Genomic DNA, 54,599 nt, shown 5'->3' on the forward strand with positions numbered 1-54,599 from the left:
GCTGGCCTTGGCTGGGGGCTGGTGCCCGAGCTACAGGTGGCGCAGGCGCTGCAGCGCGGCCAACTGCGCGAGCTGATCGCCGGACGGGTGATCGACGTGCCGTTGTACTGGCATCACTGGCGTCATGGTGGCGAGTTGCTGGCCGGCCTGACTGCTCACCTTAACCGTGCAGCTGGTCGTGCTCTGGTGCAGTAAGGCGAATGGGTTGCCCGGGTCGTTGCAATGGCCGGCAGGGCCAGAGCGCCAGGAGCAGACAACTGCTAGTTTTCGCGGGCAGGGTTCAGGGGCGAGCAACAATGCTTGAGGCGTGGATGCAGGCGGGCACCCTGAGCGTTTTCACGAATCACCCTCGATAGCCCGGTGATGACGGCGGACAGGAGGTTGATGATGCGGATACTGGTCACCGGGGCAAGCGGTTTCATCGGTGGGCGTTTTGCCCGCTTCGCTCTTGCACAGGGCCTGCAAGTCCGGGTCAATGGTCGCCGTGCCGAAGGCGTGGAGCACCTGATCGGACGTGGCGCCGAGTTCGTTCAGGGGGACTTGGGCGATGTCCGGCTGGCTCGGGAGCTGTGCCGCGGAGTCGATGCCGTGGTGCATTGCGCCGGGGCCGTGGGTGTCTGGGGCGACTATGCGCACTTTTACCGGGGCAATGTGACGCTTACCGAAAACGTCATCGAAGGCTGCCTGCAACAGAGTGTCCGGCGCCTGGTGCATCTGTCCTCGCCGTCGGTCTACTTCGACGGTCGCGCCCATGTGAACCTGCGCGAGGAGCAATTGCCGCGGCGCTTTTCCGATCATTACGGACGCACCAAGTACCTGGCCGAGCAGCGCGTGTTCGCAGCCCAGGCGTCCGGTCTGGAGGTCATTGCCCTGCGTCCGCGTTTCGTCACAGGTGCTGGCGACACCAGCATCTTTCCACGGCTGATCGAGATGCAACGCAAAGGGCGTTTGGCAATCATCGGCAATGGCCTGAACCGGGTCGATTTTACCAGCATTCACAACCTCAACCAGGCACTGCTGGGTGCCCTGCAGGCCGGCGATGAGGCGCTGGGAAAGGTCTACAACATCAGTAACGGTAACCCGGTGCCGCTGTGGGATGTGGTCAATTACGTGCTGCGTCGGCTGCAACTGCCTCGGGTCACTCGGCATGTGCCTTTTCCCCTGGCTTATGCCGTGGCGGCGCTCAATGAAGGTGTTTGCCGGTTGTTGCCGTGGCGGCCGGAGCCGAGCTTGTTCCGTCTGGGGGTAGCGGTGATGGCACGCGATTTCTCGCTGAACATCGACCGAGCCAGGCAGTTGCTCGGTTACCAGCCCAATGTCAGCCTGTGGGATGCACTGGATGAGTTTTGCCTCTGGTGGCAGGCCCAGGCTGGCGCTCAGGCGTAGATGCGCTGGCCGCGGTAGATGCGTATGACCGTGGTTGGCTGGGCGGACGGCGGTTCCTCCGTCGGCTGCGCTTGCGTGTCGGGGCGTGGTGACAGATTTGACAGCTCGGCCAGGCGCAGGCCGAGGCGGCGGGTTTCCTCGTCGAGGCACTGTTGGCTGCCTGCGAACAGGCAAATGATGGCGTCAGGCTGGTTCAGGTGAATCTCCAGATCCAGCTCTTGGCGTAAGCGACGACGCAGTGCTTTCATACAGTCCAGCACTTCTCTGGTCAGTTCCATTGCCATCTCCCCCTTATGGATTGACGCGACGGGTTGCCCTGGCACTCCGCTGAGTGCGCGGCGTCCCCGCTTGCAAGCATGAAAGCAAAGTGTGTACCAGTTCGCACTCGGCGGAACTGCGGGGCTTCAGTCGGGTCGATGGGGCTGTCACGCCCTTTGTCGGTGCGTGGCGCACCTTGCTGGCGCGGTACTGATCGGGGGAGTGGCGAATCGGTATACTGCCAGCCCCGTTTCGTTCATTCGATGCAACCATAGGCCTGAACATGCGCAATGACGCCCACGACGAGCTCGACCACCTGCCCAGCCTGACGCCTGAGCGCCGCGAGGAACTCGCCGAGCCGCACAACCTGCGTGCTGCTCCCGGAAAGGTTGCAACATCCGGCAGCAGCACCGGGCCGCTGTGGGCCCTGGTTGGGGCGCTGAGCATTGCACTTGGCGGGCTTGGCTGGTGGAGTTTGCAGCAGATTGGTCTGATGGAGCAGCGCCTGGTTGCGACCCAGGAGAGCTTCGCGCGGATCAGCGAGGAGGCGGCCGGGCGTATCCAGGATATTTCCGGCAAGGTGGTGGCCACCGAGTCGAGTGTCACCAGCGGCACTGAGGCCCTCAAGCTTGCGGTCGATAAGCTGGACGCGCGTCTGAGCGATTTGGTGCGTCAGCAACAGCAGGATGCAAACACTCAGGCGGCGCTGGACAAGCGGCTGGAGCAACTGGCGGGTGAGCTAAAGTCTGGTCAGGGCGCCAGTGCGGAGCTGGAAAGGCGCCTGCAGCTGCTGATTGGCGAGCAGGCCGAGTTGAAGAAGTTACCAGAGGCAATCAAGGCGTTGCGCGATGAGATCAAGACCAGCCGTGAGGCGCTGGCTCAGACCGACAGCCGCCTGAAGTCGCTTGGCGGCGATGTCGAAGCGATGAAGAAGCTGGGTGATCCGAGCCAGGCCATTCGTAGCCTTGAGCAGGATCTGCTGGTGCTGCGCAGCGAGATAGAAAACCGTCCGCAGCCAAGCGCCGGTCCCAATACTGCAGAATTCGACGCCTTCCGGGCACAGATGACGCGTAACATCAATACCTTGCAGAGTCAGGTGATGAACCTGCAGCAGCAACTCGACGCGCGCTGAAGCCCTCTGCCCGAGCCGGCAGATACGTGTGCGTTGATCGTTGTCACCGGGCGTTTCGATCTTCGCTGTGCGGGTGTCTGCCTGCTGGGAGTAGACTGGGCTGGCGACAGCCACTTCCCGGCCACAGACATGAATTACCTGGCTCATCTTCATCTCGGCGGCGATACGCCGGCGCAACTGCTCGGCAGTCTTTATGGCGACTTCGTCAAGGGGCAGCTGGCTGGCTGCTGGTCCGCTGAGGTCGAGGCGGCTATCCGTCTGCACCGGAGTATCGATGCCTTTACCGACAGTCATCCCTTGCAGATCCGGGCGCGGGCTCGCTTCCCGCAGTCGCGGCGGCGCGTGGCCGGCATGTTGCTAGATCTGTTCTTCGATCATTGCCTGGCGCGGGATTGGGGATGCTACGCCGAGCAGCCTCTGGAACAGTTCACCAGCCGGGTCTATCAGGTGCTGATCGCTGAGCCGCGGCTGCCAGGGCGACTGGCGCTGATGGCGCCACGTATGGCCGCGCAGGACTGGCTCGGCAGCTACCGCGATTTTGAAGTGTTGGAACAGGTGATCGCCGGAATGCAGCGGCGTTTGTCCCGGCCTCAGTTGCTCGATGGCAGCCTGGGCGAGCTGGAGCGCCTGTATGAGCCGCTCAGTGCCGACTTCCGCGCCTTCTATCCGGAGCTGATGGACTTTGCCCATCGCCAGCGCGGGTGCGTATGGAGTGCTTCATCAGTCTGAGCCGGCTCGGCCCGCAGGGCGAAAGCCCGTTGCCGGTAACGGCTCGTGTGTGCCCGATGCCTGTCAGGTAGTCGCTGCGGCAGAGCCTGTTTGTCTCCAGGAAGTCGGGAAGGTGGATGCTGCGCCTGTTGCGGAGTCGTTTGCTAGCAGGCATGGTCGATATGTCGAGTGGGCCGATTTCTTATGGGAATTTCTTTTTCGATCCGTGCTATCGGGCTTTGCCCGGGTACTGGACAGTCGAATTTCTGAACCCTGCCCAGCCTGTTTGTCCGGAGCCTGATCTGCATCAAGGACCAGTAACTGTGGTCGAGGCTCAATGGAATCAGCAATGAATCCCAGTGGAGGAGTAGAGAATGATCAAGATCATGGTGGCCACGGATCTTTCCGAACGATCTGCCCATGCGGTGCAGCGTGCCGTGCAGCTGATCCGTCGTCAGGGTGGTGGTGAGTGGTGCCTGATGCATGCGGTGTCTGGTGACTCCTCGCCCGAGGACATTGCCGGCACTGTGCGCCAGGCTGAAAGTCTGCTGCAGGATCAGGCCGAGCAACTTGGCGAGCAGGCCGGGAGTCGGCCATCGGTTATCGTCGCCAGCGGCGAGCCGCATCGTGTAGTGGTCGAAAACGCTCAGGGTTTCGGCGCCGATCTATTGGTGGTTGGCAATCATGGCAAGGGCTCACTGAGCGACTATTTCGTCGGCACTACACTTGAGCGAATGGTGCGCAGCAGCCTGTTGCCAGTACTGCGCGTCGTCGGTCCGGTGACCACGGAATACCGTCATACCCTGCTGGCGCTGGAACCGTCGGTGGTATCTCTGCAGGCTGTGCGCCGTGCTCGTGAACTGGGTTTGCTCGATCCGCGGCATTGCGACGCGGTCAGCGCTCTGGAGCTGATTACCTCCGGCGTGATGCTGGAGGCCGGTCTGAGCGCCGAGGTGCTGGAAGTGCAGAGCCGTGAGCGCCATCAGCAACTGCTAAAGCTCCTGGATGATGAGGAGGTGGCCCTCGACAGCGAGCGTGTACAGGTACATATGGGCTCGCCCGAGGCGGTGATCGAAGAGGGGCTCAGAAATACCGGGGCCGATCTGCTGGTGCTCGGCACGCATGCACGCGAAGGCGTCTCGCGGCTGGTGCTGGGCAGTGTCGCCAGCCGTCTATTGGCCACGCAGAGTGTCGATGCGCTGATCGTGCCGCCTGTGCGCTGAATCCCTGTCAGCCAGTGCGGACGGTTTCGTGCAGCGGCGTCTGCTCTTCCAGACGCAGTGCCGCGGCGATGGCGGCCTGGCTGCGGCGGGCAAGCTCCTTACGTTGGCGCGCCTGGGTGGGGATTGGGTCCAGCAGGTGGATCCGCGCCTCGCAGGATGGGCTGGCAAGCAGGCGCAGCAGGTGCGAGAGCATGTTGTCGTCACCGATAAAGGGAGTGACCGGGCACGGTCGGCCGTCACGTACATAGCGGATAGCCACTGGCTGTACCGCTACGCCACTGCTGATGGCGCTACCCAGCAGGCGGCCATGGAAAGGACGCAGGCTCAGGCCGTCGCTGGTGGTGCCTTCAGGAAAAATCAGCAGCGGCCGGCCATGGCGCAGATGACCGGTCAGTTGGTCGCCGACTCGGTTGCTGTCTCCAGCGCCGCGCTGAATGAACAGCGTGCCACCTTGTTGTGCCAGCCAGCCGGCCAGCGGCCAGCTGCGCACTTCCGCTTTGGAAAGAAAGGAGATCGGCTGCAGCGCCCCCAGCAGTGGGATGTCTGTCCAGGATACGTGGTTGGCAACCCACAGCATGGGTTGTTCCGGCAGCCTGCCTTCGATGCTTACGCGAAACGGTAGTGCCCGCCGCAGACAGGTGAGAAACCAGCGACTCAGACGCTGGCGCAGGGCCGGCTGGTCGCGTCGCAGCAGGCGTTCGCCAAGGCTGACCAGTGCGGCCAGTAGAGTGCCAAGGGCAAGCACTAGCGCCAGATAAAGCAGGCGCAGGGACAGGCGCAGGGAGGACATCGCAAGCTCCATGTGGAAACCGCAGACTGTCTACCGAGGTGTAGCAATCAATGCAAGGGGAGCAGGCGTTATCCTCGGCACAGGCAGGTTCAGACGGCTGCCTTGAAATGGCGGGCATAGCGTGGGCACAGTTCGTCGCGCTTGAGCAGGATGAACACGTCGGCCACCTGGAACTCGCGATCCCAGCAGGGTTCGCCGCAAATTCGTGCTCCCAGGCGCATGTAGGCCTTGAGTAGAGGCGGAATTTCGGCGATGAGGTTGCCAGGCAGCTCCAGCGCCGGCAGCGGGTGTCTGGGTTCGGCCCGCAAGTGTTCGGTGCACAGGTGGCGTTCGCGCAAGCGCTGCATCACTGCGTGGGCCTGCAGGCCGCCGTCGCGCATGGGGATGCTGGCGCAGCCCATCAGGTAGCGATAGTCGCCTTCGTTCAGCACTTCGGCCAGTTCGCTCCACAGCACTGCGATGGTGGCACCGTTGCGATAGGCTGGCGCCACGCAGGTGCGACCGATCTCCAGTAGTGGCCCTTCAAGACTGGCCAGACCATGCAAAGCAAACTCCTGCTCGCTGTAGAAATGCCCGAGGTCGGCGGCGGCCCGGCGGTCGAGCAGGCGAGTGGTGGCTACCAGTTCGCCGCTCTGCAGGTCGCGTACGCCGAGATGCAGGCAATGGGGATCGAATTCGTCCATGTCCAGACCTTGTTCGATGCCCGTTATCTGGGCGCCGAACTCATGGCTGAATACCTGATAGCGCAGTGCCTGTGCCTGTCGCAGGGCAAGAGGCCCCTGCAGACGTTCGGCCTGAAAACGGCGAGGGGGTTGGGTCATGCCGGTTCCTCCATATACCGGCCGAAAGGCTTGCGGCCGGCTGATCGTGTTGGGCAAGCTCAGGCTAGGTAGTGGCGGTGTCAGCAATGTGACGTTTTTTTGATGCTTGTATGACGGTGGCCCGCGCGGCCGCGAGGGAGGTCATAATGTCCTGGTCGATCCTGTTCCGGCCGTTTGAGCGACTGGCTGGCGATGAAGGTCTGGAGGTCTGGTACGGGCGTCTGTTGGAGGCATGTGGCGGTAAGCCGGCGCCCTTTGAACTGGCGCTCAGCGGCGGTCTGTGGGCGGCCACGCCGGGGCTTGCCTTCCTTGCCGGCTATCAGGCGGCCCTGCGGGTGTTGTGGCCAGCGGCGCCCTGGACGCTCGGTGCGCTCTGCGTGACTGAGAAGCGCAGTACGCGTCCGGTGGACATGAGCACGCGCAGCTGCGGTTCGTATGTCAGCGGTTGCAAGGATTTCGTCACTGCTGCCGAGGCGGCCGACTGGCTGCTGGTGGCCGCCCGTGTCGATGAAGATGAGGACACTCCGCAACTGGTGATCTGCGTGCTGCATCGGGGGGCGCCGGGAGTGCAGGTCGTGCCGTTTCCGGCCTTGCCGTTGATGCCCGACATCGGACATGCCCGGCTGCATCTGGAACAGGCCCAGGGCGAACGTTTGGCCGGGGATGGCTGGACTGACTATGTGCGGCCCTTTCGTACCCTGGAAGATGTGCATGTGCTGGCCGCACTGTGTGCCTGGATAGTCGGTGTTGGTCGCGAGTGTGCCTGGTCCGAGAGCCTGCTACTGCGGCTACAGGCTCTGCTGGCAGGTTGCAGCGAAGTGGCGCGGTTATCGCCTGCCGCCGCAACCACCCACCTGTTGCTGGCGGGGCTGTTTGCCCAGTACCGGCAGTTGACCGGCGAAATAGACGCCGCCTTCTCTTCCGGACCGGCACACTGGTCGGTGCTGTGGGCGCGCGACCGGGAGCTACTGAATATTGCCGAGTCGGCCCGTAGCAAACGTCTGGAAAAAGCGCGACAGAGCGTCACAGGCAATTGATCCATATCAGTACCGGAATGAATGCTGGCACATAGAATCGCTCCGCGTTTCGACTATGAGGTTTCCATGCGCCGCGAGCCAATCGTGCTGTTCGATAACGGCAGCCACCAATGCCTTATGTTCGATGACCTGGTCAGCGGCGAAGGTGTTCAGTCCAACCAGTTCCTGATTACCGATCATGAGCAGTACCTGCTGCTCGATCCGGGCGGTGACCTGACCTATACACCCCTGTCGCTGGAGCTGTCCAAGCACATCTCGGTACAGGATCTGACCTACATCTTTGCCTCGCACCAGGATCCGGACATCATTGCCTCTCTGGACAAGTGGCTGCTGCACACCCGTGCGCGGGTAATCTGTTCCAAGCTTTGGGCGCGTTTCCTGCCCCATCTGACAGCCAATTACCTGGCCCTGAGCCGGGGCATCAATACTTACGACCGCATTATCGCCCTGCCGGATCGTGGTCAGAATATCCCGCTCGGCAAGTGCAATCTCAAGGCTGTGCCGGCGCACTTTCTGCATTCGGTGGGCAACTTTCAGCTCTACGATCCGGTCAGCAAGATTCTCTTCTCCGGCGACATGGGCGCTTCTCTGGTGGACGATGCCACGCCGGTGCGCGACTTCGTCAGCCATGTGCCGTACATGGAGGGTTTTCACCGCCGCTACATGGCCGGTAACAAGGCTTGCCGCCTGTGGGCGGCGATGGTGCGCGAGATGGACGTGCAGATGATCGTGCCGCAGCACGGCCGGCCTTTCGTTGGGGCTGAGATGATCAGCGCTTTTCTGTACTGGGTCGAGAACCTGGAATGTGGGCTTGATCTGATGGGCCCTGAGGACTACCAGTTGCCCAAATAACTCTCGCTGGATGCCGCAGCCGGTATGTAGCCGCGTGCTTAATGTGCTTCAATCGGAGCAGGTTGTGGGCAAAAGGCCACACCGCGTACGTGTCGCCGACTACACACAGTGGTAAAGCGATGATGGCGCTCTGGAAAACAGGGCTGGCGCAGAATGCAACTCCTGTCTTTACTATGGGGGAGTCGGTTCTGGGCCGATGAATATTGGAGACCTAAAGCATGAGTATCACAAGGAATTCTGTACCCCTGATTCTGGTTAGTACCCTGTTGACCGGTTGTGCCGGCCTGCAGAAAACCGACTGGCCCACCTGCGCCGCAGTAGGAGGTGTTGGTGGCGCGGCGCTGGGTGCCATCGAAAGTTCGACCTGGGCGGGCGGCGGTGCGGTTGCCGGTGCCGGTCTGGCCGCTGCCTACTGCTGGGTACACGGTGCCGAGGCGCAGCAGGTGGTTGTTGCCGAGGAAGAAGTGGTGACCGAAGAGGTCGTCGTGGCCGAGCCTGCCGAAGCCGTGCGTGTGGAGCTGGACGTCAAGTTCGACTTCGACAAGGCCCAGGTCAAGCAGGAAAGCTATGGCGACATCAAGGCGCTGGCGGACTTCATGAAGCAGTATCCGCAGACCAGCACCGTGGTTGAAGGTCACACCGACTCGGTGGGTAGCGATGTCTACAACCAGGGACTGTCGGAGCGCCGTGCCAATGCTGTGCGTGACGTGCTGGTCAACCAGTACGGTGTTGAGGGTGGTCGCGTCCAGGCCGTTGGCTATGGCGAAAGTCGCCCGGTAGCCGACAACGCCACAGCCGAAGGTCGTGCCATCAACCGTCGCGTTGAAGCAGAGGTTGAAGCCCGCCCGTAATCGATGGGGGAGCCCCTGGGAGCTCGGGGCTCCTGATCGCCCGGCAGGTGTCTGTCTTGTCGGATCAAGATATATCCAGGCGGTGTTCTAGGCGCGCTGTGCGCTGCATTGTCTACCACGACCGGGCCTTCTGCCCGGTCGTTGTTTTTCTGCCGATCGACATTCTTATGTTCAGGCCGTATCCGCAAGGCATCCCGGAAAAATACATGCGCTACTGGTGATCCGGTGCGTGAGCGGTTAACTTGCCCTGCCATTGGAGCAACTATGCAGGGGGCGGGGATGAAGGCAATGATGTGGGGCGGCAAGCTGCTGGCCTTGTGTTTCTGGCTGGTGTTCGGGGCAACTCTGGGCGGTTGGCTGGGGGCGCCGTTCGAACAACTGATTCAACTACTGGCCGTTTTCCTTCTGTTGCTGCACTGCGTTCAGCTCTGGCTGTTCTCGTCGTTGTTGCGCGGTCGTTCCAATCCTTGGCTGGATCGTTTCCTGGTACTGCTGTTCGGCATCTTCCATCTGTATATGCTGCGCTCTAGCGCTGTAGTGCAGTCAGTGCCTGCCGACGCCACGGGAGGTGCTGCTAATGCGTAGTCTGGTACTTCTGCTGTGGCTGTTGGCAACTTCGGCAATGGCGGCATCAGAGATCACGGTGAAGCCAAACACCCTGATGCGTCTTTCGGTGGCTTCGGGCAGTGTGCAACTGGATCGTCTGGAAGTGGCCGAGCGTGCCACCTTGCTGGTTCCGGCCGCGGTGACAGCGCTGCAGATCGGAGAGCTGAGGATGGGGCATGAGGCGCGTATCGGCATTGCTCCGGCCGAGCAGCCGCTGCGTCTGGAGATCGGGCGTGCCGAGGTGGCCGAAGATGCCTGGATCAGCGCCCGCGGCTCGGACGGCAGCTACACCCGGCCCGCCACCCGCGGCCGTGATCTTCAGTTCAAGTTTCAGGCTCTGACCTTTGCGTCCCTGACCCTGGACGTACGTGGCGGTCGTGGTGTGCCTGGCTATGCAGGGCTCGACGGAGCCCCAGGCCAGCCCGGTGGCTGCACCTGGGGGCGCGCCGAAGCCGGCCACGATGGCCAGGATGGCAGCAACGGCCAGCCGGGCGCCGATGGTGGGCGTGTGTTGCTGGAGCTGGCGCAAGACATTGAGGTTGAACGTCTGCAGGTGCTGCTCAATGGTGGTGTTGGTGGTGTCGCCGGCCCGGGAGGCAAGGGCGGCCGTGGTGGGGCTGCGCGTGGCTGCCTGTTGTATGACGTTGCCGGTGCAGCCGATGGCCAGTCGGGACGTTCCGGCCAGGAGGGGCCGGCCGGGCGCCCGGGCGAGCTGCGGGTGATTCGTTTCTGATAACAGTCCGCCGCATCTTGCGACGGGTTCAGAACAGCGGGCGCAGGGCCGCCAGGGTGACCAGTGCCAGGCCGACGGTCAGGTTGATGCCCACCACCTTGCGGATCCTGCCCAGCACCTGGCCGCCAGCTGACCAGTCCTGCGCTTCTACTGCGCGATGCAGCTCGGGCAGTTGCAGAGCCTGGACGCGCAGGAACAGCGCCAGCATTACCAGGTACAGGCCGATCATCACATGTACATAGCGCGGTGCGCCCTGCAGGCTGGCAAAGCCCATGTGCAGCATGCCCATGCCCGTAACCGGCAGCAGCACCACCGCAGCCCACACCCAGATGAAGAAGCGGCGGAATACGCCCAGCCACAAACGCAGGCGAACCGGGGGCTCAAGTGCCTCGACGGCCGCCGGGCGCAGGATCATCCAGGCGAAGAACATACCGCCGACCCAGATCAGGGCGGCTAGCAGATGCAGGGCATAGAGCAGGGCATGGGGCGTCATCGGGCATCTCCATCGGTTATTGCATGATCGTCCGGCACAGGAATCTGCGCCGGCTCTTCAGGCGCGCTATGATAGCGACCGCGTTAGAAATACTGAAAATTTATCCAGCCTTCCTGTTGTCGAATCCATGCTCAGCAACGAACTCAAGTCCCAGATCCAGGGCGCCTATTCCCGCTTCCTTGAGGCCAAGGCGCTCAAGCCTCGCTATGGCCAGCGCCTGATGATTGCCGAGGTAGCCAAGGTGCTGGGGGCGATTCCGATCGATGACGAGGGCCGGCGTGTCGGTGATCCGGCGGTAGTTGCGGTCGAGGCCGGCACCGGCACGGGCAAAACGGTAGCCTACAGCCTGGCTACCATTCCCACGGCCAAGGCTGCCGGCAAGCGTCTGGTGATTGCTACTGCCACCGTGGCCCTGCAGGAACAGATCGTACACAAGGATCTGCCGGATCTGCTGCGCAATAGTGGATTGAACTTCAGCTTCGCCCTGGCCAAGGGGCGCGGCCGCTATCTGTGTCTGTCCAGGCTTGATCAGTTGCTGCAGGACGGTGCGGCGCAAAGCGCCACGGCCCAGTTGTTCGAGGAAGAGGGTTTTCGCATCGATGTCGATGAGCAGGGCCAGAAACTGTTCAACGCGATGATCGAGAAACTCGCCGGCAACAAATGGGACGGTGATCGTGACAGCTGGCCCGAGGAGCTGGAGGACAGCCGTTGGGCACAACTGACCACGGATCACAGCCAGTGCACCAACCGCCATTGTCCGAACTTCCAGCAGTGCGCCTTCTACAAGGCCCGTGAAGGCATGGGAAAGGTTGATGTGATCGTCACCAACCACGACATGGTACTGGCGGATCTGGCCCTTGGTGGCGGAGCCGTGCTGCCGGATCCACGTGACACCATTTATGTATTCGACGAAGGCCATCATCTGCCGGATAAGGCTATCGGTCACTTCGCCCACTTCACCCGGCTGCGTTCCACAGCCGACTGGCTGGGGCAGATCGACAAGAACCTGACCAGGTTGCTGGCACAGAATCCGCTGCCGGGTGATCTGGGCCGCTTGATCGAGCAGGTGCCGGAGTTGGCCCGCGAGCTGAAGACCCAGCAGCAGTTCATGTTCAGCGCCTGTGAGCAGATCGCCGACTTTCGCCCTGGCGAAGATATGGAAGGGCGTGAGCGCCCTCGGCACCGCTTTGTTGGTGGTTTGGTGCCGGAGCACCTGCTGGAGCTTGGGCTGGAGCTGAAGAAGGGGTTTTCCAAACTCAACGACCTGTTTACCGGTGTGACCGAACTGCTCAAGGAGGCGATGGACGGTGAGGGGGCAGTGGGTATTGCCAGCCACCAGGCCGAGGAGTGGTATCCGCTGTTCGGCAGCCTGATGGCGCGCGCCAAGGGCAACTGGGAGCTGTGGCTGGCCTTCACTACGGAGGATCCGGAAGAGAGCCCGCCCATGGCGCGCTGGCTGACCCTGGCCGAGAGTGGCGCGCTGTTCGACATAGAGGTCAATGCCAGCCCGATCCTGGCTGCCGAGACCCTGCGGCGCAATCTGTGGAACGTCGCCTATGGTGCGCTGGTGACGTCGGCGACCCTTACCGCCCTCGGTACCTTCGACCGCTACCGCATGCGTGCCGGCCTGCCCAGAGGGACGGTCACCGCGGTGGTGCCGAGCCCGTTTCAGCATGCTGATGCAGGCGTTCTGCGAGTGCCGGATCTGAAGGCGGATGCGCGTGATGCCGCTGCACACACCGCAGCGATCATCCGCGAACTGCCGGGGCTGGTGGCCGGCAGCCGTGGCACCCTGGTGCTGTTTTCCTCGCGCCGGCAGATGCAGGACGTGTTTGACGGCCTCGATCGCGACTGGCGCAAGCGAGTGTTCATCCAGGGCAACCTGTCCAAGCAGGAAACCCTGAACAAGCACAAGGCGCGCGTTGACTCCGGCGAAGAGAGCGTGTTGTTCGGTCTGGCCAGTTTTGCCGAGGGAGTGGATCTGCCCGGGGCCTACTGCGAACACGTGGTGATCGCCAAAATTCCCTTCGCCGTACCGGATGACCCGGTGGAAGCTGCGCTGGCCGAGTGGATCGAGGCCCGTGGCGGCAACCCCTTTATGGAGATTGCCGTGCCGGATGCATCACTGCGGCTGGTACAGGCCTGTGGCCGGCTGCTGCGCACTGAGGCTGACCGCGGCATCATTACTCTGCTGGATCGGCGTGTGGTGACACAGCGTTACGGCAAGGCGATTCTCAATGCATTGCCGCCCTTTCGTCGGGAAATTCACTGAAGCGCCTTTGCCACGGGGGCTTTTCGTGCGTGATGGTTTCCAATCGGCGCGCAGGCTGAAACAATGCGCGCAATATCAACAAAGGAGTCAGGTGTGCAGGTTCAGGGGTATTTCGACTTGCGCTTCGAAGCGGTGAAAGACGCTTTTGCCAGTCTCTTCGAGGATCCGCAGGAGCGTGGTGCCGCGCTATGCATCCGGATTGGCGGCGAAACCGTGGTGGACGTCTGGGCCGGGATGATGGACAAGGATGGTCAGCATGCCTGGCATAGTGACACTATTGCCAACCTGTTTTCCTGCACTAAGCCGTTTGCTGCGGTAGTTGCTCTGCAACTGGTCGGTGAGGGCAAGCTGGAACTTGATGTACCGGTGGCTCGCTACTGGCCCGAATTCGCAGCCGCCGGCAAGGAACGCATTACCCTGCGCCATCTGCTGAGCCATCAGGCCGGGCTTCCTGCGCTGCGCCAGTTGTTGCCGGCCGAGGCACTGTACGAATGGAGCACCATGACCACGGCGCTGGCCGCTGAGGCTCCCTGGTGGCCGCTGGGTGAAGGCCATGGTTATGCCCCGATTACCTACGGCTGGCTGATTGGCGAGTTGATCCGCCGAGTCGAGGGGCGTGGGCCAGGCGAGAGCATTGCCGCCCGCATCGCCCGGCCATTGGGGCTGGACTTTCATGTCGGGCTGGCTGATAGCCAGTTCGAACGGGTCGCGCACATTGCCAGAGGCAAGGGCAACCTGGGGGATGCCGCGGCACAGCGCTTGCTGCGGGTCATGATGAGCGATGCAGAGGCCATGACCACTCGTTCCTTCACCAATCCGCCATCGATCATGACCAGCACCAACAAACCCGAATGGCGACGTATGCAGCAGCCAGCGGCCAACGGCCACGGTAATGCACGTAGTCTGGCAGGCTTTTATGCCGGCTTGCTCGATGGCGGCCTGCTGGAGACCGAACTGCTGGCGGAGATGACTCGCGAACACGCCGTTGGAGAGGATCGTACACTGCTTACCGCAACCCGTTTCGGCTTGGGATGCATGCTTGATCAGGCTGAGTTGCCTAATGCTACCTATGGTCTTGGGCGCCATGCCTTTGGTCATCCAGGTGCTGGCGGCTCATGCGGCTTTGCCGATCCCGAGCGCGACGTGGCGTTTGGTTTCGTGATCAACAACCTGGGGCCTTTTGTGCTGATGGATCCGCGCGCCCAGAAACTGGCGCAGGCATTGGCACGATGCCTGTAACTATCGGTCTAGCCTGCCTGGCAGACGTGCCATGAGCAGGATCAATCGACTCGAACCCTTGGGGGGCTTCATGCGCAACAAAATCTTCGCCGTTACCTGCAGTCTGCTGATTGCGGGTTGCTCGACTCCGGAACGCAAGGAAGTGGCCAGGCCGGCTGTCATGCCGCCGCCGCAGGTGACTCGGGCCTGGCTCGACGAGTACGAGCCGAAATTGCGCGAAGCAGTCAAGGGCAGCCATTTCGAGTTTGAACGGCGCGAGAATCTGCTGGTGGTGACTGCACCGGTTCAAAGCTCCTTCAATCCGGATCGTCCGCACATGCTGCTGCCGGCCAGTCTCGGCCCGATCACCCGTGTGGCCAAGTTGCTGGAGGCTGATGAGGATATCGCTGTAGTGGTGCTCGGCCATGCCGACAGTAGCGGTGACGATGCGCACAATCGCGAACTCAGCCAGCAGCGGGCGAGGGCGGTGACTTCCATCTTCCGTCTCAGTGGGCTGAAGCAGAACCGTCTGCAGGTCATGGGGCTCGGCTCCGATGCTCCGCGCGCGGCCAATGACAGCGCTGCCGGACGTGCCTTGAACCGACGCGTGGAGATCCTTCTCACCTCGCGCGATACCATGCAGGGACTGCTCGCCAAGTATAGCCAGCCAGCTGCCGGGCTGAAGGATGCGCCCAAGGTAGCTGTTGCAGGTCAAGGAAAAACGGCCCAGTCGGAGTAAGCTTGGCAGCATTTCTCACCTTAGAGGAGCTGCCATGACCCGGACACTGGCCGATATGCGCCGTGACTACACCCGTGACGGCCTGAGCGAGACTCAGGCACCACTGGAGCCCTTTGTTCTGTTTCGCCAGTGGTTTGACGAGGCGGTGAAAACCGAGCAATTGCCGGTCGAGCCCAATGCCATGACCCTGGCGACGGTCGACGAAAGCGGCCGTCCGCATTGTCGGGTGCTGCTGCTCAAGGGGCTCGACGAGCGTGGCTTTACCTTTTTCAGCAACTACGAAAGTGCCAAGGGCCGGCAACTGGCGGAGCGTCCCTTTGCCGCCATGACTTTTTTCTGGCCGACGCTGGAGCGTCAGGTGCGCATCGAAGGGCGCGTCGAACGGGTCACTCCAGCCGAATCCGACGCCTATTTCCAGGTTCGTCCTCTGGGCAGTCGGATCGGAGCCTGGGCTTCGCCACAGAGTCGCGTGATACGTGATCGTGCCGAGCTTGAGCAACTGCTGAGCGAAACCGAGCAGCGCTTTCTTAACCAGGCTCCGCACTGCCCGCCGCACTGGGGGGGCTACCGGTTGTTGCCTGAACGTATCGAATTTTGGCAGGGCCGGCCGAGCCGGCTGCATGATCGACTCAACTACCGTTTGCAGGGAGAGGCCTGGGTACGTGAGCGCCTGGCACCCTGAAGCAGGGTCAAGCACAACGAGGTTGTAGGTTGCGCGGCGGAACCTTGCTGAACTCTGTCTGTCTGAATCAATCATTGTCCAGGCATGGCCGTGACAGCAGCCAGTGCGTGGCATCTAATGAATCGAAAGGGTTCTGGAGGACTTGCTATGCGTAACCCCACTTTGCTTGTCACCTCTCTGGCGGCGCTGCTGGCTCTGGGGGGCTGTCAGTCAAGCCTGACAGGCGACACCTATAGTCGTAGTGAAGCGAGGGCCGTACAGACTGTTCGTATGGGCACCATCGAATCGCTGCGGCCGGTGAAGATCGAAGGAACCAAAACGCCGATCGGAGCGGGAGCTGGTGCGGTTCTTGGCGGCATTGGCGGCAGCGGTATCGGTGGCGGTCGTGGCAGTACTGTGATGGCTGTGGTCGGCGCAGTGGCTGGCGGTCTGCTGGGTGCTGCGGCCGAGGAAGGTCTGACTCGCACCCAGGGGGTTGAAATCACCGTGCGGGAGGATGACGGCACGTTGCGCGCTTATGTTCAGGAGGTGGAAGCGAATCAGATATTTCGGGTTGGCGAGCGCGTCCGCATCATGACGGTCAACGGTACCAGCCGAGTGACTCACTGACCGGCTTGCTAAGAAACCGGGGCGCTTACAGGGGCCCCGGTTTTTTTTCGTCTGCACAACACTGGCAGCAGGCGGGTAAGGCCAGTTTTTTCATTTTAGTAATAATTCAATACATGACGATGTATCGATAGCTATGGATAATCGTCGCTTGCTTAGATTCTGGTGGCGCTTCGCGTTCGTCTGATAGGGCCTTCTGATCCGTACCCTGCGCTATTGCGGTGGTTCTTCACCTGTGCATTTTCATGCTACGCCGGGGGGGATCGAGGTTTGCAATCAATCTTATCGGTTGTGGCTGTCGGTCTGGTCGTTCCGGGCTAGCCTTGAAGGGGCTGGAATGGATGAACAGGCCCATCACCAGACTGGCGAATGCTCTTTTCGACTCTCACTACATAACACCGGCTCATGCCGGTGGCTTGCCTAAGGGGTGCCGATGGTTGTTGCGCTGATAATTACCTTGCCGTTTCTCGGGTTGATCCTGCCCGTGTTGACTGATCGCTTCGGGCGTCCGGCCTGTGCTCTGGCGGCTGCGCTGGCGCCGGCGGCAGCACTGGTTCTGCTGCTGTTGCAGCAGCCGCGGGTGTTCGCAGGGGAGGTGCTTCAGGTGCAGTATCCCTGGCTGTCGCAGCTGGGGCTGAATCTGAGCTTTCGTCTGGACGGGCTGGGCTTTCTGTTTGCGCTGCTGATTCTCGGCATCGGTCTGCTGGTCATTCTTTACGCGCGCTACTACCTGTCGAGGCGTGATTCGATGGGGCGGTTCTTCGCCTTCCTGTTGCTGTTCATGGGTGCCATGCTGGGGGTGGTGCTGTCGGAAAACCTGTTGCTGATGATGATGTTCTGGGAGCTGACCAGCCTCTCATCCTTCCTGCTCATCGGCTTTTGGGGCTGGCGTTCCGATGCACGCAAGGGAGCGCGCATGGCCCTCACAGTCACTGGTGGCGGTGGTCTGGCACTGCTGGCTGGCATCCTGCTGATAGGCCACATCGTTGGTAGCTTCGAGCTTACCGAGGTACTGGCCGCCGGTGATCTGATCCGCGCCCATGCGCTTTACCCATTGGCGTTGATTCTGATTCTGCTCGGGATCTTTACCAAGTCGGCACAGTTTCCCTTTCATTTCTGGCTGCCGCACGCAATGGCGGCACCGACGCCGGTTTCGGCCTATCTGCATTCGGCGACCATGGTCAAGGCCGGGGTATTTCTGCTGGCGCGTCTGTACCCGGCGCTGGCCGGTTCCGACTGGTGGTTCTATCTGGTCAGCCTGACCGGCCTGACCACGTTGCTGGTCGGTGCCTGCATGGCGTTGTTCCAGCATGACCTCAAGGGGCTGCTGGCCTATTCGACCATCAGTCATCTTGGGCTGATCACCCTGCTATTCGGCCTGGATACCCGCCTGGCTGCGGTGGCTGCGGTGTTCCACATTATCAACCATGCCACCTTCAAGGCCTCGCTGTTTATGGCTGTCGGCATCATCGACCACGAGACCGGCAGCCGTGATATGCGTCGGCTGGCCGGCCTCTGGAAGTACATGCCGCATACTGCGGTGCTGGCGATGGTGGCGGCCTCGGCTATGGCCGGGGTACCGCTGCTCAATGGTTTCCTGAGCAAGGAGATGTTCTTCAGCGAAACCCTCAACCAGCATCTGCTGGGCAGCTTCAATTGGGTGATTCCGGCGGTGGCGACCCTGGCCGGGGTGTTTGCCGTGGCTTACTCGCTGCGTTTCATCCATGACGTGTTCTTCAACGGACAGCCGCAGCATCTGCCGAACTACCCGCCGCACGAGCCGCCGCGCTACATGAAGGTGCCGGTGGAGATCCTGGTATTTCTCTGTCTGTTGGTGGGTATGGTACCGGCCTATACGGTGGCGTCGCTGCTGGCCAGTGCAGCTAGTGCAACCCTGGGCGGCGAGCTGCCGCAGTACAGCCTGGCCATCTGGCATGGCTTTAACCTGCCGCTGCTGATGAGCTTCATCGCGTTGTTCGGCGGTATCGTCGTTTACGTGCTGCGCAAGCCGCTGTTCCAATGGTACGACGGCCTGCCGACAGTCGATGCAAAGCTGGTTTTCGAAAATGTAGTGGTGGCGCTGGTGAAATTCGCTCGGCGGCTGACCCGTCTGCTGGAGAACGGCTCGCTGCAGAGCTACCTGGGCTGGATGCTGGGTGCCGCGCTGCTATTGCTGGTGGTTGCACTGAGCGGGCTTGGCCGGTTGACCGGTTCGGTTGCGCAGACCCCGCTCGACGGCATCACAGCGCTGGGTATGCTGCTGTTGATGGCAAGTGCACTGCTGACGGTGTACTTCCATCGTCGCCGACTGATGGCGCTGATGCCGCTGAGTTTAGCCGGGCTGATGGTGTCGCTGGCCTTTGCCCGCTTCTCTGCGCCGGATCTGGCCTTGACTCAGGTGTCGGTGGAGGTGGTAACCATTATTCTGCTGATGCTTACTCTGTACTTCATGCCGGATCGCACACCTGTGGAGTCCAGCAGCCTGCGGGCGCTGCGTGATTTCATTCTGGCCGGCGGTGTCGGTGCGCTGGTGGCGATGGTCACCTATGCGGTGCTGACCCGACCGTATCAGAGCATTTCCTCGTTCTTCCTCGACAACAGCGTCTCCGGGGGCGGCGGTACCAACGTGGTCAATGTGATCCTGGTTGATTTCCGTGGCTTCGATACGCTGGGTGAGATCACCGTGTTGGCGATTGCTGCGGTGGGTATCTACGCGCTGCTCTACGGTCTGCACCTGTGGCATCCAACCCATGACAAGAATGGCCGGCCCTGGTCGCGCGACAGTCATCCGATGATTCTCGACAATCTGGCTCGTACCATTTTGCCTATGGCTCTGCTGGTGGCAGTGTTTATCTTCCTGCGCGGTCACAACCTGCCGGGCGGCGGTTTCATTGCCGGACTGATCACTGCCGTGGCGCTGATCCTGCAGTACATCGCTCACGGCGTGAGCTGGACCCAGCAGCGTTTGCGCTTCAGCTTCCATGGCATTGCCGGGTGGGGCGTGTTGATTGCGGCGCTGACCGGTCTGGGTAGCTGGGCATTTGGCTCGCCGTTTTTGACCTCGGCCTTTGGCCATTTCCACATTCCTTTGATCGGCGAGATCGAACTGGCCACTGCCATTCTCTTCGATCTGGGCGTCTATCTCGCGGTAGTGGGCGCTACGTTGCTGATCCTGTCCAACCTCGGACATGTCAGCCAGGACGAGTCCAGCAAGGAGGTCATCTAATGGAGGTGCTGTTCTCCATCACCCTTGGCGTACTGACCGCCACGGGTGTCTATTTGCTGCTGCGGGCGCGGATCTTCCCTGTGGTTATGGGACTGACGCTAATTTCCTATGCGGTGAACCTGTTCATATTCTCCATGGGCCGTCTCGGTACCGGCGTACCTGCGGTGATCGGCCGTAGCCAGGCCTACGGTGACCCGTTGCCACAAGCTCTGGTACTCACCGCCATTGTCATCGGCTTTGCCATGACCGCTTTTCTGCTGGTGCTGGCACTGCGTGGTCTGGGCGCGATGAAGACTGATCATGTCGATGGCGAGGAGCCTCGCGGATGAGTCATGTCATGCTGCTGCCGATTCTTCTGCCGATGCTGGCTGGGGCCTTGTTGCTGATCGGTCATGGATTGCCCAAATCACTCAAGCGAGGGCTTTCGCTGGGCGCAGCCTGGGTTCTGGTGCCGGTTGGCATTTACCTGGTGCTGCTGGCCGCTGACGGTCAGTTGCGCAGCTACGCTGTGGGTAACTGGCAGGCACCGTTCGGTATCATGCTGCTGCTTGACCGCTTCAGTGCGCTGATGCTGCTGCTGTCGGCCATCCTCGCAGGTTTCGCTTTGCTCTATGCAAGCCGTGGCGATGATCTGCAGGGGCAGAATTTCCATGCGCTGTTCCAGTTCCAGTTGTTGGGCATCAACGGCGCTTTCCTCACTGCCGACCTGTTCAACCTATTCGTGTTCTTCGAGATCCTGCTGATCTCCTCCTATTCGCTGTTGCTGCACGGCAATGGCCGGGAGCAGGTACGGGCCGGGGTGCACTACGTGGTGCTCAATCTGTTGGGATCGTCCTTTTTCCTGATCGGCGTGAGCCTGCTTTATGGGCTGACCGGCACGGTGAACATGCCGGATTTGGCGTTGAAGGTTGCCCAGGCTGATCCGGCGAATGCGCCACTGCTGGCAGCCGCCGGCTACTTGCTGTTGGTGGTATTTGGCCTCAAGGCTGCAGTGCTGCCACTGTATTTCTGGCTGCCGCGAGCATACGCCGCTGCGCCGGCGGCTGTGGCGGCACTGTTCGCGATCATGACAAAGGTAGGCCTATATGCAATCTTCCGCGTTTTCACGCTCATCTTCGGTGAAGGTGCCGGGCCGCTGGCCAATCTGGCTCACGACTTGTTGTGGTGGTTGGCGCTGTTGACCATCGCTGCCGGTGCTATCGGTGCTTTGGCTGCCGAGCGCCTGCAGGTGTTGCTGGGCTATCTGGTGGTGGTGTCGGTCGGTACGCTGCTGGCCGGGTTCTCTCTTGGCACGCCGCAGGCTCTCGGCGCTGCGCTGTACTATCTGGTGCACAGCACCCTGATCTGTGGCGCGCTGTTCCTGTTGGCCGGGCTGATTGTGCGTCAGCGTGGCCCGGCTGGTGATGACCTGCACTTGTTGCAGGCGCTGCACCAGCCGCTGCTGCTGGGGGCACTGTTCTTTATGGCGACCATCTCGGTGGCTGGCTTGCCACCGTTCTCGGGCTTTCTCGGCAAGCTGCTGCTGCTGCGCTCGGTCGAAACCGGCAGTCAGGCGTTGTGGCTGTGGTCCGTGGTGCTGCTGGCCGGGCTGGTGACTCTGGTGGCATTGAGTCGTGCAGGTAGCCAGATGTTCTGGCACAGCCATGGGCGTCCGCTGGACGATACCGAGACTGCAGATGCGACTCGGCTGACGGCGACTCTGGGCCTGCTGCTGGCCAGTCCATTGCTGCTGGTGGCTGCGCAGCCGCTTCTGGATTACGTCCAGGCCACCGCGCTGCAATTGTTAGATATTGGCCCCTATCTGGCACTGCTTGCAGGAGGTGTGGCATGAGTCGGCTGTTTCCCCATCCCCACCTGACGCTGCTGCTGGTAGTGATCTGGCTGGCACTGGTCAACACCCTGAGCCTTGGCCATCTGCTGCTCGGGTTGTTCCTTGGTTGGGGCATTGTCTGGATTACCCGCAGCTTTCTGCTGAGCGTGCCGCATCTGCGCAAGCCGTTGGGGTTGGCGCGTTATCTGCTGGTGGTTTTCTACGATATTGTGCTGGCCAATCTGCACGTTGCTCGCCTGGTGCTGGGGGCGCAAAGTCGCCTGCGGCCGGCTTTCGTCGAAGTACCCATGGACATTCAGGACGAGTTTCTGCTGTCGTTGCTGGCCTGTGTCATCTCGCTGACGCCGGGCACGGTTTCCGCCGGCCTTAGCAGTGACCACAAGACTCTGTTGCTGCATGTGCTCGATCTGGATGACCAGCAGCAACTGATCAAGCAGATCAAGCAGCGCTATGAAGCGCCACTGCTGGAGATATTCGAATGCTCGCCTACGTGATTCCCTTATGTCTGTGCATCATTGCCCTGGCCGTGCTGCTCAACGTCCTGCGTTTGGTGCAAGGGCCGAGCATGGTGGATCGGGTATTGGCGCTGGACACTCTGTATATCAATGCTCTGGCGCTGATCGTATTGTTCGGTATTTGGCTGGAGTCGGATCTGTTCTTCGAGATTGCCCTGCTGATTGCGGTAATGGGCTTCGTCAGCACCGTGGCGGTGGGCAAGCACCTGTTGCACGGCGACATCATCGACTGACTAGGAGACTCTCATGCCTCTGTGGATCGAAATACCGGTCGCTCTGTTCCTGATGATCGGTAGCCTGTTTGCCCTGGTCGGTGCTATCGGCCTGTATCGCCTTCCGGATTTCTTCATGCGCCTGCACGGGCCGACCAAGGCCACCACCCTCGGAGTGGGCGGAATGTTGCTCGCCTCGCTGATTTTCTTCGGCTGGCGCGGTGAAGGTCTGAGCCTGCATGAACTGCTGATTACCCTGTTCCTGTTCATCACGGCGCCGGTCAGTGCACACATGCTGTCGAAGGCGGCGATCCAGCAGAAAGTCGATCTGGTTGAGCGAACTCGTGGTCGTCCCTGGGGGGACGAGCGCTAGCGAAACAGTTTTGCCTCCAGGCTGTGCCTGTGCCGGAAAAGGGGCTGCTCCTACACTGCTGCTTTTCCACGGGAGCAGTCTTTATGAGTGACATCTGCATTCGTTCGGCGCAATCGGCCGATATTCCCAGCCTTTGCGAGCTGATCTTCGAGCACGGCCCCAATCCCTGGAATTACCTGCCCGAGGCCGAGGTGCGCCAGCATCTGCAGGCCATCGATGGCGGCAGTACCCGTGCCGTGCTGGCTGAGGACGACAGCGGTCTGCTGGGTTTTGTCAGCTTTCGCACGAGCCGTGACTTTGCCGCCCACCAGCCGGCAGAACGCCGTGAGGCGTTGCACGGTTACATCTGCGAGGCAGTGGTTCGGCACGATTGTGCCGGCAGAGGGCTGGGGTCACGGCTGCTCGAAGCGGCAGTCGGACAATTGCGCAAAGACGGTTTGCAGGATATCTACATCGACCGACACGAAGAGAACGCCGCCTCGGCCGGGATGATGCGCAAGGCGGGGTTCGTCGAACTGTTGAGCTACGAGGATCTGCAGCGCCGCACCTGGGGTTCACGACGTTCCACTCTGTGCTGCCGGCGCTTCGAGGGTTGAACCGAGCAGGCTCTGTACGATAAACGCCTGCGCTCGGTGAGGTTTCGTTCCGTACAGAGCCTAGTTGCGAGTGGCACCGTAGTAGGCGCAGCCGCGCAGTACCTGGCCATCCAGACGCAATTCGGCACTCAGGTGGTTGAGCGCGCCGCTCATGGTGTCGACGCAGTGCTGTGGCGCCACCCACAACTCCAGACGCTGGCCGTTTGCTTCGCTGCTCAGGTGCAGGCGGCCGTCCGGCAGCTGTTCTTCAAGATAGGGCAGGGCCAGCGGTTCGTTATCAGGACGGTTGAGCACCAGACCGCGGTTGCCGACTTCCACCTGCCAGAATGGTTCGTTGCCGCTGGCGCGCAGCACCAGACGCCTGAAGTTCAGATCATCACAGCCGTGACCTTCGCCCTGCAGGCGATAGATTCGGCTGATTTCGAAACGGCCGTCGTCATCACTCTGACTGGCACCCAGTTGCCCGGCCAGGTCGGCGAACAGCGTGGTGCTGGTGTCGTCTGCGAGGGTTGCGGCCTCTCGGCGAATGCCGGTTTCTCTGGCGTCAACCAGCAGAAAGCGGCGCTGTTCCTGGCAGGGTGTAAAGTGCAGCTGCTCTCCGTCTACCTGCAGTTGGCCCTGCAGGCGGACGGCGGGAGCCGGGGTGTCCAGCTTGCTGCTGTAGACTTGGCAGGCGTTCAGCAGCACGGGCAGGGTGAGGCTGGTCAGCAGGGTGCGGATCAGGGTCATGGTGCCTCCGGACGAAAGCCGTCACCTTAGCCAGTGGGACGCCAGGGCTCAAGGGTTTGTTTTGACGGCGTGAATCGACTGCGGCCTAATGCGCCGGTTGTGTATTGCCGAGCCTTTTGCCATGCCCCATGTCTCCATGCGACCCAGCACCCTTTACCTGCCTCAGGGCAGCTGGGCGACGGTGCTCGATTGTCTGTGTGAGCATTTTCCCGCTATCGACCGCGCTACCTGGCAGCAGCGCATGGCGCGGGGGCGTGTGCTGGATGCGGCGGGACAACCGCTGGACGCACGGCAGCCGTACCGGGCCGGCATGCTGGTGCGCTACTTTCGCGAAGTGCCGGGCGAGACACCGATCCCCTTCGAGGAGCAGGTTTTGTGGCAGGACGAGCATCTGCTGGTGGCGGACAAGCCGCATTTCCTGCCAGTCATGCCGGCCGGCAGCTATGTCGAGCAGACGCTGCTGGCGCGTCTGATCCGCCGCACCGGCAATTCCGATCTGGTACCGATTCATCGCATCGACCGGCTCACTGCGGGCCTGGTGCTGTTTTCGGTAAGCCCGAGCAGCCGGGCTCAGTATCAGGCGTTGTTCCGCGAGAGGCGGGTGGAGAAGCGCTATGAGGCCATCGCACCGGCACTTCCGCAGCTGCAGTTTCCCTACCTGCATCGTTCGCGCATGGTGCCGGGAGAACCCTTTTTCCGCATGCAGGAGGTCTCGGGTGAGCCGAATAGCGAAACGTTGATCGAGGTACTGGAAAGGCGTGGCGAACACTGGCGTTACGGGCTGTCACCGGTGACGGGCAGAAAGCACCAGCTGAGGGTGCATCTGGCCGGTCTGGGCGCACCGATCGAGGGTGATGACTTCTATCCTGAGCTACGCAGTCCTGCTGAACAGCAGGTCGACTTTGAGAAGCCACTGAAGTTGCTGGCGCGTGGACTAAGCTTCGTCGATCCGTTGAGCGGCTGTTTGCGGTCGTTCGAGAGTAACCTTGAGCTGCTTTGGTAAAGCTGAATCGCGTCTGAAACAGCTGCATCAAGCACGAACGGGCGGTTAGTCGGTGTTTGGGCGGGCTGGGCAGGTCTTTTCGGAACGTAGTAGTACAGCAGATGATGGGGGAGCATGCCCGGAAGGAGCATTCACTTCAGCAAAAAGAGCCCGCGCGAGGCGGGCTAAGCGTGGCTCTTGCACCAGAGCTTGAATAAGGGTTCGGCGAGGAACATCACCAGAAACAGTCTGAGTACCTGTAGTGCGGTGACCAGCGCTACCGAAAGCTGCAAGGCTTCTGCCGTCAGGCTGAGCTCGGCAATGCCGCCGGGCATGATGCCGAGGATCAGCGACAGGTGATCCTGGCCGGACAGCCAGGCGAGTACTTCGCCAAGCGCCACGGCACCGAGCATGGCCAGCAGCGTCGACAGCAGCACGCGGCCAAGAAAGCCAGGTGCGCTACGGAAGAAACTGCGGTTGAAGTGACAGCCCAACGCGCTACCGATCAGCCACTGACCGAACTGACCCAGTTCGGCCGGCAATGCCAGGTGCAGGTCGAAGGTGGCACTGGCCAGTGCGCAGACAGTCAGCGGTCCGAGCATCCAGGGGTTGGGCTGATTCAGCTTGCTCCATAGCACGCCCAGGGCGATACCCGCCAGGAGTAAGGGAGCCAGCCAGTTCCAGTCGGCGGGTAAGCGCTCAGGTGCCGGAACATTGGGCAGACTCCAGGTGAACAGCGCCGGAATCAGCAAGACGACCAGCAGCAGGCGCAGGCTGTGCGCCGCGGCCACCCGTGCTGGCTGGGCATCGTGACGCCGGCCAAGGTTGACCATTTCACTAGCGCCGCCCGGCATGCTGGCAAAAAAGGCGGTGGCGTGATCGACACCGGCTCGCCGCAGCAGGGCGATACCGGTCGCGCTCATCAGTAGCGGGCAGAGTGCCCCGATCAGGATGACCCACCAATGGGCCAGCACCTGCTCCAGAACTTCGCTGGTGAAGTGCAGGCCGATGCCGGAGGCGATCAGCCATTGGCCGACGCGGCGCCCTCCGGGCAATTCAGCGAATGGCCGATTGCCAAGGCAGCGCAGCAAAATTACCGCCAGTAGCGAACCGACCATCCAGGGCAGTGGCCAGCCGGCAAGGCTGGCCAGATAGCCACCCAGTGCGCCGGCCAGTGGCGTTGGCCACCAGGCGGGCAGAACAGAATGCACCGACAGACCTCAGGCCGCGTTGGTGGCTGCGGCAGCCTGGCGCTGGCGGCGTGCGCGCCAGCTACGCCAGATCGGCAGGGCGATCATTGCCACGATCAGCGTCCATACACCCCAGGTAATCGGACTGGAGAACAGGATGCCCAGCTCGCCATTGGAGATCGACAGCGCGCGGCGCAGGTTCTGCTCCATCAGCCCGCCAAGAATGAAACCAAGCAGGATAGCCGACAGCGGGAAGTCCATCTTGCGCAGGATATAGCCGACAACTCCGATGGCGATCATCAGGAACAGATCGAAGGTGGTGGCATGCACGGCGTAGACGCCGATCGAGGTGATGATGGCAATTGCCGGTACCAGCGCCCAGTAGGGGACGGCGAGGATCTTGGTGAACACCTTGATCATTGGTACGTTCATCATGATCAGCATGATGTTGGCGACGAACAGCGAGGCGATCAGCCCCCAGACGATATCTGGCTGGTTCTGGAACAGCAGTGGACCGGGGGTGATGTTGTACAGCGTCAGTGCGCCGAGCATTACCGCGGTGGTGCCCGAGCCTGGAACGCCGAGGGTCAGCATCGGCACCATGGAGCCGCAAGCCGAGGCGCTGTTGGCGGTTTCTGGAGCAGCCAGGCCGCGCAGGTCACCATTACCGAACTTGTTGTCCTTGTGCGCCAGGCGTTTCTCGCTCATGTACGCCACGGCACTGGCCAGGGTCGCACCCGCACCCGGCAGGATGCCCAGGCCGAAGCCCAGTGCGCCGCTACGCAGGTTGGTAGCCAGAACCGACAGACCTTCCTTGAGGTTGAACAGCATGCGGCCCTTGGCTTCGATGGCCTTCTGGCCATGGTGGGTGCGCTCAAGCAGCACGAGGATTTCGCTGACCGAGAACAGTCCCAGTACCAGCACCACGAACTGGATGCCGTCTGCCAGCCCCAAACTGCCGAAGGTGAAACGGTACACGCCACTGTTGGAGTCGATGCCGACGCAGGACAGGAACAGACCGATGCAGCAGGCGATGGCGGTCTTCATTGGCTTGTTGCCGGCCATACCGGCCAGACAGACGATGGCGAACACCATCAGCACGAAGTATTCCGCCGGACCGAAGGCCACGGCCCACTTGGCCAGCAGCGGGGCGAAGATGACCACGCCGCAGGTAGCGATGAGACCGCCGACGAAGGAACTCCAGGCGGAGATCGACAGGGCTACCCCGGCCTTGCCCTGGCGTGCCAGTGGGTAGCCGTCGAGGGTAGTCATTACAGCCGAGGCTTCGCCCGGGATGTTCAGCAGGATGGAGGAAATACGGCCGCCGTATTCACAGCCCAAGTATACCGCTGCCAGCAGGATCAGCGCGGTTTCCGGAGGCAGACCGAGGGCAAAGGCAATGGGAATCAGCAGTGCCACGCCATTGATCGGGCCCAGGCCAGGCAGTAGGCCGACGATGGTGCCGATCAGGGTACCGCACAGGGCCGTGACCAGGTTGTAGGGGCTCAGGGCCACACCGAAGCCCTGGCCCAGGTAGCTGAGAGTATCCATGAATCAATTCTCCAGGCCGGCGAGGATGCCGAGCGGTAGCGGAACATCAAGCGCCTTGTCGAACAGGGCATAAAGACCAACGGCGAGCAGTACTCCTGTGATTGCGCTGGTTGCCCAGCTCCCGCCGTACAGGCGCGCCATGGCAATTCCGAACAGGATGCTGGCGGGAATGAAACCGAGGGTTTCGAACAGCGCGGCGTAGATCGAGAGAATCAGCACGCAGCCACCCACCTTGGTCAGTACGTGGCGATCCAGCGGTGGCTCGTCATGATTGCTGTCGGCATGGGCCGGTTTGAGGATCAAATAGATGGCGCCGAGCCCCATTATCGTCAGCAGCAGCAGCGGATAGGCGCGCGGGCCCACCGGTTCGTAGGAGAAGGGGGCGTGATAGCCCCAGGCGCTGGCACCCAGGCCCAGGCAGCAGAGCAACAGCACGATGCCGAAGATGCGTTGATACATGAGGAAAACCTCGCGTTGTCGGAGTGCCGATCCGGGTTTCTGACGTGCACAACGCCAGCCCGTGAGCGCGTAGCTCAAGGCGCTTGTAAGTTTCAGGAAGTAGCGACGCCAGCGCCTGGCAGGGCTGACGTCGCGGTGGATTACTACTGGATCAGGCCAAATTCCTGGGCCAGTTGCTTGTAGCGCACGACCTGCTGCTTGACGTAGGTATCGAGTTCGTCACCGGTCATGGCAAAGGGGTACAGCTCGCGTTGCTCGCGCAGTTTGGCGAAGTCTTCAGAGGCCAGCAGTTGATCGAAGGCGTTCTTCCACCACGCATAGGCTTCGTCGCTTACTTTCGGCCCGACGTAGAAACCGCGGATCACCGGCCAGGTCACGTCATAGCCTTGCTCTCGGGCAGTGGGGATCTGCGAGACAGTCTTGCCTGGCAGGCGCTCCTCGGAGAACACCGCGAGGATGCGTATGTCGCCGCTTTCAATGTGCGGCACTGAGTCGGAAATGTCGGTGCTGGCCACTTGAATATGGCCGCCGAGCAGAGCCGTGGCCAGTTCGCCACCACCCTCCATGGCCACGTAGCGCAGCTGGCGCGGATCGATACCGGCAGCACGTGCAATCAGGGCGGTTTGCATCCAGTCCTGGCTGCCGACGGTTCCGCCCGAGCCGATCACCACCTTGCCCGGTTCGGCCTTGATGGCCTGAATCAGATCATCCAGGGACTTGTAAGGCGAGTCGCTGCGTACCGCCAGGGCGCCGTAGCTGGTGCCGACGCCGGCCAGCCACTTGACCGCGCTCTCGTCGAAGCGGCCGAACTTGCCCTGTGCAAGATTCAGCAGCGAGCCGCTGGAGAAGGCAGTAATGGTGCCGGACTCGGCTGGGCGCTGAGCAACCACCGCGTTATAGGCCACGGCGCCTACGCCGCCGGGCATGTAGGTTACGCGCATCGGCGAACCAAGCAGCTTGGCGTCGACCAGGGCGCTCTGTGCCAGCTTGCAGGTCAGGTCGAAGCCGCCGCCGGGTGCTGCCGGAGCGATGCACTCGGGGCGTTTCGGTTCGTCTGCCAGCAACGGCCCAGCGAGGGCCAGGCAGGTGGCGGCAAGCGCGGTGCGAATCAGGGCAGGTTTCATGGAGAGTTCCTCGCTAATCGTTCTTGTGATTTACCAGATGGGCAGGCTGTAGCCGACGATGAGTCGGTTTTCGTCCGCATCGCGGGCGAAGTCAGAGCGGAAGCTGGCATTGCGCAGACGCACATAGAGATCCTTGAGGGGGCCGCTCTGTACCACGTACTTGAGTTCGATATCGCGTTCCCATTCGCCACCGCGCTCGTTGCTGCCGGCTACGCGGGCATCGTCGCTGGTGATGTAGCGGGTCATGAAGCTCAGACCGGGCACGCCGAAGGCTGCAAAATTGTAGTCGTAGCGCGCCTGCCAGGAGCGCTGATCCGCGTTGGCAAAGTCGTTGATCTGCACGAAGTTGATCAAGAACGGATCGCTGCCGTCGATGTAGGCAAAGCCGGTGTCGCCGCTCATATCCTGGAAGCCCAGGCCGAACTTGTGGCCGCTGAAGCCGTAACTGACCATGCCGCCGAGGGCGCGGTTGTCCACCTTGCCGGCCTTGGATGCGCCGCTGTCGCGGCTGTAGATCAGGCGCAGATCGCTGCTCAGCGTGCCGGCGCCCAGCTTGTGGCTGCTGAGCAGGCCGAGAAAGTGCTGGCGGTAGATATCGTCGAGGTCGGCGAAGTAGTAGCGAGCGGTGAAGCCAGGGGCGAACTTGTAGTCAACGCCAGCCAGATCCAGGTGGTCGGCGCGAATACCGGCGGCAAAGCGCCGGTTCTTACTGTTGAGAACCAGATCCTCATCGTCGGTGGAGGCGCGGTCGATCACCTTGTCCAGGCGGCCGCCGGTGAAGGTCAGGCCTTCCAGTTCGGAGGAGGTCAGCAGGCCGCCTTCGAATACCTGTGGCAGCAGCCGACTGGTGCTGGCCTTGACCACTGGCAGATCCGGTACATGCGAGCCGTAACGCAGCTCGGTGGCCGACACACGAACCTTGGCGGTCAGGCCCAGGCGGCTGAACTCGTCGGCCGCGCGGCCATCGTCATGGATCGGAAGCAGGTCGGTACCGGTGCGTCCACGTCCCGAGTCGAGTCGCAGACCCAGCAGGCCCTGGGCATCAAGGCCAAAGCCTACGGTGCCTTCGGTGTAGCCGGAGCGCAAGTCGAGGATGAAACCCTGTCCCCACTCCTCACGCTTGTTCTGGCCATCGCCTTCGCGGAAGTCACGGTTGAAATAGATGTTGGTGGCGCTGAGTGTCGCTGTGCTGTCGTCTATGAAGGCAGCATGAGCAACGGGGGTGGTCAGGCTGGCGGCAATGGTTAGGCCGAGAAGGCGGGCAGGCGAGGCTGCGATCATTCTGTGGTCTCCGTTATTGTTCTTGTAGCGACGCTGCACCACTGCAGGCCGCTCAGAAAGGTGGAACTAGCCACCTTGGAAAGGATGCTAGGCGGGCAAGCTTTCAGCAGGCTTTCAGGTGCGAAAAAACCTTTTGTCCATCACTGGGCACTCTTTTGTGTCATGCAGGGCACGCACGAATGGTCTAGACGACGCTAAACTTCGCGATTTGGGCGGATTTTCCGGTGGAGGTACGGGGTGCGGATTCTGCTGGTCGAAGACCATCAGCAGTTGGCGGAAAGCGTGGCTCAGGCGCTCAAGGGGGCGGGCTGGTCCGTGGATATCTTGCACGACGGAGTGGTTGCCGACCTGGCGCTGACCAGCGAGGACTATGCACTGGCGATACTAGACATCGGCCTGCCAAGGCTGGATGGCTTCAGTGTGCTGGCGCGTCTGCGTGATCGTGGCCAGACTCTGCCGGTGCTGATGTTGACTGCCCGCGGTGAGGTCAAGGATCGCGTACACGGCCTGAATCTGGGCGCCGACGACTATCTGGCTAAACCGTTCGAACTATCCGAGCTGGAGGCGCGGGTCAAGGCATTGCTGCGTCGCAGTGTGCTTGGTGGCGAGCAACTGCAGCGTTGTGGCGAGCTGGTCTATGACATTGGGGCCCGGCGTTTCACCCTGGCTGGCGAAGCGCTGGTTCTGACCGCGCGCGAACAGGCGGTGCTGCAGGCCATGATTGCCCGACTTGGGCGGGTGATGAGCAAGGAGCAGCTGGCATCTCAGGTGTTTGGTCTGGATGAAGAGGCCAGCCTGGATGCCATCGAGATCTACGTGCATCGCTTGCGCAAGAAGCTTGAAGGTCATTCCGTGCGTATCGTTACCTTCCGCGGTCTGGGTTACCTGCTGGAAGCGAGCGGTTCATGAGCCGCACTGGCAGCTTGCGCGGCCGTCTGCTCAGGCGACTGGCCCTGCCACTGCTGCTGATTTTGCTAATCAGCAGCCTGAGTGCCTACTGGAGTGCCCGGCGTGCCGCCGATACCGCCTACGACCGGACACTGCTGGCTTCTGCCCGGGCCGTTGCAGAGGGGTTGTACAGCGCTGATGGGGTACTGCGTGCCAACGTGCCCTATGTGGCGCTGGATGCCTTCGCTTATGACAGTGCCGGGCGTATCTACTATCAGGTGCTGGGGCCGGACGGCGAGCAGGTTTCCGGTTATGAGGATCTGCCGGTAGCGCCTGCCGACACTCCGCGCACTGAGGACTATCCTGCGCTCGCGCGTTTCTACGACGGGGTCTATCGCGGCCAGGGCGTGCGGCTAGTCAGTCTGTTGCAGCCGGTTAGCGAGCCGAATCTGCGTGGTATGGCGCAGATCCGTGTGGCCGAGACCCAGGGTGCCCGTGAGCGGATGGCGCGCGAGCTGCTGATAGGAACTTTATGGCGCATCGGTCTGCTGGCGCTGGTCGCCTTGCTGCTGGTGTGGTTGGCGGTGAGTCTGGCCCTGCGTCCTTTGGAGACCCTGCGTCGTGCGGTGGCAGCTCGTGCCAGCGATGATCTGAGGCCGTTACCCGATGCCGAGTTGCCGCGTGAAATCCGGCCACTGGTTGCGGCGCTGAATCAGTTCAACGAGCGTCTGCAGGCATTGTTTGAACGGCAATCAGCCTTTATTGCCGATGCGGCACATGAGCTGCGTACCCCGCTGGCTGCGCTGAAAGCGAGGATCGCTCTGGGCTTGCGTGCTAAATGTCCAGACGAGTGGCGCCAGACTCTGGAGCAAGCCGCCGAGCATGGTGACCGGCTTACCCGACTGGCTAACCAGTTGCTGTCTCTGGCGCGTATCGAGAGTGGCGCCCGGGCCATCAGCGAGGGTGGTGCGCAGCGTATTGAACTCAGTCAATTGGCTCGTGAACTGGGGCTGGCCATGGCGCCATTGGCCTATGCGCGCGGTGTTGCACTGGCTCTGGAGGCTGAGCAGGAGGTGTGTGTTGATGGTGATCCGATCCTGCTCAATGAGCTGCTCAGCAACCTGATCGACAATGCTCTGGCGCATACGCCTTCCGGAGGCAATCTGGTGCTGCGGGTACTGGAGCCGGCAATTCTGGAAGTGGAGGATGATGGGCCGGGTATTCCCCAGACTGAGCACGAGCAGGTATTCAGGCGCTTCTATCGGCGCGGAACGGGGGGGAAGGGTGCTGGTCTTGGGCTGGCCATCGTTGGCGAAATCTGCCGTGCCCATCAGGCGCATATCAGTTTGCACCAGGTGCAGCCGCATGGCCTTCGAGTTCGGGTAGCCTTTCCGGCCTTAGTGCCCGAGAGTTAGTGGTTGCTGGATATCCAGCAGATAACGGGTAATCTTGCCGCTTTCCCGTAACTGGGCCAGGCCGCGGTTGAAACGCTCCATACGCACGGCGTTGCCCGGCACCTCGCGCGACAGCAGCAGATGCAGACTGTCACTGCGTAGTGGCTGGGGGTGAAAACTCAATTGGCGACGTTCCTGAGCGGTGAATTTCTGATACAGCAGGTCGAAAGCAACTACCTTGTCCAGTGGAGTCAGGTCGGCCCGGCCGGCCAGTAACTGGCGCAGCCCCTGCTCATCGCCTGTCAGCCGCTGTATGTCCAGCTTTCCGTCTGCTTCGGCCTGTTGAAAGTCTTTGCCGTAATCGTACCCGCGCACGCCGACGATACGCAGTCCGCGCAGATTCTCAACACTATTCCAGTCAAAGGGTTGGTCGCGCCGGTGAAACAGGTAGTAGCCGCTTTCTACCACCGGATCGCTGATATAGAAGCGCTGTTCGCGCTCGGGGCTGTAGAGCCAGACGGCGCTGCCGTCCCGCGAGCCTTGTTCGGCCATGCGTAGTGAGCGGGCCCAGGGGTGAAACTCCCAGCGCACAGTGATGCCCTGCAGGGCGAAGGCTTCGGCAACGATGCGCGAGGCGATGCCATGATGAGGCAGGCTCTGACCCAGATAAGGCGGCCACTCTCCGTTGGTCAGCCGCACCTCGTCGGCAGCCTGCGCGCCGCCAAGTAGCAGCGCAAGCAAAAGAAGCATCAAGCGCATGGCTCTACTTCCCTCAGGCAGTTCCTCTGAAGTGTAGTAGCTATTCGCCTCTGTCGAACAATGACTTGCTACTGCAGCATGAGTGTGGCGGCTTCCATGGCGGCGGAAAGGTCTTCATCGGCCTGGATGTCGACGTTCGGATCAAGCCCCAGCTTGCTGAAGGCTGGAATCCGGCTCCAGTCCATCTGGGCGAAAGGGTGGGAGGTGCCCAGGTAGCTCTGCAGCGTGGCCACCTGAACGATATCGACGTAATCGACTCGGGCCGAGTCGCGGGAGAAGTCCTGATACTGCCCAGGCACTGCGGCAATCGGTTCCGGGAATTCCCAGGTACGCAGGATCTTGTCGCCTAGCAGCGGGTGGATCTGCTCGATCACATGGTTGAGACTGATGGAGTCGGCCAGTAGTGCGTTGTGTTCCTCGGCATAGGTGAGGATCGGCAGTACGCCAATCTGGTGAACCAGCCCGGCCAGCGTGGCCTGATCGGGCATCAGGCGAGTGTAGTGACGGCACAATACATGGCAGATTCCGGCGATCTCGGTGCTTTTGTTCCACACCTCGCGCATCTTTCGGTCGACCACGTCGCTGGTGGCCTGAAACATCTGCTCCATAGCCAGGCCGGTAGCCAGGTTGCAGGTGTAGTTGATGCCCAGGCGGCTGACCGCCATCTGCAGATCCGTGATTTCCTTGTTGGTGCGTAGTAAGGGGCTGTTCACCACCTTGATGATGCGTGCGGTCAGGGCCGCGTCGTTACCGATGACCCGACAGATCTGGGGAATGCCGATATTGGGATCTTCGGCCGCCTCGCGAACTCTCAGTGCTACTTCTGGCAGAGTGGGCAGCACCAGTTCGTCGTTCTCGATGGCATGAATCAGATCCTGCTGGACTTTTTCGGTAAGTTTGCTCATGAGGTAGCTCTCTTAGGCGATCCGAAGTGGCGCCAGGTCGGTTGATTCAGCGCTGGATTTCCCGATCCGAATCCAGCTCGTAGGGCAGCTCCAGCAGCCTGAGGGGCGGGCCATCGAGACTGGCAAGATGAATCCGTCCATCCTCGACGGCATCTTGTTGCAACACGGCAAGCAGCTCAATGCCGGCAGTGTCATGAGCGGCCAGCACCACTTCGCCAACGCTGGAACCGTGCACCGGTGAGAACAACTGGGTCGCGATAGGTGGTAGTGCGTCGCCGTCTAGGCCAAGCCGGTACAGACGGCGCTTGAGTTTGCCCAGATACTGCATGCGCGCGACGATTTCCTGACCGGTATAGCAGCCTTTCTTGAAGCTTACCCCACCTAATGCCTGCAAATTGATCATTTGCGGAATAAACAGCTCGCGGGTTGAGGCAAAAACCTGGCCGATACCGGCGCGTATCTGCGCCAGCAGCCAGTCGTTCATGGCAGCCTGCGGCAACTGCGTGGCCAGTGTCTCCTGCAGGCGAACCGATTCGCTGCTAGGTGCCCAGAGTTCGGCGCGTCCGTCGCTCAGGCGCACGGCAATCAACTGGTCGGCGCGTGCCAGTGAGTCGGCCTTCTGATCCAGTTTCAGGCCCAGTTGCAGCAGTGCGGCATCAGCGCCGGCAAGACCGAAACGTACCCAGTCAGCCGTCTCGTCGGTCAACTTGGATTTGGAGAAGACCGCATATTTCTGCAGGTCGGCCAGCTGCGCGGCGACCAGTTCGCGATCCATGGCGAGCAGGTAGCCGTCCTCGGCAGGCATGATGCGGAAGCTCGAAATCATCCGGCCCTTGGGAGTGCAGCGGGCGCCCAGGCTCGATTGCGTCTCGGACAGGTAATTGAGATTGCAGGTCAGTTGGCCCTGCAGGAACTTGGCGGCATCAGTGCCGCGCACGGCAAGCAGACCTTCGTGGTCGAGGAGGGTGAAGTACGGACTATCGGCCATGGCACCAGTTTGGTTTATTGAGCAAGTCGGGTGCTCATCATAGAGGCGCGGCCAGACCTTGTCAGCGCAAATGCATCCGTGATGCCTGAACAGCAGGGCAATTCATCGCTATACTGCGGCCCTCGTTTGAGGAGTGGGTTGCATGGTTGAGCAAAGTGAATTGAATCGCCTGTTCTGGCATAGCCGCCGTGGCATGCTGGAGCTGGATGTCCTGCTGGTGCCTTTTGTCCAGGAGGTATACCCGACTCTGGATGCCGAGGATCAGGCACGCTACCGCAAGCTGCTGGAATGCGAGGATCAGGACATGTTCGGCTGGTTCATGCAGCGCGGAGAGCCCGAGGATCCGGATCTGCGCCATATCGTTCGCATGATTCTGGATCGTGTCCAGCCCAAGTGAACTCTTCGAGTGTCGCTGTCGGCCTTCTGTCTGGCTGCTGCGACTCTATCTGTTGGCGTTGCTGCTGGCGCTGGTAGCTCCCTGGCTGAGCAGCATCGCTCTCGGCTGGAAGCTGCTGGCGCATGTTCTGTGTTTCTTGCATGTCGCCTGGGTACTGCCGCGGCGGGTTCTGCTGTCGTCGCCACATGCATTTACCGGTCTGCGCCGCAATGCCGAAGGCTGGCAGCTTTGGAGTGCCGCCGCCGGCTGGCAGGCGGTGCAACTGCGTCCCGACAGCCTGGCGTTGCCCGCAGTGGTAGTGTTGCGCTTCAGTCTGCCGGGGCAACGCCTGGTTCGTGGATTGTGCATCCCGGCCGATGCGCTGCCGGCCGATCAGCACCGGCGGCTGCGGGTGCTGCTGAAGTTCAGCAGGCGTCGCTGGACTGAGCCGGGTTCGTGGGCGTCAGGATAGTGTCGCGTGCTTCGGGCAGTTGATCGGGGTAGTCGAGGGTGTAGTGCAGTCCTCGGCTTTCATGTCGTTGCATGGCTGAACGGATGATCAGCTCGGCCACCAGCGCCAAGTTACGTAGTTCGATCAGGTCACGGCTGACCCGGTAGTTTGAGTAGAACTCGTCAATTTCGTCCAGCAGCAAGCGTACCCGGTGCTGAGCGCGTTGCAATCGCTTGTTGGTGCGCACGATGCCCACGTAGTCCCACATGAAGCGCCGCAGTTCGTCCCAGTTATGGGCGATGATTACGTCTTCGTCCGAGTCCGTAACCTGGCTGGCGTCCCATGCCGGGAGATACGGCGGCATGTCGACTCGTTCAAGCTGGTTGCAGATGTCTTGCGCGGCCGAGCGGGCGTATACAAAGCATTCGAGCAGTGAGTTGCTGGCCAGACGATTGGCGCCATGCAGGCCGGTAAAGGTGGTTTCGCCGATGGCATAAAGCCCCGGCACATCCGTGCGGCCCTGATGATCGACAACGACGCCGCCGCAGGTGTAGTGCGCAGCTGGCACCACCGGAATGGCCTGGCGGGTGATGTCGATGCCAAAACTCATGCAGCGCTCATAGACGGTGGGGAAGTGGCTTCTGATGAAGTCTGCCGGCTGGTGGCTGATGTCCAGGTACACGCAATCGATACCCAGGCGCTTCATCTCATGGTCGATGGCTCGGGCGACAATGTCGCGTGGAGCCAACTCGCCACGGGGGTCAAAGCGCGGCATAAAGCGTTCGCCATTGGGCAGTTTGAGCACCGCGCCTTCACCGCGTAGGGCTTCGGTGATCAGGAAATTCTTGGCCTGCGGGTGATACAGGCAGGTGGGGTGGAACTGATTGAATTCCAGGTTGCCGACGCGGCAGCCTGCGCGCCAGGCCATGGCGATGCCGTCACCGCAGGCGCCATCGGAATTACTGGTATAGAGGTACACCTTGGCGGCGCCACCGGTGGCGAGAATGATGAAGCGGGCGGCGAAGGTGTCCACCTCCCCGCGAGCTCGATCAAGAACGTAGGCGCCGAGGCAGCGCTCGCCTTTTAGGCCAAGCCGGCGTTCGGTGATCAGATCCACCGCCACGCGTTGCTCCAGAAGCTCAATGTTCGATCGCTTGCGAGCCTGTTCCAGCAGGGTGTTGAAAATCGCCGCGCCGGTAGCGTCGGCAGCGTGAATGATGCGACGGTGGCTATGTCCCCCCTCGCGCGTCAGATGGAACTGGAAGCCGCTTTCCTCGCCGAGCGTGCGCTCTTCCCGGGTAAACGGGACACCCTGTTCTATAAGCCATTCAATGGCTTCGCGGCTGTGCTCAACAGTAAAGCGCACTGCATCCTCGCGACACAGACCAGCGCCGGCATCCAGGGTGTCAGTGACATGGGAATCCACCGTGTCAGTGTCGTCCAGTACGGCTGCTACACCGCCTTGTGCCCAGTAGGTCGAACCATTGGCAAGGTCGCCCTTGCTCAGCACCGCGATACGCAGGTTCGGAGGCAGAGTGAGTGCGAGGGTCAGGCCGGCGGCGCCGCTGCCAATGACCAGGACATCGTGCTGAAAGTGTAGGCTCATGGACGAGTTCCGCGTGAAAGCGGAGCCTAGTATATAGAGAGGGGCGGCGTCACAATAGCCAGCTTATGACCGAGCGTGGTGCTCAGGAACTTTCTTAGTCTTTCGGGTTCCAAAAGGGGTCTCCCATTCTAGGGAGAACGCTTGCGTGTGCCTGCATGTGTGCTGAAGCCAGTGGCGGGTGTGAAATGGGCGACGACAAGATTATTAGCGTGAGCGGTAAAGATTTGCTGACGCTGTTCCGGGCGGAGTCCAGAGAACTCTGCGGGAAGCTTGCTTGGAGGGGAGAACTTTTGCATAGGGCCCGAGTCTATCTTGGCAAGCTGATTTGCTTACGGGTGCAAGCCTCCTTCAAGCGTAACGAGGAGAGTGCATGCTAACCCAGGAAGATGATCAGCAACTGGTTGAGCGAGTGCAGCGCGGTGACAAGCGAGCCTTCGACCTGTTGGTGCTGAAGTATCAACACAAGATCCTTGGTTTGATCGTGCGTTTCGTGCACGACACTCATGAGGCTCAGGATGTTGCTCAGGAGGCGTTTGTAAAAGCCTACCGGGCACTTGGAAACTTTCGCGGTGACAGTGCGTTCTACACCTGGCTGTACCGCATCGCCATCAATACGGCGAAGAATTATCTGGTGTCTCGCGGGCGCAGACCGCCAGATAGTGATGTCAGCAGCGATGACGCGGAGTTCTATGATGGCGATCATGCCCTCAAGGACATCGAGTCGCCGGAGCGGGCATTGCTGCGCGATGAGATCGAGGCCACCGTGCATCGAACCATCGCCCAGTTACCGGATGACTTGCGCACGGCGTTAACCTTGCGTGAGTTCGACGGTTTGAGTTATGAGGACATCGCCAGTGTCATGCAGTGTCCGGTTGGTACGGTGCGTTCGCGGATTTTTCGTGCGCGCGAGGCAATAGATAAATCCCTGCAGCCCTTGTTGCAGGAAGCCTGAGGCAGCGGCGACAGCCAAGAGAGGAACACCATGAGTCGTGAAACCCTGCGGGAATCGCTGTCCGCGGTGATGGATAACGAAGCGGACGAACTGGAGCTGCGGCGCGTGCTGGCAGCCAGTGAGGATGACGAGTTACGAAGTACCTGGTCGCGTTACCAGCTGGCTCGTGCCGCCATGCACCGTGAGTTGCTGGTGCCGCAGCTGGATATCGCTTCTGCGGTCTCTGCGGCGCTGGCAGATGAGGCCGTGCCGGTTCGCAAAACGCCAGTCTGGCGCCAGGTCGGACGCGTGGCGGTGGCGGCGTCGGTTACGGTGGCAGTACTGGCAGGTGTGCGTTTCTACAATCAGGATGAGTTCAGCGGTGTGCAACTGGCTCAGCAGGACGTTGCCCCTGTGATCTCCGCACCTCAGGTGCAGGGGCCGGCATTATTGGCCGGATATAGTCGCACTGCTGAGGAGGCTGATCAGGCTGCTGAAAAGGGCTCCTTGAGCTGGCACGAACATCGCCTGCCGGACTACCTGCGCCAGCATGCCCAGCAGGGGGTCGTGGGGGCGAGTGAGTCGGCGTTACCCTACGCACGGGCGGCCAGTCTGGAAAATCGCTAAGGAATCCCATGCGCGCGATTCCCTTCTGTTTGCTCAGTGGGCTGCTGGCTCTGCCTGTTCAGGCGTCCGAGGTGCAGGACTGGCTAAAGCGTCTCTCGGAGGCGGAGCAAAGGCAGAGTTTTCAGGGCGTATTTATCTACGAGCGTAATGGCAGCTTTTCCACTCACGGCATCTGGCATCAGGTTGGTTCGGGTGGTGAGGTTCGAGAGCGCCTTTTGCAGCTCGATGGCCCAGCGCAGGAAGTTATCAAGGTCGATGGTCAGGTTCAGTGCGTAAGCGGTGGACTGGCTGAGCAGGTCGGAGATGGTCAGGGTTGGCCAGCACGGCACCTGGATGCACAACGTCTGCGTCAATGGTACGACATGCGTATTGCCGGCCAGTCCCGAATTGCCGGTCGAGGTGCGGTGGTTCTGGTGCTGGCTCCTCGTGACCAGCATCGCTACGGTTTTGAACTTCATTTGGATCGGGAGACCGGCCTGCCGCTCAAATCGCTGTTGCTCAACGAGCGCGGTCAGCTGCTGGAGCGCTTCCAGTTTGCCCAATTGGCTGCCGTCGAGCCGGAAGCTTCCAGTCTGCAGCCGAGTGCTCGTTGCAGGGGCATGCGGCAGCAGTCAGTGGATAGCATTAGCGAGGGCAGCTGGCGTGCTGATTGGCTGCCGCCAGGGTTCACCCTGGATGCGGCTCAGCTGCGTCAGCTTCCCACGAGCAATGTGAAGGTGGCCTATCTGATGTATGGCGACGGACTGGCCCGTTTCTCTGTATTCCTCGAGCCTCTGCAGGGGAGTACGGTCGATGATGCGCGCAGTCAGTTGGGGCCGACAGTTGCAGTCTCGCGGCGTATGAGCACCCAGACAGGTGATGTAATGGTAACGGTGGTCGGCGAAATTCCGCTGGGTACCGCAGAACGCATTGCACTTTCGATGCGTCCCGAAGATCCGAATCTGCTCGTCAAGTGAGTGGAGGTTGGTGTAGCTGATAGGGTCTGTGTATGGATCAGCCGACGTCAAAAACTTTTGGCTCGGTTGTTTGGCGCTTCGGTGCCGGCAGGGTTCATGAGTTTTCACGACCCTTCAGGTTATGCGTTGTGGGCGGTTTAGCTGCTACCGAGTCGAATTGTCCGCGTTTTCATATGGGGAGTTGTAGTTCGATGAGAAAAATCAAATCCGTTGCGCCATTGCTGGTCGCAGCGCTGCTATGGGGGCAAAGCCTGCTGGCGCAGGCCAGTCTGCCGGACTTCACGGAACTGGTGGAGAGTGCCTCGCCTGCCGTGGTCAACATCAGTACACGGCAGAAAATGCCAGAGCGTAGTATGGCGGGGCAGTCCGGTCTTCCCGATCTGGAAGGGCTGCCGCCGATTTTTCGTGAGTTCCTAGAACGCAGTATTCCGCAAATGCCGCGCAGTCCGGGGGAGCGTCAGCGCGAGGCTCAGTCGCTTGGCTCCGGTTTCATCATTTCGCCAGATGGCTACGTGCTGACCAACAATCATGTTGTGGCCGATGCTGATGAAATTATTGTGCGTCTTTCCGACCGCAGTGAGCTTGAGGCACGTCTGGTTGGAGCTGATCCGCGCAGCGATGTGGCGTTGCTGAAGGTGGAGGGTTCCGGATTGCCGACCGTGCCGCTGGGCAAGGCTGACGATCTGAAGGTGGGTGAATGGGTACTGGCTATTGGCTCTCCTTTCGGTTTCGATCACTCGGTCACAGCCGGTATTGTCAGCGCCAAGGGACGGAGTCTGCCGACCGAGAACTATGTGCCATTCATTCAGACCGATGTGGCCATCAATCCGGGCAATTCAGGCGGGCCGCTGTTTAACCTCAAGGGTGAGGTGGTTGGAATCAACTCGCAGATTTTCACCCGTTCCGGCGGTTTCATGGGGCTTTCCTTTGCCATTCCCATGGAAGTGGCCATGCAGGTCGCCGATCAATTGAAGGCTGAGGGGCGTGTCACTCGGGGCTGGCTGGGTGTGGTGATTCAGGAAGTGAACAAGGATCTTGCAGAGTCCTTTGGCCTGAATAAGCCGGCAGGGGCTCTGGTAGCCCAGGTGCTCGAGGGCGGACCTGCGGACAAGGGTGGTCTGCAGGTGGGCGATGTGATCCTGAGTCTCAATGGCAAGCCTATCGTTGTGTCGGCGGATTTGCCGCATCTTGTTGGTGGGCTCAAACCGGGTGAGCGGGCGGAGATGGAAGTGGTTCGCGATGGTTCGCGCCAGAAACTGGCTCTGACCATCGGCACCCTGCCGGAGGAAGGTCAGGAGCTGGCTGCGGCCGGCATCGGTGGCGGCGAGCGCAGCAGCAACCGATTGGGTGTGACTGTGGCGGAGTTGACGTCGGAGCAAAAAAAGAGCCTCGACCTGCGCGGTGGCGTGGTAGTCAAGGAGGTGCTCAATGGCCCGGCAGCGATGATCGGCCTGCGTCCAGGTGATGTCATTACTCACCTGAACAACCAGACTATCGACTCAGCGGAAAACTTCGCTCGCGTGGCCAAGGCTCTGCCGAAGAACCGCTCGGTGTCGATGCGTGTGCTGCGTCAGGGCCGTGCCAGTTTCATCACCTTCAAGCTGGCCAACTAAGTCATGTGAGAAATCCTCAAGGGCGCTCTCGGGCGCCCTTTTCATTTCTGTTGCTGATCGCATGGAGACTGTCCCGCGGCAGGCGTGACGGGCACATGAGGGCTCATGTACAATCTGCGGCTATTTTCGGCAAGCATCTTGCCTGTGCCCTCTTCGAGTGTTGATCTGTGAGTGACCTGAGTCATATCCGAAATTTTTCCATCATCGCCCATATCGACCATGGCAAGTCGACGCTGGCGGATCGCTTCATCCAGATCTGCGGGGGGCTGTCCGAGCGGGAAATGGAGTCCCAAGTACTGGACTCTATGGATCTTGAGCGTGAACGCGGTATCACCATCAAGGCGCACAGCGTCACGCTGCACTACAAGGCGAAGGACGGCAAGACTTACCAGTTGAACTTCATCGATACCCCCGGGCACGTTGACTTCACCTACGAGGTCAGTCGTTCGCTGGCGGCTTGCGAGGGGGCGCTGCTGGTAGTCGATGCTGGCCAGGGTGTCGAGGCACAGTCAGTGGCCAACTGCTATACCGCCATTGAGCAGGGCCTTGAGGTCATGCCGGTGCTGAACAAGATGGATCTGCCTCAAGCCGAGCCGGAGCGGGTCAAGGAGGAGATCGAGCACATCATCGGTATCGACGCCACTGAAGCCGTGCCCTGTAGCGCCAAGAGCGGCATGGGCGTTAACGATGTGCTGGAACGACTGGTTCAGGTCATCCCGCCTCCGACAGGCGAGATTGATGCACCACTGCAGGCGTTGATCATCGACTCCTGGTTCGACAACTATCTGGGAGTGGTGTCGCTGGTGCGCGTGCGTCACGGGCGCGTCAAGAAAGGGGACAAAATTCTCGTCAAGTCGACCGGCAAGATTCATCAGGTCGACAGCGTCGGTGTGTTCACCCCCAAGCACACCGCCACCGAAGATCTCAAGGCCGGTGAGGTGGGCTTTATCATTGCCGGCATCAAGGACATCCTCGGCGCCCCGGTGGGTGATACCCTGACCCTGGCCTCGACGCCGGACGTAGAGATGCTGCCGGGCTTTCAGCGGGTCAAGCCGCAGGTTTATGCGGGCCTGTTTCCGGTCAGCTCCGATGACTTCGAGGATTTTCGCGAGGCGCTACAGAAACTGACCCTGAACGATGCTGCGCTGCAGTACGAGCCGGAAAGCTCCGATGCTCTGGGCTTCGGCTTCCGTATCGGCTTCCTCGGCATGCTGCACATGGAGATCATTCAGGAGCGCCTTGAGCGCGAGTATGACCTGGATCTGATCACCACCGCGCCGACCGTGGTGTTCGAGGTGGAGTTGAAAAATGGCGAGGTGGTCTATGTCGACAACCCGTCCAAGCTGCCGGATCTGGCCTCCATCGCCGATATGCGCGAGCCCATTGTGCGAGCCAACATTCTTGTGCCTCAGGAGCACCTGGGGAACGTCATTACCCTGTGCATCGAGAAGCGTGGTGTGCAGCGCGACATGCATTTCACCGGCAACCAGGTTCAGGTTTCCTATGATCTGCCGATGAATGAGGTGGTACTGGACTTTTTCGATCGGCTGAAGTCGGTTAGTCGTGGCTATGCGTCGCTGGATTACAGTTTTGACCGCTTCGAATCGGCTAATCTGGTCAAGCTGGATGTGCTGATCAACGGTGAGAAGGTCGATGCTCTGGCGCTGATTGTGCACCGTGACAAGGCCCATCACAAGGGACGTGCCCTGACCGAGAAAATGAAGGAACTGATTCCGCGGCAGATGTTCGATGTAGCCATTCAGGCAGCCATCGGTGGACAAATCGTGGCGCGTACTACGGTCAAGGCGCTGCGCAAAAACGTATTGGCCAAGTGTTACGGCGGCGATGTCAGCCGGAAGAAAAAGCTGCTGGAGAAGCAGAAGGCCGGTAAGAAACGGATGAAGCAGGTAGGCAGCGTGGAAATCCCGCAGGAAGCCTTCCTTGCAGTGCTTAAAGTGGATAGCTAGGGCTCTATGTCGATCAATTTCCCGCTCCTTCTGGTTATTGCCGTTGCTGTGTGCGGCTTTCTGGCACTTGTGGATCTGATTCTGCTGGCGCCGCGCCGCCGTGCTGCAATCACGGCTTATCAGGGGCGGGTCGACGATCCGGATGACCGGGTGCTGGAGCGTCTGAACAAGGAGCCTCTGCTGGTTGAATACGGCAAGTCGTTTTTTCCGGTTCTGGCCATCGTGCTGGTGCTGCGTTCGTTCCTCGTCGAACCGTTCCAAATTCCGTCCGGCTCGATGAAGCCGACTTTGGAAGTAGGTGACTTCATTCTGGTCAACAAGTTTGCCTATGGAATCCGTTTGCCGGTGCTCGATACCAAGGTGATCGAGGTGGACAACCCGCAGCGTGGCGATGTGATGGTGTTTCGTTATCCCAGTGATCCGAGCATCAACTACATCAAGCGCGTAATTGGTGTGCCGGGCGATCGTATCCAGTACACCTCGGACAAGCGTCTGCTGATCAATGGTGAAGTGGTGAGCGAGCAGCTGTTGGGCGAGGAAGCCGGCTCTCTCGGCGGCGCCATGCTCTACCGTGAACGGCTTGGCCAAATAGAACATACCATCCGCAAGGAAATGTCCCGTATGCGTCGCGAACCCGGAGGGGAATGGGTGGTTCCGGAAGGACACTACTTCATGATGGGTGACAACCGCGACAATTCCAATGACAGCCGCTACTGGCGCGACAGTCATACTCCCCGGGAGCTTTGGGGCATGGTGCCGGATGACCATATTGTCGGTAAGGCATTCGCCATCTGGATGAGCTGGCCAAGCCCGAAGACTGGCAATTTGCCGAACTTCTCGCGCGTCGGCCTGATTCATTGAGCACTGGCGCGCTGTTCTGGATCGTGTCACAGGCTATAAATGGTCTGGCCGTGTGGCCTTTCAACAAGACCGATCTGTGGGGATAGACATGACTTTTGCGCGTTCGCAGCAGGGACTTTCCTTTCTCGGCTGGCTGGTGGTTCTGGCCGTAGTGGCATTCTTCGCTAGTGCCGCCTTCAAGCTTTTTCCGCATTACATGGATTACATGGCACTGCAGAAGGTCATTACTTCGGTAGAGACCGAAGCGTTGGCGGAGGTGCGCAGTGTCGGAGACTTCTATGTCCACGTCAGCAAGGGCATGCAGGTCAACGGCATCAACGACCTGGCACCGCGTGACATCATGGACGTCAAAATGGAGAACCACGAATTTCGGGTTCACCTGAAGTATGAAAAACGTGAGCCGCTGATCGAGAACATCGGTCTAGTGGTGGACTTTGACAAAGAATTTCGTGTACGGATGCCGTGAGTCCCAATCTGACCCGCCTTGAGCGCAAGCTCGGATACACCTTCAAAAACCAGGATCTGATGATCCTGGCACTGACTCATCGCAGTTTCGCTGGTCGCAATAACGAGCGTCTGGAATTTCTTGGCGATGCCATTCTCAATTTTGTTGCCGGAGAGGCGCTGTTCGAGCGCTTTCCACAGGCTCGCGAAGGGCAGCTTTCGCGTCTGCGCGCACGGTTAGTCAAGGGCGAGACGCTGGCTGTACTGGCCCGTGGGTTTGATCTGGGCGAGTACCTGCGTCTGGGCTCGGGTGAGCTCAAGAGTGGCGGTTTTCGCCGCGAATCGATTCTGGCCGATGCTCTTGAGGCGCTGATCGGTGCCATCTACCTGGACGCGGGTATGGACGCTGCGCGTGAGCGAGTGCTGGCCTGGCTTGATACCGAGCTTGATGGCCTGACCCTGGTCGATACCAACAAGGATCCGAAGACGCGACTGCAGGAGTTCCTGCAGTCACGGGCCTGCGAATTGCCTCGCTACGAGGTGGTGGACATTCAGGGTGAGCCGCACTGTCGTACCTTCATGGTCGAGTGCCAGGTCTCCCTGCTCAATGAAAAGACCCTGGGCCAGGGTGGCAGCCGTCGTATCGCCGAGCAGGTTGCTGCCGCTGCGGCACTGATTGCCCTAGGGGTGGAGAATGGCAATGACTGATGCACCTGTGACCCGCTGCGGCTATGTTGCCATCGTTGGCCGTCCCAATGTGGGGAAGTCGACACTGCTCAACCACATTCTTGGACAGAAGCTGGCGATCACTTCACGCAAGCCGCAGACGACCCGCCACAACATGCTCGGAATCAAGACCGAGGGTGCAGTGCAGGCTGTATATGTGGATACGCCGGGGCTGCACAAGAACAACGAGAAAGCGCTCAACCGTTACATGAACCGCAGCGCCACCACTGCGCTCAAAGACGTTGACGTGGTTGTGTTTGTGGTCGATCGCACGCGCTGGACTGACGAGGATCAGATGGTGCTGGAGAAGGTGCAGCATGTGCGCTGTCCGGTACTGCTGGCGGTGAACAAGGCTGACCGCCTGGAGGACAAGGCCGAGCTGTTGCCGCATCTTCACTGGCTGGCGGAAAAGCTGCCACAGGCCGAGATTGTGCCGATTTCCGCTTTGCACGGGCACAACCTCGATACTCTCGAGCGCCTGGTGGGCGAACGCCTGCCGGAATCCGAACATTTCTACCCGGAAGACCAGATCACGGACCGTTCCAGCCGCTTCCTGGCTGCCGAGCTGATTCGTGAGAAGATCATGCGCCAACTGGGCGCCGAGGTGCCCTATCAGATCACAGTGGAAATCGAGGATTTCAAACTCGAAGGCCGTGTTCTGCACATTCACGGACTGATCCTGGTAGAACGTGAAGGGCAGAAGAAAATCATCATCGGTGACAAGGGTGAGCGCATCAAACGCATCGGCCAGGAGGCACGCAAGGACATGGAAACCATGTTCGACTCCAAGGTGATGCTCAACCTCTGGGTCAAGGTCAAGGGTGGCTGGTCCGATGATGAACGCGCCCTGCGTTCGCTGGGCTATCTGGATCAGTAGGAGCTGCCCTGGGCGATTTTCCCTTCATGACTCTCGCCGCCTACATCCTGCATAGTCGCCCGTACAAGGAAAGCAGCGCACTGGTGGACTTCTTCACCCCACAGGGGCGTGTTCGTGCCGTGCTGCGGGCCGCGCGAGGCAAGGTCGGCAGCGTCGCTCGTCCATTCGCTGTACTGGATCTTGAGTTGCGCGGGCGCACCGAGCTGAAGACGGTTGGCCGCCTGGAAAGCACTGAAGTGCCTCTGCTGTTGAGCGGTGAGGCGCTGTTCTCCGGACTCTATCTCAATGAACTGCTGATGCGTCTGCTGCCAGTGGAGGATCCGCATCCGGCGATGTTTCGACACTATGCACTGACACTGCAGGCGCTGGCTGCCGGGCGTGCCCTGGAGCCGCTACTGCGTGCCTTTGAATGGCGTCTGCTGGATGAACTGGGCTATGGTTTCGCGCTGGATCGTGACCAGTACGGCCAACCGGTGGAGCCCGGAGCGCTGTACCGCTGGCAGCAGGACATCGGTCTGGTTGCGGTGGCACAGCTGCAGCCCGGCGTGTTTCAGGGGAGGGAGTTGCTGGCCATGGCCGAGGCGGACTGGCAGGTGCCGGGCGCCCTGGCGGCGGCCAAGCGGCTGATGCGCCAGGTACTGGCCCCCCATCTTGGCGGCAGACCACTGGTCAGCCGCGAGCTTTTCATGACACTCAAGGAGTCCAAGCGTGACTGAGGCCAATCGTATTTTGCTCGGTGTGAACATCGACCACGTTGCCACCCTGCGCCAGGCGCGTGGTACGCGTTACCCGGATCCGGTCAAGGCGGCGCTGGATGCCGAGGAAGCGGGTGCCGACGGTATCACTGTGCACTTGCGTGAAGATCGCCGGCATATCCAGGATCGCGATGTGCGGGTGCTGGCTGATGTGCTGCAGACCCGGATGAACTTCGAGATGGGGATCACCGACTTCATGCTTGGCTTTGCCGAGCAGATTCGTCCGGCACACGTATGTCTGGTACCGGAAACCCGTCAGGAGCTGACTACCGAGGGTGGTCTGGACGTGGCAGGGCAGGAGGCGCGCATTGCCGCGGCGGTTGAGCGGCTATCGCTGGCCGGATGCGAGGTCTCGTTGTTTATCGACGCCGAGGAGCGGCAGATCGAGGCCGCCATGCGGGTTGGTGCCCCAGCCATTGAGCTGCATACCGGTCGCTATGCCGACGCTCATACGGCAGACGAAGCGGCCGAAGAGCTGTCGCGTATTCGCGAGGGAGTCATTTGTGGGCTGAACCATGGGCTGATCGTCAATGCCGGCCACGGCCTGCACTATCACAACGTCGAGGCGGTAGCGGCGATTCCCGGTATCAATGAGTTGAACATCGGTCATGCGCTTGTCGCCCACGCGCTGTTCGTCGGCTTCAAGCAGGCGGTGGCGGAGATGAAGGCGTTGATTGTCGCGGCAGCCGAGCGCGGCTAAGTCTCTCAAAGACCAGGCTCGGCGGGCCATTGTGACTCGCGCAGTCCCGGTTCTTCAGCGCCCGGTAGCCAGCGTTGATGGATGCGGCTGAACCTGCCGTCATGTTTCATCGCATCCAGAGCCGCCTGCCAGCGTTGGATCAGTGCGTCGTCGGTATCCAGCGAGAAGGCGATGTAGCCGTAGGCGTGGCGATAGGGGAAGACCGCTTCGACCTCATCCGGGCGCAGGTGAGCGACCTGTGCGGCTGCTTCGCCCCGGGCGTAGAAACTCAGATTGTCTGCCAGGATCAAGGGCACCCTACCACTGCGTAACAGTTGGAACATCTGTTCCGGTTCGTTCACTCCCAGCAGGTTGTTCATGCCGGCCGCGCGCAGTTCCTGATAGCTGAACCAGTCGCGCGGAACCGCAATTGCCCGGATTGCGGTCAACTCCTGGTGACGGCTGATGGAGATGCCTGAGCCGCGTAGTGCATAGAAGTTGTCGTGCGCTAGGATGATCGGGCCAACCCACTTGAACAGTGGTTCGCGCTGAGGATTACGCATGGTGGGGAAGATGGCGGTGCCGGGTGTGGTCTGGGCAATGTGGTAGGCCCGTGCCCAAGGCACTATCTGCAGAGTGGCGCTCTGGTCGAGCTGGTGGAGCAGTTCCTTAACCACCTCGACAGCCATGCCTCTGGGCTGGCCCTCGTGACTGAAACTGATGGGCGGATACTCTTCGGTGTATAGCTGCAACGCCAGCACTGAGCCGGGAAAGATCCATGAAAACAGTAGAAGTAGCGTGGCCGTCTTCATTATCTGACTCGCAAACGGAGGCGAGTCACAAGCATACCTTGTTGCAGGCTTAAAGGCGTTGATTCAGCTCAGGGCTTGCGTGCTACCAGTACTGCGCGGGTCGGGGCGGGCAAGCCTTCGATGGTGCGGCTGTGGTCGGCCGGGTCGAGAAACTCCGGCAGCGACTGGAAACGCATCCATTCGGTGGCGCGTTGTTCTTGCACCGAGGTGGTGCTGACGTCTACGCAGCGTACATCCTCGAAACCGGCGCGGCGTAACCAACGCTCCAGTGCTGGCACCGAAGGCAGGAACCAGACGTTGCGCATCTGTGCGTAGCGATCCTCGGGCACCAGTACCTGCTCGGCATCGCCTTCGATCACCAGCGTTTCCAGTACCAGTTCACCACCTTTGACCAGCGTATCCTTGAGGTCGAGCAGATGGTCGATAGGCGAGCGGCGGTGGTACAGCACGCCCATGGAGAACACCGTATCGAAGCCTTCCAGTCGCTGCGGCAGCTCCTCGAAACCCAGTGGCAGATGCCAGGCTGGCAGTTCCGGCAGGTAGCGCTTCATGGCCAGGAACTGACAGAGGAACAGCCAGTTGGGGTCGACGCCGATTACGCTGGCGGCGCCGGCGCCGAGCATGCGCCACATGTAGTAGCCATTGCCGCAGCCGACATCGAGGATGCACTTGCCGCGAAGGTCAAGGTGCGGTGCGACGCGCTGCCATTTCCAGTCCGAGCGCCATTCTGTGTCGATATGTACGGCAAACAGATCGAACGGTCCCTTGCGCCAGGGGATCAGGCCCTGTAGGGCGCTTTTGAGCTGTGCGCGCGTGGCTTCGTCGCAGTTGCCGCCGACAGCGAAGTGTTGGGCCAGCTCGATCTGGCTGGCGTTCAGTGTAGGCAGTGCCTGCACGGCGCCGTACCAGCGTGGCAGGTCGCCGTGACCGATGGCCAGCTTGGCATCCAGTTGCCGTGGCAGATCGGCGGCCCAGTCCTGTAATGGGCTGCCGGCCAACTGTGCCTGCAGTGCGTCGAGATCCAGATCGCGCATCATGGCAGAGCCACCAGCGAGGCGAAGTTCAGGCACTGGAACCAGAGCACGATCTTGCTGAAGCCGGCGGCCTGCAGGCGCTTTCGGTGCTGCTCAAGGCTGTCTGGCAGCATCACCTTCTCGATGGCGCTGCGTTTCTGGGCGATTTCCAGTTCGCTGTAGCCATTGGCGCGCTTGAAGGCCAGATGCAGATCGGTCAGCAGATCGTGTTCCGTGTTGTCTTCAAAGCGCAGCTTTTCCGAGAGAATCAGTGCGCCGCCGGGCAGTAGTGCCTGATGAATGCGGCGCAGCAGTTGCAGGCGCTGTTCCGGCGGGATGAACTGCAGGGTGAAGTTCATTGCCACCAGCGAACAGGGCTGAAGCTCCAAGCTGAGGATGTCTGCCTCTATCACCTCGGCGGGCAGTAGTTCCTGGAACATGGCGTCCTGTGCCTGCAGGTACTCGGCGCAGCGGGTGACCATGGCTGGCGAGTTGTCCACGGCAATCACCCGGCAGCCCCCGCTCTGTACATGCCTGCGTAGTGCCTGGGTCACTGCTCCCAGCGAGGCGCCGAGATCGTAGAGGACAGTGTTTGGCTGGGCGAAGCTGCCGGCCAGCACGCCGATGTTTTCGACAATGGTGGGATAGCCGGGCACCGAGCGTTTGATCATGTCCGGGAATACCCGAACCACGTCCTCGTTGAACACGAAATCGGGAACCTCGGTAAGAGGCTGGGCAAACAGGCGATCGGATTCTTGGCGCACGGCAGTTGCAATGGTTGACGGAAAAGGCCGGCATTTTAGCCAAGTGACGGCGAGTCGTCAGGCTTTCTTGGCGACTCGTCGCGGATTACGGGCGCTTGCGCTCGAAGGACGATGCGGCGATGCCCCATTGGCCGAGCCAGTAGCTGAGAATGATGGCGTAGGGGGCGGCAGGGAAACTGCTAACGAAACGGTCGATGCCGATCAGACTGTCGGAAAGCACGAACAACGCGGCGCCGCCGGCCGCCAGCCAGGTGGAGCGTCGCTGCAAATCCGGATGGCCGAGGCGGGCCAGGGCACGCCAGAGCATCAGGCTGATCACGGTGCTATAACAGGCAACCGGAATCAGTAGTTCGCCCAGGCCATTGCTGGCCAGAAGAGCAAACATGCCGGCGCCGAACAGCAGGGCCAGCAGGAGAGCAGGCAGGGCTCGCTGGCGGCTGTCGGAGAGGTAGGCGCGCAGGTAGGCCAGGTGAGCCAACAGGAAAGCGCCAAGGCCGAATACGAACAGGTCCCCCGGCCAGTCCAGCAGGAGGTCGCCGGCGAGGGAGAACAGCAGACCTGTGCCGATCCAGCGCCGATAGACACCGGCTGGCGCGTGACGCAGCCAGAGCAGCAGGGCAATCACCGGTATGCCTTTGCTCAGCAGGCTGAGCTGTGCATCGCCACTGATGCGGCCGTAGAGAAACACGGCGGCACCCGCCAGACCGAGTAACAACCAACGCATGGGGAAGTGGCTCCGTTCTCATTGTTTGCAGGAGGCGAGACTATGCCCGGCAGCACGGGGTCTGCCAATGCGTCATGTGCCAAATGGAGGGACGAATCATGCCGCCTGGCCGTGTGCGGGTGGCGGAAAGAGAGGGGCACGGCGAACCCGGGCAGGGTGCCGTGCCGGGTAGGTGACTTAGCCGGCGACCAGAATACGGATGGCTTCCAGGCGCAGGGCGGCTTTGTCAAACATCGCCAGACTCTGCTCGCGTTGCTGGCGCAGAGCTTCGATCTCGCTGTCACGCACACTCGGGTTGACGGCATGCAGGGCGATCAGGCGCGCCAGCTCCTCGTCCAGTTCGGCGCTCAAGCGTTTCTTGGCCGTGGCGACCCGCTCGAGATGGCGTGGCATGACTTTGGCCTCTGCCTCGTTGATCTGTCGAGTTAGCACCTCGCGCTGGGCCTGGACGAACTTGTTGGCGCTGGCCCGAGGCACGCTTTCGAGCTGGTCGTTGAGGGTTTCGAAGGTCACCTTGGGGGCCAGGTCGTTGCCATTGGCATCGAGCAGGCAGCGTAGCGCCAGCGGTGGCAGGAAACGACCCAGTTGCAGCTTGCGTGGGGCAACCACTTCACTGACGTAGAGTAGTTCCAGCAGTACGGTGCCGGGCTTGAGGGCTTTGTTCTTGATCAGCGCCACGGCGGTATTGCCCATGGAGCCGGACAGCACCAGGTCCATGCCGCCCTGTACCATCGGATGCTCCCAACTGATGAACTGCATGTCCTCGCGGCTTAGGGCCAGATCGCGATCGTAGGTGATGGTCACCGCTTCGTCGCTGCCGAGGGGGAAGCTGGCGTCGAGCATCTTTTCGCTGGGGCGCAGGATCAGGGCGTTGTCCGAGTGGTCCTCGCTGTCGATACCAAAGGCATTGAACAGCTCTTCCATGTAGATCGGCAGAGTGAACTGGTCGTCCTGCTCAAGAATCGCCTCCACCAGTGTCTCGCCCTCTCCGGCTCCGCTGGAGTTCAGTTCCAGCAGACGGTCGCGCCCGCTGTGCAGTTCGCCTTCCAGACGCTGGCGCTCGCTTTGCGCCTCCTGAAGCAGGGCCTGCCATGGCGCTTGATCGCCGGTATTCAGCAGGGGCAGCAGGCGCGGGCCGAACTGATGCTGGAGGGCATTGCCGGTGGGGCAGGTGGCAAGGAAGGCGTTCAGCGCCTGGTGATACCACTGGAACAGGCGCTCCTGCGGGCTGTTCTCCAGGTACGGAACATGTAGCTGGATACGGTGCTTCTGGCCGATGCGGTCGAGGCGGCCGATGCGTTGCTCGAGCAGATCCGGGTGTGCCGGCAGGTCGAACAGTACCAGGTGATGAGCGAACTGGAAGTTGCGGCCTTCGGAGCCGATCTCCGAGCAAATCAGTACCTGGGCACCGAATTCCTCGTCGGCGAAGTAGGCCGCGGCGCGGTCTCGCTCGAGGATGCTCATGCCTTCATGGAACACCGTGGCGGGAATGCCGGAGCGCACGCGCAGAGCGTCTTCCAGATCCAGTGCGGTTTCGGGGTGGGCGCAGATCACCAGCACCTTGAACTTTTTCAGCATCTTCAGGGTGTCGATCAGCCATTCGACACGCGGGTCGAAGCGCCACCAGGGTTGTTCTTCGTCGCTATCCTCGCGAGCCTGGTAGCTGACTTCCGGGTAAAGCTCGGCCTGCTCGCCTGTCGACAGTTCCAGATATTCGGCTGGAAGCGGCAGCGGGTAGGGGTGCAGTTCGCGCTCCGGGAACCCCTGCACGGCCGCACGGGTATTGCGAAACAGCAGGCGGCCGGTGCCGTGGCGGTCAAGCAGTTCACGTACCAGGCGCGCACGGGCCTGATCATCGCCGCTGTCGACTGCCTTCAGCAGTTCGCGGCCTGCTTTGCCGAGAAAACCGCCGATGGCTTCCCGGGCCTGTGGGCTGAGGTGGCCCTGATCGAGCAACTCCTGCACTGCTTCGGCCACCGGGCGGTACTGACTGCTTTCGGCGCGGAAGGCTTCCAGGTCGTGAAAGCGGGCAGGGTCGAGCAGGCGCAGGCGGGCAAAGTGACTGTCCTGGCCTAGCTGCTCGGGGGTGGCGGTTAGCAGCAGTACTCCTGGGATGACCTCGGCCAGCTGTTCCACCAGGGCGTATTCGGGGCTGACCTGATCCGGGTGCCAGACCAGATGGTGGGCCTCGTCCACCACCAGCAGATCCCAGCCGGCGGCAAACAGCGCATCCTGGGCCTTTTCGTCGGTAGTCAGCCACTCCAGGGCTACCAGCGCCAACTGGCTGTCTTCGAAGGGATTGCTGGCGTCGCTTTCCAGGAAGCGCTCGGCGTCGAACAGGGCCACTTCAAGGTTGAAGCGTCGGCGCATTTCCACCAGCCACTGGTGCTGGAGGTTTTCCGGCACCAGAATCAGCACACGGCTGGCACGCCCGGAAAGCAGCTGACGGTGGATCACCAGACCGGCTTCGATAGTTTTGCCCAGGCCTACTTCGTCTGCCAGTAGTACGCGAGGGGCAATGCGGTCGGCAACGCTGCGGGCAATGTGCAACTGGTGGGCGATGGGCTGCACGCGGGCACCGCACAGCCCCCAAAGCGGCGACTGCAGCAGGCGGCTGTTGTGTTGCAGGGTGTGGTAGCGCAGGGCAAACCAGGCCAGCGGGTCGATCTGACCGGCGAACAGGCGGTCGCTGGCCAGGCGGAACTGAATGAAGTTGGACAGCTGGGTTTCCGGCATGCTTACCGGCTGATGGCGGGCATCGAGACCGTGATAGACGAGCAGGCCGTCAATATCCTCGACTTCCTGTACGGTGAGCTTCCAGCCCTCGAAGTGGGTGATTTCGTCGCCGGGGGCGAAGCGTACACGGGTCAGTGGTGCGTTGCGCGTGGCGTATTGACGGGTTTCGCCGGTGGCCGGGTAGAGCACAGTGAGCAGGCGGCCATCTTCGGCAAGGATGGTTCCCAGCCCCAATTCCGCTTCGCTGTCACTGATCCAGCGTTGTCCCGGT

56 protein-coding genes and 1 pseudogene (2 of these 57 only partly in view) are annotated in these 54,599 nt (G+C 61.1%); 38 read left to right on the forward strand and 19 right to left on the reverse strand.

Annotated elements, in window-relative coordinates; all coding sequences use genetic code 11:
• On the forward strand, window positions 1-195 hold the 3' end of the coding sequence (locus NCCP436_RS02585; RefSeq protein ID WP_220802229.1) for a LysR family transcriptional regulator ArgP. Its footprint begins 693 nt before the window's first position; only the last 195 of its 888 coding nucleotides appear in the window; its start codon lies off the left edge, out of view; the stop codon is at window positions 193-195.
• A gap of 192 nt (window positions 196-387) precedes the next feature.
• The gene (locus tag NCCP436_RS02590; RefSeq protein WP_220802498.1) at window positions 388-1,386 is read left to right on the forward strand and encodes an NAD(P)-dependent oxidoreductase; all 999 of its coding nucleotides are present in this window, start codon (window positions 388-390) and stop codon (window positions 1,384-1,386) included.
• On the opposite strand, the gene NCCP436_RS02595 is transcribed toward NCCP436_RS02590, so the two are convergent.
• Window positions 1,377-1,664: a hypothetical protein gene (locus NCCP436_RS02595; protein ID WP_220802230.1), complete on the reverse strand. Its 288-nt coding sequence runs from the start codon at window positions 1,662-1,664 to the stop codon at window positions 1,377-1,379. The genes NCCP436_RS02590 and NCCP436_RS02595 overlap by 10 nt on opposite strands.
• A 263-nt stretch (window positions 1,665-1,927) precedes the next feature.
• Here NCCP436_RS02595 and NCCP436_RS02600 point away from each other — a divergent pair, with 263 nt between their 5' ends.
• The 3 genes from NCCP436_RS02600 to NCCP436_RS02610 all read left to right on the forward strand — a co-directional run bounded on the left by NCCP436_RS02600 (window position 1,928) and on the right by NCCP436_RS02610 (window position 4,707).
• Window positions 1,928-2,776: an ATPase gene (locus tag NCCP436_RS02600; RefSeq protein WP_220802231.1), complete on the forward strand. Its 849-nt coding sequence runs from the start codon at window positions 1,928-1,930 to the stop codon at window positions 2,774-2,776.
• Between the two features lie 129 nt (window positions 2,777-2,905).
• Window positions 2,906-3,505 (forward strand): ACP phosphodiesterase, encoded by a 600-nt coding sequence (locus NCCP436_RS02605; protein ID WP_220802499.1) that lies wholly within the window; start codon window positions 2,906-2,908, stop codon window positions 3,503-3,505.
• A gap of 353 nt (window positions 3,506-3,858) precedes the next feature.
• Window positions 3,859-4,707: a universal stress protein gene (locus NCCP436_RS02610; protein WP_220802232.1), complete on the forward strand. Its 849-nt coding sequence runs from the start codon at window positions 3,859-3,861 to the stop codon at window positions 4,705-4,707.
• Window positions 4,708-4,714: 7 nt separating this feature from the next.
• Here the strand turns inward: NCCP436_RS02610 and NCCP436_RS02615 are convergent, their stop codons facing one another.
• Together NCCP436_RS02615 and olsB are read right to left on the reverse strand one after the other, a co-directional pair.
• A complete protein-coding gene (locus NCCP436_RS02615; protein ID WP_220802233.1) occupies window positions 4,715-5,497 on the reverse strand; it encodes a 1-acyl-sn-glycerol-3-phosphate acyltransferase in 783 nt (260 codons plus the stop codon).
• An 89-nt stretch (window positions 5,498-5,586) separates the two neighbouring features.
• A complete protein-coding gene (gene olsB, locus NCCP436_RS02620; protein WP_220802234.1) occupies window positions 5,587-6,318 on the reverse strand; it encodes an L-ornithine N(alpha)-acyltransferase in 732 nt (243 codons plus the stop codon).
• A 146-nt stretch (window positions 6,319-6,464) separates the two neighbouring features.
• On the opposite strand from olsB, the gene NCCP436_RS02625 reads away from it, so the two are divergent.
• The 5 genes and pseudogenes from NCCP436_RS02625 to NCCP436_RS02645 all read left to right on the forward strand — a co-directional run bounded on the left by NCCP436_RS02625 (window position 6,465) and on the right by NCCP436_RS02645 (window position 10,397).
• On the forward strand, window positions 6,465-7,355 hold the full coding sequence (locus tag NCCP436_RS02625; RefSeq protein ID WP_220802235.1) for an acyl-CoA dehydrogenase: 891 nt from the start codon (window positions 6,465-6,467) through the stop codon (window positions 7,353-7,355).
• A gap of 66 nt (window positions 7,356-7,421) precedes the next feature.
• Window positions 7,422-8,207 carry an MBL fold metallo-hydrolase gene (locus NCCP436_RS02630; protein WP_220802236.1) on the forward strand — a complete coding sequence of 262 codons (786 nt, stop codon included), beginning with the start codon at window positions 7,422-7,424 and terminating at the stop codon, window positions 8,205-8,207.
• A 497-nt stretch (window positions 8,208-8,704) separates the two neighbouring features.
• Window positions 8,705-9,058, forward strand: a pseudogene (locus tag NCCP436_RS17595) (OmpA family protein); the annotation flags it as partial.
• Window positions 9,059-9,337: 279 nt separating this feature from the next.
• A complete protein-coding gene (locus tag NCCP436_RS02640) occupies window positions 9,338-9,643 on the forward strand; it encodes a DUF1145 domain-containing protein (RefSeq protein ID WP_220802238.1) in 306 nt (101 codons plus the stop codon).
• Window positions 9,636-10,397: a collagen-like protein gene (locus NCCP436_RS02645; RefSeq protein WP_220802239.1), complete on the forward strand. Its 762-nt coding sequence runs from the start codon at window positions 9,636-9,638 to the stop codon at window positions 10,395-10,397. Before NCCP436_RS02640 ends, NCCP436_RS02645 begins: the two co-directional genes overlap by 8 nt.
• A gap of 28 nt (window positions 10,398-10,425) precedes the next feature.
• Here the strand turns inward: NCCP436_RS02645 and NCCP436_RS02650 are convergent, their stop codons facing one another.
• Window positions 10,426-10,890, reverse strand: coding sequence for a CopD family protein (locus tag NCCP436_RS02650; RefSeq protein ID WP_220802240.1), 465 nt, complete (start codon window positions 10,888-10,890; stop codon window positions 10,426-10,428).
• A 127-nt stretch (window positions 10,891-11,017) separates the two neighbouring features.
• On the opposite strand from NCCP436_RS02650, the gene dinG reads away from it, so the two are divergent.
• The 12 genes from dinG (at window position 11,018) to NCCP436_RS02710 (ending at window position 23,160) form a co-directional block, all read left to right on the forward strand.
• Window positions 11,018-13,162 carry an ATP-dependent DNA helicase DinG gene (dinG, locus tag NCCP436_RS02655; RefSeq protein ID WP_220802241.1) on the forward strand — a complete coding sequence of 715 codons (2,145 nt, stop codon included), beginning with the start codon at window positions 11,018-11,020 and terminating at the stop codon, window positions 13,160-13,162.
• A 93-nt stretch (window positions 13,163-13,255) separates the two neighbouring features.
• Window positions 13,256-14,401 carry a serine hydrolase domain-containing protein gene (locus tag NCCP436_RS02660; protein WP_220802242.1) on the forward strand — a complete coding sequence of 382 codons (1,146 nt, stop codon included), beginning with the start codon at window positions 13,256-13,258 and terminating at the stop codon, window positions 14,399-14,401.
• A gap of 31 nt (window positions 14,402-14,432) precedes the next feature.
• On the forward strand, window positions 14,433-15,119 hold the full coding sequence (locus NCCP436_RS02665) for an OmpA family protein (RefSeq protein WP_375709463.1): 687 nt from the start codon (window positions 14,433-14,435) through the stop codon (window positions 15,117-15,119).
• A gap of 34 nt (window positions 15,120-15,153) precedes the next feature.
• Window positions 15,154-15,801, forward strand: a complete 648-nt coding sequence (gene pdxH / locus NCCP436_RS02670; protein WP_220802243.1) for a pyridoxamine 5'-phosphate oxidase — start codon at window positions 15,154-15,156, stop codon at window positions 15,799-15,801.
• Window positions 15,802-15,948: 147 nt separating this feature from the next.
• Window positions 15,949-16,410 (forward strand): hypothetical protein, encoded by a 462-nt coding sequence (locus NCCP436_RS02675; RefSeq protein ID WP_220802244.1) that lies wholly within the window; start codon window positions 15,949-15,951, stop codon window positions 16,408-16,410.
• Between the two features lie 430 nt (window positions 16,411-16,840).
• The gene (locus tag NCCP436_RS02680) at window positions 16,841-19,633 is read left to right on the forward strand and encodes a monovalent cation/H+ antiporter subunit A (protein WP_220802245.1); all 2,793 of its coding nucleotides are present in this window, start codon (window positions 16,841-16,843) and stop codon (window positions 19,631-19,633) included.
• A complete protein-coding gene (locus NCCP436_RS02685; protein WP_220802246.1) occupies window positions 19,633-19,962 on the forward strand; it encodes a Na+/H+ antiporter subunit C in 330 nt (109 codons plus the stop codon). The genes NCCP436_RS02680 and NCCP436_RS02685 overlap by 1 nt, the downstream gene beginning before the upstream one ends.
• Entirely contained in the window at window positions 19,959-21,464 is a 1,506-nt protein-coding gene (locus NCCP436_RS02690) for a monovalent cation/H+ antiporter subunit D (RefSeq protein ID WP_220802247.1), read from the forward strand. Before NCCP436_RS02685 ends, NCCP436_RS02690 begins: the two co-directional genes overlap by 4 nt.
• Window positions 21,461-21,958, forward strand: a complete 498-nt coding sequence (locus tag NCCP436_RS02695; protein WP_220802248.1) for a Na+/H+ antiporter subunit E — start codon at window positions 21,461-21,463, stop codon at window positions 21,956-21,958. Before NCCP436_RS02690 ends, NCCP436_RS02695 begins: the two co-directional genes overlap by 4 nt.
• On the forward strand, window positions 21,943-22,212 hold the full coding sequence (locus NCCP436_RS02700) for a K+/H+ antiporter subunit F (RefSeq protein ID WP_220802249.1): 270 nt from the start codon (window positions 21,943-21,945) through the stop codon (window positions 22,210-22,212). The genes NCCP436_RS02695 and NCCP436_RS02700 overlap by 16 nt, the downstream gene beginning before the upstream one ends.
• Before the next feature lie 13 nt (window positions 22,213-22,225).
• The gene (locus NCCP436_RS02705; protein WP_220802250.1) at window positions 22,226-22,564 is read left to right on the forward strand and encodes a Na+/H+ antiporter subunit G; all 339 of its coding nucleotides are present in this window, start codon (window positions 22,226-22,228) and stop codon (window positions 22,562-22,564) included.
• An 83-nt stretch (window positions 22,565-22,647) separates the two neighbouring features.
• Window positions 22,648-23,160: a GNAT family N-acetyltransferase gene (locus NCCP436_RS02710; protein WP_220802251.1), complete on the forward strand. Its 513-nt coding sequence runs from the start codon at window positions 22,648-22,650 to the stop codon at window positions 23,158-23,160.
• Between the two features lie 60 nt (window positions 23,161-23,220).
• Here the strand turns inward: NCCP436_RS02710 and NCCP436_RS02715 are convergent, their stop codons facing one another.
• Window positions 23,221-23,889, reverse strand: a complete 669-nt coding sequence (locus NCCP436_RS02715; protein ID WP_220802252.1) for a COG3650 family protein — start codon at window positions 23,887-23,889, stop codon at window positions 23,221-23,223.
• Between the two features lie 121 nt (window positions 23,890-24,010).
• Between NCCP436_RS02715 and NCCP436_RS02720 the strand changes: the two genes are divergently transcribed.
• Window positions 24,011-24,892, forward strand: a complete 882-nt coding sequence (locus NCCP436_RS02720) for a pseudouridine synthase (RefSeq protein WP_220802253.1) — start codon at window positions 24,011-24,013, stop codon at window positions 24,890-24,892.
• A 164-nt stretch (window positions 24,893-25,056) separates the two neighbouring features.
• Here the strand turns inward: NCCP436_RS02720 and NCCP436_RS02725 are convergent, their stop codons facing one another.
• From NCCP436_RS02725 to NCCP436_RS02745, 5 genes are all read right to left on the reverse strand, one after another.
• Window positions 25,057-26,082: an AbrB family transcriptional regulator gene (locus NCCP436_RS02725; RefSeq protein WP_220802254.1), complete on the reverse strand. Its 1,026-nt coding sequence runs from the start codon at window positions 26,080-26,082 to the stop codon at window positions 25,057-25,059.
• 9 nt (window positions 26,083-26,091) lie between these two features.
• On the reverse strand, window positions 26,092-27,612 hold the full coding sequence (locus NCCP436_RS02730) for a tripartite tricarboxylate transporter permease (protein WP_220802255.1): 1,521 nt from the start codon (window positions 27,610-27,612) through the stop codon (window positions 26,092-26,094).
• Between the two features lie 3 nt (window positions 27,613-27,615).
• The gene (locus NCCP436_RS02735) at window positions 27,616-28,071 is read right to left on the reverse strand and encodes a tripartite tricarboxylate transporter TctB family protein (RefSeq protein WP_220802256.1); all 456 of its coding nucleotides are present in this window, start codon (window positions 28,069-28,071) and stop codon (window positions 27,616-27,618) included.
• 143 nt (window positions 28,072-28,214) lie between these two features.
• Window positions 28,215-29,195 carry a tripartite tricarboxylate transporter substrate binding protein gene (locus NCCP436_RS02740; RefSeq protein ID WP_220802257.1) on the reverse strand — a complete coding sequence of 327 codons (981 nt, stop codon included), beginning with the start codon at window positions 29,193-29,195 and terminating at the stop codon, window positions 28,215-28,217.
• A gap of 30 nt (window positions 29,196-29,225) precedes the next feature.
• A complete protein-coding gene (locus NCCP436_RS02745) occupies window positions 29,226-30,476 on the reverse strand; it encodes an OprD family porin (protein ID WP_220802258.1) in 1,251 nt (416 codons plus the stop codon).
• A gap of 237 nt (window positions 30,477-30,713) precedes the next feature.
• Here NCCP436_RS02745 and NCCP436_RS02750 point away from each other — a divergent pair, with 237 nt between their 5' ends.
• Both NCCP436_RS02750 and NCCP436_RS02755 read left to right on the forward strand, forming a co-directional pair.
• Complete coding sequence (locus tag NCCP436_RS02750) at window positions 30,714-31,385, forward strand: response regulator (protein WP_220802259.1); 672 nt, start codon at window positions 30,714-30,716, stop codon at window positions 31,383-31,385.
• Complete coding sequence (locus NCCP436_RS02755; RefSeq protein ID WP_220802260.1) at window positions 31,382-32,779, forward strand: sensor histidine kinase; 1,398 nt, start codon at window positions 31,382-31,384, stop codon at window positions 32,777-32,779. The genes NCCP436_RS02750 and NCCP436_RS02755 overlap by 4 nt, the downstream gene beginning before the upstream one ends.
• Here NCCP436_RS02755 and NCCP436_RS02760 read toward each other — a convergent pair.
• From NCCP436_RS02760 to NCCP436_RS02770, 3 genes are all read right to left on the reverse strand, one after another.
• A complete protein-coding gene (locus tag NCCP436_RS02760; protein WP_220802261.1) occupies window positions 32,762-33,517 on the reverse strand; it encodes an ABC transporter substrate-binding protein in 756 nt (251 codons plus the stop codon). The genes NCCP436_RS02755 and NCCP436_RS02760 overlap by 18 nt on opposite strands.
• Window positions 33,518-33,585: 68 nt before the next feature.
• Window positions 33,586-34,422 (reverse strand): HDOD domain-containing protein, encoded by an 837-nt coding sequence (locus NCCP436_RS02765; RefSeq protein ID WP_220802262.1) that lies wholly within the window; start codon window positions 34,420-34,422, stop codon window positions 33,586-33,588.
• A 46-nt stretch (window positions 34,423-34,468) separates the two neighbouring features.
• The gene (locus tag NCCP436_RS02770) at window positions 34,469-35,410 is read right to left on the reverse strand and encodes a folate-binding protein YgfZ (RefSeq protein WP_220802263.1); all 942 of its coding nucleotides are present in this window, start codon (window positions 35,408-35,410) and stop codon (window positions 34,469-34,471) included.
• 142 nt (window positions 35,411-35,552) lie between these two features.
• Between NCCP436_RS02770 and NCCP436_RS02775 the strand changes: the two genes are divergently transcribed.
• The gene (locus NCCP436_RS02775) at window positions 35,553-35,807 is read left to right on the forward strand and encodes a succinate dehydrogenase assembly factor 2 (protein ID WP_220802264.1); all 255 of its coding nucleotides are present in this window, start codon (window positions 35,553-35,555) and stop codon (window positions 35,805-35,807) included.
• On the forward strand, window positions 35,791-36,258 hold the full coding sequence (locus NCCP436_RS02780) for a protein YgfX (protein ID WP_220802265.1): 468 nt from the start codon (window positions 35,791-35,793) through the stop codon (window positions 36,256-36,258). The genes NCCP436_RS02775 and NCCP436_RS02780 overlap by 17 nt, the downstream gene beginning before the upstream one ends.
• Here the strand turns inward: NCCP436_RS02780 and nadB are convergent.
• Complete coding sequence (nadB, locus tag NCCP436_RS02785) at window positions 36,212-37,843, reverse strand: L-aspartate oxidase (protein WP_220802266.1); 1,632 nt, start codon at window positions 37,841-37,843, stop codon at window positions 36,212-36,214. The two genes, NCCP436_RS02780 and nadB, sit on opposite strands and share 47 nt — an antisense overlap.
• A 370-nt stretch (window positions 37,844-38,213) precedes the next feature.
• Between nadB and rpoE the strand changes: the two genes are divergently transcribed.
• The 11 genes from rpoE to pdxJ all read left to right on the forward strand — a co-directional run bounded on the left by rpoE (window position 38,214) and on the right by pdxJ (window position 48,300).
• A complete protein-coding gene (rpoE, locus tag NCCP436_RS02790; protein ID WP_220802267.1) occupies window positions 38,214-38,795 on the forward strand; it encodes an RNA polymerase sigma factor RpoE in 582 nt (193 codons plus the stop codon).
• A 30-nt stretch (window positions 38,796-38,825) separates the two neighbouring features.
• Window positions 38,826-39,401, forward strand: coding sequence for a sigma-E factor negative regulatory protein (locus NCCP436_RS02795; protein ID WP_220802268.1), 576 nt, complete (start codon window positions 38,826-38,828; stop codon window positions 39,399-39,401).
• An 8-nt stretch (window positions 39,402-39,409) separates the two neighbouring features.
• Complete coding sequence (locus NCCP436_RS02800; RefSeq protein WP_220802269.1) at window positions 39,410-40,357, forward strand: MucB/RseB C-terminal domain-containing protein; 948 nt, start codon at window positions 39,410-39,412, stop codon at window positions 40,355-40,357.
• Window positions 40,358-40,548: 191 nt separating this feature from the next.
• Window positions 40,549-41,970, forward strand: coding sequence for a DegQ family serine endoprotease (locus NCCP436_RS02805; RefSeq protein WP_220802270.1), 1,422 nt, complete (start codon window positions 40,549-40,551; stop codon window positions 41,968-41,970).
• Between the two features lie 167 nt (window positions 41,971-42,137).
• The gene (gene lepA, locus NCCP436_RS02810; protein WP_220802271.1) at window positions 42,138-43,937 is read left to right on the forward strand and encodes a translation elongation factor 4; all 1,800 of its coding nucleotides are present in this window, start codon (window positions 42,138-42,140) and stop codon (window positions 43,935-43,937) included.
• A 6-nt stretch (window positions 43,938-43,943) separates the two neighbouring features.
• On the forward strand, window positions 43,944-44,798 hold the full coding sequence (gene lepB, locus NCCP436_RS02815) for a signal peptidase I (RefSeq protein WP_220802272.1): 855 nt from the start codon (window positions 43,944-43,946) through the stop codon (window positions 44,796-44,798).
• Window positions 44,799-44,886: 88 nt separating this feature from the next.
• Complete coding sequence (locus NCCP436_RS02820) at window positions 44,887-45,264, forward strand: DUF4845 domain-containing protein (protein WP_220802273.1); 378 nt, start codon at window positions 44,887-44,889, stop codon at window positions 45,262-45,264.
• Complete coding sequence (gene rnc, locus NCCP436_RS02825; RefSeq protein WP_220802274.1) at window positions 45,261-45,950, forward strand: ribonuclease III; 690 nt, start codon at window positions 45,261-45,263, stop codon at window positions 45,948-45,950. Before NCCP436_RS02820 ends, rnc begins: the two co-directional genes overlap by 4 nt.
• On the forward strand, window positions 45,943-46,845 hold the full coding sequence (gene era, locus NCCP436_RS02830) for a GTPase Era (RefSeq protein ID WP_220802275.1): 903 nt from the start codon (window positions 45,943-45,945) through the stop codon (window positions 46,843-46,845). The genes rnc and era overlap by 8 nt, the downstream gene beginning before the upstream one ends.
• 26 nt (window positions 46,846-46,871) lie before the next feature.
• Window positions 46,872-47,561, forward strand: coding sequence for a DNA repair protein RecO (gene recO, locus NCCP436_RS02835; RefSeq protein WP_220802276.1), 690 nt, complete (start codon window positions 46,872-46,874; stop codon window positions 47,559-47,561).
• Entirely contained in the window at window positions 47,554-48,300 is a 747-nt protein-coding gene (pdxJ, locus tag NCCP436_RS02840; protein ID WP_220802277.1) for a pyridoxine 5'-phosphate synthase, read from the forward strand. The genes recO and pdxJ overlap by 8 nt, the downstream gene beginning before the upstream one ends.
• Window positions 48,301-48,305: 5 nt before the next feature.
• Here pdxJ and NCCP436_RS02845 read toward each other — a convergent pair whose 3' ends face one another.
• The 5 genes from NCCP436_RS02845 to rapA all read right to left on the reverse strand — a co-directional run.
• Window positions 48,306-49,091: an ABC transporter substrate-binding protein gene (locus NCCP436_RS02845; RefSeq protein WP_220802278.1), complete on the reverse strand. Its 786-nt coding sequence runs from the start codon at window positions 49,089-49,091 to the stop codon at window positions 48,306-48,308.
• 68 nt (window positions 49,092-49,159) lie between these two features.
• The gene (gene cmoB / locus NCCP436_RS02850) at window positions 49,160-50,128 is read right to left on the reverse strand and encodes a tRNA 5-methoxyuridine(34)/uridine 5-oxyacetic acid(34) synthase CmoB (RefSeq protein ID WP_220802279.1); all 969 of its coding nucleotides are present in this window, start codon (window positions 50,126-50,128) and stop codon (window positions 49,160-49,162) included.
• Window positions 50,125-50,868, reverse strand: coding sequence for a carboxy-S-adenosyl-L-methionine synthase CmoA (gene cmoA / locus NCCP436_RS02855; RefSeq protein ID WP_220802280.1), 744 nt, complete (start codon window positions 50,866-50,868; stop codon window positions 50,125-50,127). Before cmoA ends, cmoB begins: the two co-directional genes overlap by 4 nt.
• An 85-nt stretch (window positions 50,869-50,953) precedes the next feature.
• Window positions 50,954-51,592 (reverse strand): lysoplasmalogenase, encoded by a 639-nt coding sequence (locus tag NCCP436_RS02860; RefSeq protein ID WP_220802281.1) that lies wholly within the window; start codon window positions 51,590-51,592, stop codon window positions 50,954-50,956.
• A gap of 177 nt (window positions 51,593-51,769) precedes the next feature.
• A protein-coding gene (rapA, locus tag NCCP436_RS02865) for an RNA polymerase-associated protein RapA (RefSeq protein WP_220802282.1) crosses the window boundary here: on the reverse strand, window positions 51,770-54,599 show its 3' portion. The gene runs 14 nt beyond the window's last position; 2,830 of the gene's 2,844 nt are visible here — the last part of the coding sequence; its start codon lies off the right edge, out of view; its stop codon occupies window positions 51,770-51,772.

The organism is Pseudomonas sp. NCCP-436 (assembly GCF_019656335.1).
GTDB lineage: Bacteria > Pseudomonadota > Gammaproteobacteria > Pseudomonadales > Pseudomonadaceae > Aquipseudomonas.

What these genes read in the sequence shown, in the direction of transcription:
- NCCP436_RS02590 (WP_220802498.1), top strand. Translation starts at nt 388, where the DNA reads ATGCGGATACTGGTCACCGGGGCAAGCGGTTTCATCGGTGGGCGTTTT.
- NCCP436_RS02595 (WP_220802230.1), bottom strand. Translation starts at nt 1,664, where the DNA reads ATGGAACTGACCAGAGAAGTGCTGGACTGTATGAAAGCACTGCGTCGT.
- NCCP436_RS02600 (WP_220802231.1), top strand. Translation starts at nt 1,928, where the DNA reads ATGCGCAATGACGCCCACGACGAGCTCGACCACCTGCCCAGCCTGACG.
- NCCP436_RS02605 (WP_220802499.1), top strand. Translation starts at nt 2,906, where the DNA reads ATGAATTACCTGGCTCATCTTCATCTCGGCGGCGATACGCCGGCGCAA.
- NCCP436_RS02610 (WP_220802232.1), top strand. Translation starts at nt 3,859, where the DNA reads ATGATCAAGATCATGGTGGCCACGGATCTTTCCGAACGATCTGCCCAT.
- NCCP436_RS02615 (WP_220802233.1), bottom strand. Translation starts at nt 5,497, where the DNA reads ATGTCCTCCCTGCGCCTGTCCCTGCGCCTGCTTTATCTGGCGCTAGTG.
- olsB (WP_220802234.1), bottom strand. Translation starts at nt 6,318, where the DNA reads ATGACCCAACCCCCTCGCCGTTTTCAGGCCGAACGTCTGCAGGGGCCT.
- NCCP436_RS02625 (WP_220802235.1), top strand. Translation starts at nt 6,465, where the DNA reads ATGTCCTGGTCGATCCTGTTCCGGCCGTTTGAGCGACTGGCTGGCGAT.
- NCCP436_RS02630 (WP_220802236.1), top strand. Translation starts at nt 7,422, where the DNA reads ATGCGCCGCGAGCCAATCGTGCTGTTCGATAACGGCAGCCACCAATGC.
- NCCP436_RS02640 (WP_220802238.1), top strand. Translation starts at nt 9,338, where the DNA reads ATGAAGGCAATGATGTGGGGCGGCAAGCTGCTGGCCTTGTGTTTCTGG.
- NCCP436_RS02645 (WP_220802239.1), top strand. Translation starts at nt 9,636, where the DNA reads ATGCGTAGTCTGGTACTTCTGCTGTGGCTGTTGGCAACTTCGGCAATG.
- NCCP436_RS02650 (WP_220802240.1), bottom strand. Translation starts at nt 10,890, where the DNA reads ATGACGCCCCATGCCCTGCTCTATGCCCTGCATCTGCTAGCCGCCCTG.
- dinG (WP_220802241.1), top strand. Translation starts at nt 11,018, where the DNA reads ATGCTCAGCAACGAACTCAAGTCCCAGATCCAGGGCGCCTATTCCCGC.
- NCCP436_RS02665 (WP_375709463.1), top strand. Translation starts at nt 14,433, where the DNA reads ATGAGCAGGATCAATCGACTCGAACCCTTGGGGGGCTTCATGCGCAAC.
- pdxH (WP_220802243.1), top strand. Translation starts at nt 15,154, where the DNA reads ATGACCCGGACACTGGCCGATATGCGCCGTGACTACACCCGTGACGGC.
- NCCP436_RS02675 (WP_220802244.1), top strand. Translation starts at nt 15,949, where the DNA reads ATGCGTAACCCCACTTTGCTTGTCACCTCTCTGGCGGCGCTGCTGGCT.
- NCCP436_RS02680 (WP_220802245.1), top strand. Translation starts at nt 16,841, where the DNA reads ATGGTTGTTGCGCTGATAATTACCTTGCCGTTTCTCGGGTTGATCCTG.
- NCCP436_RS02685 (WP_220802246.1), top strand. Translation starts at nt 19,633, where the DNA reads ATGGAGGTGCTGTTCTCCATCACCCTTGGCGTACTGACCGCCACGGGT.
- NCCP436_RS02690 (WP_220802247.1), top strand. Translation starts at nt 19,959, where the DNA reads ATGAGTCATGTCATGCTGCTGCCGATTCTTCTGCCGATGCTGGCTGGG.
- NCCP436_RS02695 (WP_220802248.1), top strand. Translation starts at nt 21,461, where the DNA reads ATGAGTCGGCTGTTTCCCCATCCCCACCTGACGCTGCTGCTGGTAGTG.
- NCCP436_RS02700 (WP_220802249.1), top strand. Translation starts at nt 21,943, where the DNA reads ATGCTCGCCTACGTGATTCCCTTATGTCTGTGCATCATTGCCCTGGCC.
- NCCP436_RS02705 (WP_220802250.1), top strand. Translation starts at nt 22,226, where the DNA reads ATGCCTCTGTGGATCGAAATACCGGTCGCTCTGTTCCTGATGATCGGT.
- NCCP436_RS02710 (WP_220802251.1), top strand. Translation starts at nt 22,648, where the DNA reads ATGAGTGACATCTGCATTCGTTCGGCGCAATCGGCCGATATTCCCAGC.
- NCCP436_RS02715 (WP_220802252.1), bottom strand. Translation starts at nt 23,889, where the DNA reads ATGACCCTGATCCGCACCCTGCTGACCAGCCTCACCCTGCCCGTGCTG.
- NCCP436_RS02720 (WP_220802253.1), top strand. Translation starts at nt 24,011, where the DNA reads ATGCCCCATGTCTCCATGCGACCCAGCACCCTTTACCTGCCTCAGGGC.
- NCCP436_RS02730 (WP_220802255.1), bottom strand. Translation starts at nt 27,612, where the DNA reads ATGGATACTCTCAGCTACCTGGGCCAGGGCTTCGGTGTGGCCCTGAGC.
- NCCP436_RS02735 (WP_220802256.1), bottom strand. Translation starts at nt 28,071, where the DNA reads ATGTATCAACGCATCTTCGGCATCGTGCTGTTGCTCTGCTGCCTGGGC.
- NCCP436_RS02740 (WP_220802257.1), bottom strand. Translation starts at nt 29,195, where the DNA reads ATGAAACCTGCCCTGATTCGCACCGCGCTTGCCGCCACCTGCCTGGCC.
- NCCP436_RS02745 (WP_220802258.1), bottom strand. Translation starts at nt 30,476, where the DNA reads ATGATCGCAGCCTCGCCTGCCCGCCTTCTCGGCCTAACCATTGCCGCC.
- NCCP436_RS02755 (WP_220802260.1), top strand. Translation starts at nt 31,382, where the DNA reads ATGAGCCGCACTGGCAGCTTGCGCGGCCGTCTGCTCAGGCGACTGGCC.
- NCCP436_RS02760 (WP_220802261.1), bottom strand. Translation starts at nt 33,517, where the DNA reads ATGCGCTTGATGCTTCTTTTGCTTGCGCTGCTACTTGGCGGCGCGCAG.
- NCCP436_RS02765 (WP_220802262.1), bottom strand. Translation starts at nt 34,422, where the DNA reads ATGAGCAAACTTACCGAAAAAGTCCAGCAGGATCTGATTCATGCCATC.
- NCCP436_RS02770 (WP_220802263.1), bottom strand. Translation starts at nt 35,410, where the DNA reads ATGGCCGATAGTCCGTACTTCACCCTCCTCGACCACGAAGGTCTGCTT.
- NCCP436_RS02775 (WP_220802264.1), top strand. Translation starts at nt 35,553, where the DNA reads ATGGTTGAGCAAAGTGAATTGAATCGCCTGTTCTGGCATAGCCGCCGT.
- nadB (WP_220802266.1), bottom strand. Translation starts at nt 37,843, where the DNA reads ATGAGCCTACACTTTCAGCACGATGTCCTGGTCATTGGCAGCGGCGCC.
- rpoE (WP_220802267.1), top strand. Translation starts at nt 38,214, where the DNA reads ATGCTAACCCAGGAAGATGATCAGCAACTGGTTGAGCGAGTGCAGCGC.
- NCCP436_RS02795 (WP_220802268.1), top strand. Translation starts at nt 38,826, where the DNA reads ATGAGTCGTGAAACCCTGCGGGAATCGCTGTCCGCGGTGATGGATAAC.
- NCCP436_RS02800 (WP_220802269.1), top strand. Translation starts at nt 39,410, where the DNA reads ATGCGCGCGATTCCCTTCTGTTTGCTCAGTGGGCTGCTGGCTCTGCCT.
- NCCP436_RS02805 (WP_220802270.1), top strand. Translation starts at nt 40,549, where the DNA reads ATGAGAAAAATCAAATCCGTTGCGCCATTGCTGGTCGCAGCGCTGCTA.
- lepB (WP_220802272.1), top strand. Translation starts at nt 43,944, where the DNA reads ATGTCGATCAATTTCCCGCTCCTTCTGGTTATTGCCGTTGCTGTGTGC.
- NCCP436_RS02820 (WP_220802273.1), top strand. Translation starts at nt 44,887, where the DNA reads ATGACTTTTGCGCGTTCGCAGCAGGGACTTTCCTTTCTCGGCTGGCTG.
- era (WP_220802275.1), top strand. Translation starts at nt 45,943, where the DNA reads ATGACTGATGCACCTGTGACCCGCTGCGGCTATGTTGCCATCGTTGGC.
- recO (WP_220802276.1), top strand. Translation starts at nt 46,872, where the DNA reads ATGACTCTCGCCGCCTACATCCTGCATAGTCGCCCGTACAAGGAAAGC.
- NCCP436_RS02845 (WP_220802278.1), bottom strand. Translation starts at nt 49,091, where the DNA reads ATGAAGACGGCCACGCTACTTCTACTGTTTTCATGGATCTTTCCCGGC.
- cmoB (WP_220802279.1), bottom strand. Translation starts at nt 50,128, where the DNA reads ATGATGCGCGATCTGGATCTCGACGCACTGCAGGCACAGTTGGCCGGC.
- NCCP436_RS02860 (WP_220802281.1), bottom strand. Translation starts at nt 51,592, where the DNA reads ATGCGTTGGTTGTTACTCGGTCTGGCGGGTGCCGCCGTGTTTCTCTAC.